Source organism: Paenibacillus sp. Soil522, from assembly GCF_001428245.1.
GTDB lineage: Bacteria > Bacillota > Bacilli > Paenibacillales > Paenibacillaceae > Pristimantibacillus.
This window is the reverse complement of sequence record NZ_LMRV01000024.1, coordinates 57,672-115,342: the sequence shown is the minus strand read 5'-3', so window position 1 is coordinate 115,342 and position 57,671 is coordinate 57,672. Positions and strand designations below refer to the sequence as shown.

Annotated in this window: 57 protein-coding genes (1 of these 57 only partly in view); 15 read left to right on the top strand and 42 right to left on the bottom strand. The window is 47.6% G+C overall.

Annotation, left to right across the window (positions count from 1 at the left end; all coding sequences use genetic code 11):
* Positions 1 to 171 precede the first annotated feature (171 nt).
* Complete coding sequence (locus ASG81_RS04365) at positions 172 to 1,026, bottom strand: AraC family transcriptional regulator (protein WP_056629593.1); 855 nt, start codon at positions 1,024 to 1,026, stop codon at positions 172 to 174.
* A gap of 148 nt (positions 1,027 to 1,174) precedes the next feature.
* Here ASG81_RS04365 and ASG81_RS04360 point away from each other — a divergent pair, with 148 nt between their 5' ends.
* Positions 1,175 to 2,473, top strand: a complete 1,299-nt coding sequence (locus ASG81_RS04360) for an alpha-glucosidase/alpha-galactosidase (protein ID WP_056629591.1) — start codon at positions 1,175 to 1,177, stop codon at positions 2,471 to 2,473.
* A gap of 70 nt (positions 2,474 to 2,543) precedes the next feature.
* Here the strand turns inward: ASG81_RS04360 and ASG81_RS04355 are convergent, their stop codons facing one another.
* From ASG81_RS04355 to ASG81_RS04345, 3 genes are all read right to left on the bottom strand, one after another.
* Positions 2,544 to 2,840, bottom strand: coding sequence for a DUF6171 family protein (locus tag ASG81_RS04355; RefSeq protein WP_235548726.1), 297 nt, complete (start codon positions 2,838 to 2,840; stop codon positions 2,544 to 2,546).
* Positions 2,830 to 4,320: an alpha-N-arabinofuranosidase gene (locus ASG81_RS04350; RefSeq protein ID WP_056629588.1), complete on the bottom strand. Its 1,491-nt coding sequence runs from the start codon at positions 4,318 to 4,320 to the stop codon at positions 2,830 to 2,832. The genes ASG81_RS04355 and ASG81_RS04350 overlap by 11 nt, the downstream gene beginning before the upstream one ends.
* A 276-nt stretch (positions 4,321 to 4,596) precedes the next feature.
* Complete coding sequence (locus ASG81_RS04345; RefSeq protein ID WP_056629586.1) at positions 4,597 to 5,379, bottom strand: alpha/beta hydrolase; 783 nt, start codon at positions 5,377 to 5,379, stop codon at positions 4,597 to 4,599.
* Between the two features lie 261 nt (positions 5,380 to 5,640).
* On the opposite strand from ASG81_RS04345, the gene ASG81_RS04340 reads away from it, so the two are divergent.
* Positions 5,641 to 6,621, top strand: a complete 981-nt coding sequence (locus ASG81_RS04340) for an aldo/keto reductase (protein WP_056629584.1) — start codon at positions 5,641 to 5,643, stop codon at positions 6,619 to 6,621.
* Positions 6,622 to 6,787: 166 nt separating this feature from the next.
* Entirely contained in the window at positions 6,788 to 7,267 is a 480-nt protein-coding gene (locus ASG81_RS04335) for a C40 family peptidase (RefSeq protein WP_056629583.1), read from the top strand.
* 110 nt (positions 7,268 to 7,377) lie between these two features.
* Here the strand turns inward: ASG81_RS04335 and ASG81_RS04330 are convergent, their stop codons facing one another.
* Positions 7,378 to 8,259, bottom strand: a complete 882-nt coding sequence (locus ASG81_RS04330) for a helix-turn-helix domain-containing protein (protein WP_056629581.1) — start codon at positions 8,257 to 8,259, stop codon at positions 7,378 to 7,380.
* A 296-nt stretch (positions 8,260 to 8,555) separates the two neighbouring features.
* Positions 8,556 to 9,209: an ATP-dependent DNA ligase gene (locus ASG81_RS04325; RefSeq protein ID WP_056629579.1), complete on the bottom strand. Its 654-nt coding sequence runs from the start codon at positions 9,207 to 9,209 to the stop codon at positions 8,556 to 8,558.
* A gap of 131 nt (positions 9,210 to 9,340) precedes the next feature.
* On the opposite strand from ASG81_RS04325, the gene ASG81_RS04320 reads away from it, so the two are divergent.
* Together ASG81_RS04320 and fabV are read left to right on the top strand one after the other, a co-directional pair.
* Complete coding sequence (locus ASG81_RS04320) at positions 9,341 to 9,553, top strand: alpha/beta-type small acid-soluble spore protein (RefSeq protein WP_056629576.1); 213 nt, start codon at positions 9,341 to 9,343, stop codon at positions 9,551 to 9,553.
* 185 nt (positions 9,554 to 9,738) lie between these two features.
* Positions 9,739 to 10,929, top strand: a complete 1,191-nt coding sequence (fabV, locus tag ASG81_RS04315) for an enoyl-ACP reductase FabV (protein ID WP_056629573.1) — start codon at positions 9,739 to 9,741, stop codon at positions 10,927 to 10,929.
* A gap of 131 nt (positions 10,930 to 11,060) precedes the next feature.
* Here fabV and ASG81_RS04310 read toward each other — a convergent pair whose 3' ends face one another.
* Positions 11,061 to 11,261 (bottom strand): cold-shock protein, encoded by a 201-nt coding sequence (locus ASG81_RS04310; RefSeq protein WP_056629570.1) that lies wholly within the window; start codon positions 11,259 to 11,261, stop codon positions 11,061 to 11,063.
* Between the two features lie 293 nt (positions 11,262 to 11,554).
* Between ASG81_RS04310 and ASG81_RS04305 the strand changes: the two genes are divergently transcribed.
* Positions 11,555 to 12,280 carry a CAP domain-containing protein gene (locus ASG81_RS04305; protein ID WP_056629567.1) on the top strand — a complete coding sequence of 242 codons (726 nt, stop codon included), beginning with the start codon at positions 11,555 to 11,557 and terminating at the stop codon, positions 12,278 to 12,280.
* A gap of 77 nt (positions 12,281 to 12,357) precedes the next feature.
* Here ASG81_RS04305 and hisC read toward each other — a convergent pair whose 3' ends face one another.
* Positions 12,358 to 13,470: a histidinol-phosphate transaminase gene (hisC, locus tag ASG81_RS04300; RefSeq protein WP_056629564.1), complete on the bottom strand. Its 1,113-nt coding sequence runs from the start codon at positions 13,468 to 13,470 to the stop codon at positions 12,358 to 12,360.
* Positions 13,471 to 13,679: 209 nt separating this feature from the next.
* Positions 13,680 to 16,241, bottom strand: coding sequence for a beta-mannosidase (locus ASG81_RS04295; RefSeq protein WP_056629562.1), 2,562 nt, complete (start codon positions 16,239 to 16,241; stop codon positions 13,680 to 13,682).
* A 538-nt stretch (positions 16,242 to 16,779) separates the two neighbouring features.
* Here ASG81_RS04295 and ASG81_RS04290 point away from each other — a divergent pair.
* The gene (locus ASG81_RS04290; protein WP_056629561.1) at positions 16,780 to 17,784 is read left to right on the top strand and encodes a LacI family DNA-binding transcriptional regulator; all 1,005 of its coding nucleotides are present in this window, start codon (positions 16,780 to 16,782) and stop codon (positions 17,782 to 17,784) included.
* Between the two features lie 186 nt (positions 17,785 to 17,970).
* On the opposite strand, the gene ASG81_RS04285 is transcribed toward ASG81_RS04290, so the two are convergent.
* From ASG81_RS04285 to ASG81_RS30605, 4 genes are all read right to left on the bottom strand, one after another.
* Complete coding sequence (locus ASG81_RS04285; protein WP_056629559.1) at positions 17,971 to 18,612, bottom strand: HNH endonuclease; 642 nt, start codon at positions 18,610 to 18,612, stop codon at positions 17,971 to 17,973.
* Between the two features lie 99 nt (positions 18,613 to 18,711).
* Complete coding sequence (locus ASG81_RS31825; protein WP_200961424.1) at positions 18,712 to 18,852, bottom strand: hypothetical protein; 141 nt, start codon at positions 18,850 to 18,852, stop codon at positions 18,712 to 18,714.
* 14 nt (positions 18,853 to 18,866) lie between these two features.
* Complete coding sequence (locus tag ASG81_RS04280; RefSeq protein WP_056629557.1) at positions 18,867 to 19,826, bottom strand: carbon-nitrogen hydrolase family protein; 960 nt, start codon at positions 19,824 to 19,826, stop codon at positions 18,867 to 18,869.
* A 339-nt stretch (positions 19,827 to 20,165) separates the two neighbouring features.
* Positions 20,166 to 20,360 (bottom strand): hypothetical protein, encoded by a 195-nt coding sequence (locus ASG81_RS30605; RefSeq protein ID WP_155971204.1) that lies wholly within the window; start codon positions 20,358 to 20,360, stop codon positions 20,166 to 20,168.
* A 214-nt stretch (positions 20,361 to 20,574) separates the two neighbouring features.
* On the opposite strand from ASG81_RS30605, the gene ASG81_RS04270 reads away from it, so the two are divergent.
* On the top strand, positions 20,575 to 21,516 hold the full coding sequence (locus ASG81_RS04270; RefSeq protein ID WP_056629553.1) for a ribose-phosphate diphosphokinase: 942 nt from the start codon (positions 20,575 to 20,577) through the stop codon (positions 21,514 to 21,516).
* A 24-nt stretch (positions 21,517 to 21,540) separates the two neighbouring features.
* Here ASG81_RS04270 and ASG81_RS32485 read toward each other — a convergent pair whose 3' ends face one another.
* From ASG81_RS32485 to ASG81_RS04195, 15 genes are all read right to left on the bottom strand, one after another.
* Complete coding sequence (locus tag ASG81_RS32485; protein WP_235548725.1) at positions 21,541 to 22,539, bottom strand: styrene monooxygenase/indole monooxygenase family protein; 999 nt, start codon at positions 22,537 to 22,539, stop codon at positions 21,541 to 21,543.
* Positions 22,490 to 22,930, bottom strand: coding sequence for a hypothetical protein (locus ASG81_RS32480; protein WP_056629548.1), 441 nt, complete (start codon positions 22,928 to 22,930; stop codon positions 22,490 to 22,492). Before ASG81_RS32480 ends, ASG81_RS32485 begins: the two co-directional genes overlap by 50 nt.
* A 1-nt stretch (position 22,931) precedes the next feature.
* Positions 22,932 to 23,954, bottom strand: a complete 1,023-nt coding sequence (locus ASG81_RS04255; protein ID WP_056629546.1) for an aldo/keto reductase — start codon at positions 23,952 to 23,954, stop codon at positions 22,932 to 22,934.
* A 304-nt stretch (positions 23,955 to 24,258) separates the two neighbouring features.
* Positions 24,259 to 25,029, bottom strand: coding sequence for a DUF3891 family protein (locus tag ASG81_RS04250; RefSeq protein WP_162254993.1), 771 nt, complete (start codon positions 25,027 to 25,029; stop codon positions 24,259 to 24,261).
* Positions 25,030 to 25,055: 26 nt separating this feature from the next.
* Entirely contained in the window at positions 25,056 to 25,376 is a 321-nt protein-coding gene (locus ASG81_RS04245) for a chorismate mutase (protein WP_056629542.1), read from the bottom strand.
* 163 nt (positions 25,377 to 25,539) lie between these two features.
* Entirely contained in the window at positions 25,540 to 26,655 is a 1,116-nt protein-coding gene (locus ASG81_RS04240; protein ID WP_235548731.1) for an LLM class flavin-dependent oxidoreductase, read from the bottom strand.
* Between the two features lie 201 nt (positions 26,656 to 26,856).
* The gene (locus ASG81_RS04235) at positions 26,857 to 28,854 is read right to left on the bottom strand and encodes a beta-galactosidase (protein WP_056629540.1); all 1,998 of its coding nucleotides are present in this window, start codon (positions 28,852 to 28,854) and stop codon (positions 26,857 to 26,859) included.
* A gap of 62 nt (positions 28,855 to 28,916) precedes the next feature.
* The gene (locus ASG81_RS04230; protein ID WP_056629538.1) at positions 28,917 to 29,744 is read right to left on the bottom strand and encodes a carbohydrate ABC transporter permease; all 828 of its coding nucleotides are present in this window, start codon (positions 29,742 to 29,744) and stop codon (positions 28,917 to 28,919) included.
* Positions 29,741 to 30,625: a carbohydrate ABC transporter permease gene (locus tag ASG81_RS04225; protein ID WP_056629536.1), complete on the bottom strand. Its 885-nt coding sequence runs from the start codon at positions 30,623 to 30,625 to the stop codon at positions 29,741 to 29,743. Before ASG81_RS04225 ends, ASG81_RS04230 begins: the two co-directional genes overlap by 4 nt.
* Before the next feature lie 89 nt (positions 30,626 to 30,714).
* A complete protein-coding gene (locus ASG81_RS04220; protein WP_056629533.1) occupies positions 30,715 to 32,007 on the bottom strand; it encodes an ABC transporter substrate-binding protein in 1,293 nt (430 codons plus the stop codon).
* Between the two features lie 101 nt (positions 32,008 to 32,108).
* The gene (locus ASG81_RS04215) at positions 32,109 to 33,170 is read right to left on the bottom strand and encodes a response regulator transcription factor (protein ID WP_056629531.1); all 1,062 of its coding nucleotides are present in this window, start codon (positions 33,168 to 33,170) and stop codon (positions 32,109 to 32,111) included.
* Complete coding sequence (locus ASG81_RS04210) at positions 33,163 to 34,944, bottom strand: sensor histidine kinase (protein WP_056629529.1); 1,782 nt, start codon at positions 34,942 to 34,944, stop codon at positions 33,163 to 33,165. Before ASG81_RS04210 ends, ASG81_RS04215 begins: the two co-directional genes overlap by 8 nt.
* 125 nt (positions 34,945 to 35,069) lie before the next feature.
* A complete protein-coding gene (locus tag ASG81_RS04205; RefSeq protein WP_056629527.1) occupies positions 35,070 to 36,413 on the bottom strand; it encodes a glycoside hydrolase family 30 protein in 1,344 nt (447 codons plus the stop codon).
* 162 nt (positions 36,414 to 36,575) lie between these two features.
* Positions 36,576 to 37,436: a sugar phosphate isomerase/epimerase family protein gene (locus ASG81_RS04200; protein ID WP_235548724.1), complete on the bottom strand. Its 861-nt coding sequence runs from the start codon at positions 37,434 to 37,436 to the stop codon at positions 36,576 to 36,578.
* A 6-nt stretch (positions 37,437 to 37,442) separates the two neighbouring features.
* On the bottom strand, positions 37,443 to 38,252 hold the full coding sequence (locus ASG81_RS04195; protein WP_056629525.1) for a phytanoyl-CoA dioxygenase family protein: 810 nt from the start codon (positions 38,250 to 38,252) through the stop codon (positions 37,443 to 37,445).
* A 135-nt stretch (positions 38,253 to 38,387) separates the two neighbouring features.
* On the opposite strand from ASG81_RS04195, the gene ASG81_RS04190 reads away from it, so the two are divergent.
* The gene (locus ASG81_RS04190) at positions 38,388 to 39,200 is read left to right on the top strand and encodes a helix-turn-helix domain-containing protein (protein ID WP_056629523.1); all 813 of its coding nucleotides are present in this window, start codon (positions 38,388 to 38,390) and stop codon (positions 39,198 to 39,200) included.
* 39 nt (positions 39,201 to 39,239) lie between these two features.
* Here ASG81_RS04190 and ASG81_RS04185 read toward each other — a convergent pair whose 3' ends face one another.
* On the bottom strand, positions 39,240 to 40,178 hold the full coding sequence (locus tag ASG81_RS04185; protein WP_056629521.1) for an aldo/keto reductase: 939 nt from the start codon (positions 40,176 to 40,178) through the stop codon (positions 39,240 to 39,242).
* Between the two features lie 28 nt (positions 40,179 to 40,206).
* The gene (locus ASG81_RS04180; RefSeq protein WP_056629519.1) at positions 40,207 to 41,208 is read right to left on the bottom strand and encodes a Gfo/Idh/MocA family protein; all 1,002 of its coding nucleotides are present in this window, start codon (positions 41,206 to 41,208) and stop codon (positions 40,207 to 40,209) included.
* Between the two features lie 219 nt (positions 41,209 to 41,427).
* Here ASG81_RS04180 and ASG81_RS04175 point away from each other — a divergent pair, with 219 nt between their 5' ends.
* Positions 41,428 to 42,264, top strand: a complete 837-nt coding sequence (locus ASG81_RS04175; protein ID WP_056629732.1) for an AraC family transcriptional regulator — start codon at positions 41,428 to 41,430, stop codon at positions 42,262 to 42,264.
* Between the two features lie 109 nt (positions 42,265 to 42,373).
* Here ASG81_RS04175 and ASG81_RS30595 read toward each other — a convergent pair whose 3' ends face one another.
* The 4 genes from ASG81_RS30595 to ASG81_RS31590 form a co-directional block, all read right to left on the bottom strand.
* On the bottom strand, positions 42,374 to 42,550 hold the full coding sequence (locus tag ASG81_RS30595) for a hypothetical protein (RefSeq protein ID WP_155971198.1): 177 nt from the start codon (positions 42,548 to 42,550) through the stop codon (positions 42,374 to 42,376).
* Between the two features lie 65 nt (positions 42,551 to 42,615).
* Positions 42,616 to 43,119 carry a hypothetical protein gene (locus ASG81_RS04170; RefSeq protein WP_235548723.1) on the bottom strand — a complete coding sequence of 168 codons (504 nt, stop codon included), beginning with the start codon at positions 43,117 to 43,119 and terminating at the stop codon, positions 42,616 to 42,618.
* 103 nt (positions 43,120 to 43,222) lie between these two features.
* Entirely contained in the window at positions 43,223 to 43,969 is a 747-nt protein-coding gene (locus ASG81_RS04165) for an SDR family NAD(P)-dependent oxidoreductase (RefSeq protein ID WP_200961423.1), read from the bottom strand.
* A 134-nt stretch (positions 43,970 to 44,103) separates the two neighbouring features.
* Positions 44,104 to 44,421 (bottom strand): MarR family winged helix-turn-helix transcriptional regulator, encoded by a 318-nt coding sequence (locus ASG81_RS31590; RefSeq protein WP_056629515.1) that lies wholly within the window; start codon positions 44,419 to 44,421, stop codon positions 44,104 to 44,106.
* A 405-nt stretch (positions 44,422 to 44,826) separates the two neighbouring features.
* Here ASG81_RS31590 and ASG81_RS04155 point away from each other — a divergent pair, with 405 nt between their 5' ends.
* Complete coding sequence (locus tag ASG81_RS04155; RefSeq protein WP_056629514.1) at positions 44,827 to 45,240, top strand: hypothetical protein; 414 nt, start codon at positions 44,827 to 44,829, stop codon at positions 45,238 to 45,240.
* A gap of 154 nt (positions 45,241 to 45,394) precedes the next feature.
* Here ASG81_RS04155 and sigJ read toward each other — a convergent pair whose 3' ends face one another.
* Positions 45,395 to 46,255: an RNA polymerase sigma factor SigJ gene (sigJ, locus tag ASG81_RS04150; protein ID WP_056629512.1), complete on the bottom strand. Its 861-nt coding sequence runs from the start codon at positions 46,253 to 46,255 to the stop codon at positions 45,395 to 45,397.
* 564 nt (positions 46,256 to 46,819) lie between these two features.
* On the opposite strand from sigJ, the gene ASG81_RS04145 reads away from it, so the two are divergent.
* Positions 46,820 to 47,245 (top strand): carboxymuconolactone decarboxylase family protein, encoded by a 426-nt coding sequence (locus ASG81_RS04145; RefSeq protein WP_235548722.1) that lies wholly within the window; start codon positions 46,820 to 46,822, stop codon positions 47,243 to 47,245.
* A 104-nt stretch (positions 47,246 to 47,349) separates the two neighbouring features.
* Positions 47,350 to 48,105 (top strand): SDR family oxidoreductase, encoded by a 756-nt coding sequence (locus ASG81_RS04140; RefSeq protein ID WP_056629510.1) that lies wholly within the window; start codon positions 47,350 to 47,352, stop codon positions 48,103 to 48,105.
* Positions 48,106 to 48,276: 171 nt separating this feature from the next.
* On the opposite strand, the gene ASG81_RS04135 is transcribed toward ASG81_RS04140, so the two are convergent.
* The 4 genes from ASG81_RS04135 to ASG81_RS04120 form a co-directional block, all read right to left on the bottom strand.
* On the bottom strand, positions 48,277 to 49,689 hold the full coding sequence (locus tag ASG81_RS04135; protein ID WP_081417124.1) for an MFS transporter: 1,413 nt from the start codon (positions 49,687 to 49,689) through the stop codon (positions 48,277 to 48,279).
* 92 nt (positions 49,690 to 49,781) lie between these two features.
* Positions 49,782 to 50,234, bottom strand: a complete 453-nt coding sequence (locus ASG81_RS04130) for a MarR family winged helix-turn-helix transcriptional regulator (RefSeq protein ID WP_056629508.1) — start codon at positions 50,232 to 50,234, stop codon at positions 49,782 to 49,784.
* A 96-nt stretch (positions 50,235 to 50,330) separates the two neighbouring features.
* On the bottom strand, positions 50,331 to 51,194 hold the full coding sequence (locus ASG81_RS04125) for a DMT family transporter (protein WP_056629507.1): 864 nt from the start codon (positions 51,192 to 51,194) through the stop codon (positions 50,331 to 50,333).
* Positions 51,195 to 51,226: 32 nt separating this feature from the next.
* Positions 51,227 to 51,967 (bottom strand): SDR family NAD(P)-dependent oxidoreductase, encoded by a 741-nt coding sequence (locus tag ASG81_RS04120; protein WP_056629506.1) that lies wholly within the window; start codon positions 51,965 to 51,967, stop codon positions 51,227 to 51,229.
* 186 nt (positions 51,968 to 52,153) lie between these two features.
* Here ASG81_RS04120 and ASG81_RS04115 point away from each other — a divergent pair, with 186 nt between their 5' ends.
* Entirely contained in the window at positions 52,154 to 53,017 is an 864-nt protein-coding gene (locus ASG81_RS04115; RefSeq protein WP_056629504.1) for a LysR family transcriptional regulator, read from the top strand.
* Positions 53,018 to 53,076: 59 nt separating this feature from the next.
* On the opposite strand, the gene ASG81_RS04110 is transcribed toward ASG81_RS04115, so the two are convergent.
* Genes ASG81_RS04110 through ASG81_RS04100 form a run of 3 tightly spaced genes read right to left on the bottom strand, consistent with a single transcriptional unit; the run spans position 53,077 to position 56,949 of the window.
* Positions 53,077 to 55,071 (bottom strand): hypothetical protein, encoded by a 1,995-nt coding sequence (locus ASG81_RS04110; RefSeq protein WP_056629502.1) that lies wholly within the window; start codon positions 55,069 to 55,071, stop codon positions 53,077 to 53,079.
* Positions 55,072 to 55,088: 17 nt separating this feature from the next.
* Entirely contained in the window at positions 55,089 to 55,967 is an 879-nt protein-coding gene (locus ASG81_RS04105) for a carbohydrate ABC transporter permease (RefSeq protein ID WP_056629500.1), read from the bottom strand.
* 22 nt (positions 55,968 to 55,989) lie between these two features.
* Positions 55,990 to 56,949 (bottom strand): ABC transporter permease, encoded by a 960-nt coding sequence (locus tag ASG81_RS04100; RefSeq protein WP_056629498.1) that lies wholly within the window; start codon positions 56,947 to 56,949, stop codon positions 55,990 to 55,992.
* Between the two features lie 185 nt (positions 56,950 to 57,134).
* Here ASG81_RS04100 and ASG81_RS04095 point away from each other — a divergent pair, with 185 nt between their 5' ends.
* On the top strand, positions 57,135 to 57,671 hold the start of the coding sequence (locus ASG81_RS04095) for a sensor histidine kinase (RefSeq protein ID WP_056629496.1). It continues 1,194 nt past the right edge of the window; only the first 537 of its 1,731 coding nucleotides appear in the window; its start codon is at positions 57,135 to 57,137; the stop codon falls past the right edge of the window.

Here is a 57,671-nt window from a genome sequence, read left to right as displayed (position 1 = left end):
TAATGAATAGGTATGGGCCTGCTGATGCAGGCTCGTTCATTCCATACACAAATACGCCTGCAGGATCCCAAGATACTCCTTAATCCGGTAAGGTCATGACTGTAACTGGCCGAAAGTCGTATTGAGAAACAGTGTTCCTATATCGCGACTGTAGTAACCGCCTTGAGAAAGCTATTCATTAAACAATTTTCTCCGAAACTCCGTAGGAGATTGTCCGCTCCATTTGTGAAATTGCTTGGTGAAAAAAAGCGGATCATTGTAGCCAACTGAAGCAGCAATCTGAGCGATGGTAAGCTCTCCCTCCAGCAGCTCCTCGGCCTTCTTCATTCGCACCTTATACAAGTACTGCATGGGCGGCAAGCCCGTTGCCTCCTTGAACAGCCTTGTTAAATGAGCCCTGTGATAGCCGAGCGTATGAGCGATTCCTTCAATAGACAGCTGCTGCCCATACTGTAAGGAAAGCAGCCGGATAGCTTGATCGATTTGACGGTAGGAACGGGACTCCGGTATGCTCACCTCGGAGTTGACCGTTAGATGCACCTGTCCGAGCTCATGCAAAATCAGCCTAAGCCAGCCCGACGCCTCCATGTTTCCGAGCGCTGGAACATTCGTTTTCTCCATGCTTTTCCGCAAATTTCTGAACATCCGCTTCATCGCAGGAAGCGAGCTATCCCGAATGACTGCCCGATCCGGCGAAATGCCGATGGAGGCAAGCGACGACTCTACGATCTCGCCCGAGAAGCCGACCCACATATATTCCCAAGGATTGCTCATGCTTGCCTCGTATTTCACCAAGATGTCGGGGAAAATGACAAACGCATCGCCAGCTTTGCACGAATGAGCGTTTCCTAGTGTTTCAAACATCCCCTCCCCATCAAGCACAATATGAATTAAGTAGTAGTCATGAACAGCTGGCCCAATAAAATGACCGGCAACAGGTCGTCCCTTCCCGCTAAATAATACCGACATTTCTCCCTTTAACGGAGCTGCATTAATACTGAGCGAATAACTATGATGCTTTTCCAACGTTACACCTCCAGATTACCAGCTCTAACTATCATACTAAATGATGCAACATTTCTCCATATAATGCTTCGTTCCTTCCATATTCATTTTCAGCCGTCCTCCTTATACTAAAGGAGTCAGCAATCATCCTTTAGGAGGCCATCACATAATGTCCAAAATTACATTTATCGGAGCTGGAAGCACCGTATTTGCCAAAAACATTCTCGGCGATGTCATGCAGACGCCAGCGCTTCAAGGCTTTGAAATTGCTTTATTCGATATTGATGCGGAGCGTCTCCGCGATTCCGAGCAAATGCTGCTCAATCTTAAGCAGACGAGCGAAAGCACCTGCCAGATTAAAGCTTATTCCGACCGTAAAGAAGCGCTTCGCGGAGCTAAATACATCGTAAACGCCATTCAAGTCGGTGGCTACGATCCTTGTACGATCACCGATTTTGAAATTCCGAAAAAATACGGCTTACGCCAAACGATAGCCGATACCGTCGGTATCGGCGGCATTTTCCGAAACCTGCGCACAATACCGGTTATGCTGGATTTCGCACGCGACATTAAAGAGGTTTGTCCGGACGCCTTGTTCCTGAACTATACGAATCCGATGGCTGTTCTGACCAATGTCATGAACACTTACGGCGGCGTCAACACCGTCGGTCTCTGTCACAGCGTGCAGGTTTGCGTTCCGCATCTGTTCGAGCATTTGAATCTTGACCCGACCGGCGTCAAATACAAAATCGCAGGCATTAACCATATGGCCTGGCTGCTCGAAGCGAGCAAGGACGGCGTTGACTTATATCCGGAAATCAAGCGCCGTGCCGCCGAGAAGCAGCTCGAAAAGCATCATGATATGGTTCGTTACGAGCTTATGCTTAAGTTCGGCTATTACATTACGGAATCGTCCGAGCATAACGCCGAATACCATCCATACTTCATTAAGCGCAGCTATCCGGAGCTTGTCGACCGCTTTAACATTCCGCTCGATGAATATCCCCGCCGCTGCGTAAACCAAATTGAAGGCTGGAAATCCATGCGCGATTCGCTCGTCAATGACCGCAGCCTTGAGCACTGCCGCAGCCATGAATACGCTTCTTATATTCTAGAAGCTATCGAAACGAACAACCCGTTCAAAATCGGCGGCAACGTCATGAACACCGGCTTGATTACAAACCTGCCGAAGGAAGCTTGCGTAGAGGTGCCGTGCCTAGTCGATGCGAACGGCGTTACGCCAACCTATGTCGGCGACCTGCCGCCACAACTGGCTGCGTTAAACCGCACAAACATCAACACGCAGCTGCTGACAATCGAGGCTGCCATTACCGGCAAGCGCGATCATATTTACCATGCAGCCCTGCTCGACCCGCATACATCCGCCGAGCTGTCTATGGATGACATCGTATCGCTATGCGATGAGCTGATTGAAGCGCACGGCAGCTGGCTTCCGAGCTATAAATAAGCGTTACAAGCGTAATAAGGCCGCTCCCCGTAATAACGGAGAGCGGCCTTTTGAACGATTTCACTTGTTTTTAAGCATACTTCGCCCAGCGACTATCGCCCGGCATTGGACATGCGCGATCTTTGTATTTGGCGGCAATGCGCACGAAGCAGCCGCATACGGCGCATGTCGTGCCGTACTGAAACTTCGGGCAGCTGCTGCATTGCCGCAAGCGCTGCTCGTACACGTCATCAGGCACGCTAATGTCAGTTTGGAACATCGGCGCCGCCAATATGCGGTCGATCTGCTCGTCGGTCACGCGATATTCGTCCCGGCAGCCCTTGCACTGATTTTTGCTGCTCATCATAAGAGCTGCCTTATTCCGCAATCAGCTCAAGAACGGTTACGGACATTGCCGAGAGCTTCGCATTGATTTTCGTACCCTCGACTGTAAATGCTTGATAAACGCTTGGCACTACGGCTTCAGGCTGCTCGAAAGTGTTGTGGGCATCTTTGATTGAAGCGGTAAGCTCCGTTCCCGAAACTTTCAAACCCGCCCCGGCTAAGCCGCGAAGATCGATTTCAACATCCGCTCCGGACTGGTTGTCCAGATTGCACAAGCTTACATGAATACGGCCTTCCGCATCCTTGGACGCAGATACGGATACTTGCGGGATTTTCTGATCATTATGCGCGTAATCCTGGCTGTCGATCGTCGTCTTAAGCATCTCTGCGTCCTGATGCACCTTGTACATATCAAATACATGATAAGTTGGCGTTAGCACCATTTTCTCGCCCTCGGTTAAAATAACCGATTGCAGCACGTTAATGACCTGCGCGATATTCGCCATTTGCACCCGATCGCAATGATCGTGGAAAATGTTAAGCGTCACGCCAGCAACGAGCGCATCACGAATCGTGTTCTGCTGGTAGAGGAAGCCCGGATTGGTGCCCGGCTCCACATCGAACCATGTGCCCCACTCGTCTACGATAAGACCGATGCGCTTGCTCGGGTCATAACGGTCCATAATCGTGGAATGGCGCTCGATGAGCTCGTCCATCCAGAGCGCTTTCTTCATCGTGATGTACCATTCATCCTCGGAGAAGCTAGTCGCCGCGCCTTTTCTCGTCCAGTCACCCGGAATTGTATAATAGTGCAGAGAAATCGAATCCATCATCCCGTGAGCTTCGCGCATCACGACATCCATCCAGCGATAATCGTCGACGTTCGGTCCGCAAGCGATTTTGTGGATTTTGTTTTCGCCGTAGTTGCGCACGTAAGTTTGGTATCTTCTATACAGATCCGCGTAATACTCGGGACGCATATTACCGCCGCAGCCCCAGTTCTCGTTGCCGACGCCAAAATATTTAACGTTCCAAGGTTTTTCCCGGCCGTTCTCTTGACGCAATTCCGCCATCGGCGAAACGCCGTCAAACGTCATGTACTCCACCCATTCGGACATTTCCTGAACCGTGCCGCTGCCCACGTTGCCCGAAATGTACGGCTCGCACTCCAGCATCTCGCAAAGCATCAAAAACTCATGCGTGCCAAAATGGTTGTTTTCAACGACGCCGCCCCAGTGCGTATTGATCATCCGCTTACGCGATTCGCGCGGCCCGATGCCGTCCTTCCAGTGATACTCGTCGGCAAAGCAGCCTCCCGGCCAGCGCAGAACCGGAATTTTCAGCTGCTTAAGCGCAGCTACAACATCGTTGCGGATACCGTTCGTATTCGGAATAGGGGAATCCTCGCCCACCCAAATGCCCTCATAAATACAACGTCCCAAATGCTCGGAGAAATGTCCATAAATGTTACGGTTAATCGTGCCTGCCGCCAAATCGGCGTTAATGGTTACCCGGTTTGCCATATGATTCGCCCTCACTTTAATAGATTAGAATTGGATGACTTTATACATTCATTGAATTAATATATTTATTTATTCACTAATATATATATTAATTCTATTCAAATCATAATGGGAGCGGATACATTTTGCAACCCTTAATACGAATAATTTTATATAAATATTTGGAGTAAGACGAATCCGGCCGAAACCCTAAAAAACAAAAAATCACACGCGATTATAAATAATCACGTGTGATTTCTATTTCAGCTCCCGGCGGCGCTGCTTAACGGCGTTTTGCTATTTTCCCAGCGGCAGCCACTGCAAAAAATGCTGAATATGCGTGTCCCAGTAGCCCCATTCATGACTGCCCGGCCCTTCAACGTAAGTTAGCGGATAATCCGCTTCCTTGCAGGCATCGCGGAAGGCAATATTGTCATGGTATAGAAAATCCTCTGTCCCGCAGCACTGGTAAAGCGATGGCTTCGCTAAATCAGACTGAGCTTGTCCGGCGACAAGATGAAGCAGATCCTCATTGGTCCCTTTCATTTCTTTCTCTCCGTATATAAGACGGAAATACGGCTTCATATGAGGCATTGCCGGATCTTTAATATGATTTGCCATATCAAGTGCACCGGACAAGCTGCCCGCAGCGGCAAAGCGATCAGGATGCCTCAGCGCCCATTTGAACGCCCCATAGCCGCCCATCGACAAGCCTGCAACATAATTATCCTCTCTCGCGTCAGATAAAGGGAAGAAGGATCGGGCGATTGCCGGAAGCTCCTCCGTTAGAAAGGTCCAGTACTTATTACCATACTCCATATCCGTATAAAAGCTCTGATGCACATTCGGCATCACAACGGCGAGTCCAAGCTCTGCCACATATCGTTCGATGGACGTTCTTCTTGACCAGATCGTATCGTCATCGGAGAAGCCGTGCAATAAATATAACGTCTTGTGCAGCTTCTGGCTGCTTCGGTTGTTCATCCCGATTTGCGAGGAAGTCTGCTGAGGCAATATAACGGTCATAGAGGTGCTTAAACCCAGCGTATCCGAAAAAAAGTTACAGGTGATAAGAGCCAATCGTTATTCCTCCTTAGATAGATATTGAAACCGTACCTGTTACTGCTAGCATGCTATTAAGATCAACATGATTCTTAAGTAATGTAGCATCAAAATGAAGCGCTTGCAATCCATGCTGCCATGCAGCGCCTTTTACATACGCCATCCGCGTCTTAAGTTTACTTAGTGAACTTTTTTTCAGTCCTTATATGTTTCGAAATAGCGAGGTATAATAGAAACCGGTTAAAGGTTGTATACAAATTTTGCGGAGGTTGATAGAAAATGAAATGGATGCCATTAGAGCGTCGTGGAATATCGGACAGCCGTTTAGCGCTGGGCTGCATGGGATTCGGCGGGAGCTGGGACCTTGCAGACCCTGTTACATCCAGCCACATCCGTCAGGCGGAAGAAGCCGTAGAAGCTGCTCTGTCCATCGGAATTACAATGTACGACCATGCGGACATATATACGAGAGGCAAGGCTGAATCTGTGTTTGGACAAGTTCTTAAGCAGCAGCCTAAGCTTCGCGAACAGATCGTCATTCAATCCAAAGTGGGCATTCAGCTCTCCGACGGCATTTTACCAGGGCGGTTCAATTTCTCGAAAGAGCATATTTTGCCTTCAGTGGACGGCATATTAGAGCGGCTTGGCACAGAATATCTGGACGTGCTGCTGCTGCACCGCCCGGATTCATTGATGGAGCCGGACGAAATCGCTGAAGCCTTCACGAAGCTGAAGCTGTCGGGCAAGGTTCGCAACTTTGGCGTATCGAATATGAGCCCGGGCCAAATTCGCTTCTTGCAAAGCGCATTGCCTGATCCAATCGTCGTAAACCAGCTGGAGATGAGCCTGCTGCGTCATGACTGGATTGATCAAGGCATTCATGTAAACCAAAAGGCCGGCTTAAAAGATAACTTTCCTGAAGGACTCATGGAATTTATGCAAATGGAAAATATTCAAATTCAAGCATGGGGACCGCTGGCTCAAGGAAGATTTTCAGGAAGAGCATCGGAGAACGCGACCGAAGCGGAAATGAAAACAGCCGCTCTCGTGAAGCAAATCGCCGAGGAGAATGAAACGACGCCTGAAGCGATTGTGCTTGCTTGGCTGATGAAGCATCCCGCCCGCATTCAGCCTGTCATCGGCACAGTTAATCCAAAGCGCATTATTGCCTGTAAAGATGCTGTAAAACAGGCGGAAATCATGACTAGAGATCAATGGTACACGCTTCTCGTAAGCGCTAGAGGCGTAAATATGCCTTAAGTCGCAATATTAATCATTTATTATTAATATTTTTTCATTTATTTCTCATAATTGCTCATAATCCTTGTTATTGCTAACTTTTCGCTCTCATGAGCAAAAATCGCCGTTTTGTAGATGTGTTATAGTAAAACACATAATACGAAACGCGGAGGGACATCCTGACAGCATGAGAAAATCAAAACTAATGAAATCGATTGCAAAAGCAGGCATTTGCAGCGCGATCGTCATGTCGGCAATCACTTTTGGATCTTTTGCGCAGAAAACGCATGCAGCAACACCTCAAACGATTGGCCTTATTTCTGTAGGCAAAGAATACCTCGGCACTCCATATAAATTCGGTGCGCCAGCTGGCATTACATACGCTTTTGACTGCTCGTCGTTCACACAGTTTTTGTACAGAGGACTTGACGTTTCCCTTCCGCGAACTTCCGCTGCACAAGCAACGGTTGGCGAGAAGGTCCCAAAAGGTTCTTTGAGCATGGGCGATCTTGTTTTCTTCAAAACGAACGGCAAGTCAATTAGTCATGTAGCCATATACGCAGGCAATAACAAAATCATTCAAAGCTCGAGCAAAGGCGTTAACGTTTCTGATCTAAATTCCAGCTACTGGAGCAAGAACTACGTGACGGCAAGACGCGTATTATAAAAACAACAACTACAAAGCTTGAGGAAGGAGCTGTGATCGCAGTAGGCGATTGCAGCTCTTTCTTATATGTTGCCGAAGCGATCAGGGAGGCCTTAACCGGATGGCTGCCCTTACTTCAAGCTTCCCACATGCCTCTGCCGATACTTAAGCGGTGTTGCTCCTACTACCTTTTTAAACATATGGATGAAATATGAAACATTCGGGTAACCGACTTGAATGCCGACCAGCTCGATCGATAGTGAAGTGGATTGCAGCAGCCTGCTGGCTTGTTTGATTCTCCGGGCGGTCAAATAGTCGGTAATATTGCTGCCTGTCTCCTCATGAAACACGCGAGATACGTAAAATTTGGATAAATGCATCAGCTCGGCTAATTGGTCAAGGCTAACCTCCTCCGCATAATGCGCTTCAATCCATTGCATAATTTGCTCCGAATAGCGCAGCGCCCTCCCGCTCGGATCCATCACTGCGGTATCCCGATTCCCGCCTCCAGCTTTATGAATACAGCCCATAAGTTCCAGCAGAAGTATCGCGACCTCTTCCTGCTCCTGTCCCCTGCCCTGCTTGCTTATGTCGTCGTAATTAGCGAAACAGGATTCTAAGCGGCCGCTTTCCTGCGATAAATCAAATGCAGGCCTGGTCGAGCGACCCTGCCATACCTTCATAAACAAGCTGTGCCGGAGAGGAAACGACAGCAAGCTATCCGTAAAGACGGAGGGCTCAAAGAAAGCTATCGAGCGCCTATAAGGCTTCTCCGGACTCACATTCGCGAATACCTTATGCAGCTGAAAGGGCTGAAACAAAAACAGCATGCCGCGCCGCATTTCATACGTATGCTGGTTTACGATGATGCTGCCTTCTCCCTCATGCACGTACAGCAGCTCCATGCATTGATGCCAGTGATAAAAGCCGGGATAAGCCGTATCCGTTTTTACGCCATGCGACCAAATAAACGTATCGCCATCAAATTTGACAGGATCGAACAGAAAATTCATAGTACCTCCCGCTATGACAAAATCACAATATTTTATCATATAGTATTGCAATTTTTGAGCCAATTGAAAAGCTATAATCGAATCTTTATTGTTTTTGGTAAGCGAAAAAAGACATGCTCGGCTTCATTATACAGTCTCATCAAAACATAAATATCCGGTTCATGTATTATCCAGCTTATACTCCGATTTAGGAACAGCCTAACAAATCAAAAAGGATGCAGCCGGCATCTGCCGTCAGCATCCTTTCGTTTTTCCTTGACTTGACTTCATTACAAGTATATTCATTAATAATTCCATTAACAATTCTTCAATTCTGATATGCCGGCTTCTTCACGCTTGGCCGTCATAGACAAAGCGCCATATTCCCCATTTCTAACCTTTAGCCAGCTGTCCCTTCGCCCCTCGGCGTAAACGCTATCCTTCCGTTTGCAAGCCACACCCTCAAGATCGGACCGTTTGACGAGATCGAATAATGCTATACCTTCTCTCTCCACGAATAACATCTTCTTATAATATGCGTTATCCTCCAAAATCGAGTACAGCAGCTTCTTTCGCTCCAGCAGCGGAGTTTGCCTCAGATCTTTTCCATTAAAATAAAGAATATCGAATACAAAAAATTTCACTGGTTGTATCTTCTTGGCATCGCGGATTCGCGACTCCTTTTTTAACCTGTAACGTTCCTGCAGTGTTCCATATTCAACGGCTCCCGTATACGGATTTACATAAGCTACCTCTCCGTCCAATACAACATCAGCAGGCACACTTAACGGAACATTATGTAACTCGGGATATTGCCGCGTAACATCATTATAGTGTCTCGTATACAATCTCGCTCTGTTCGATATAAAGGAAAGCTGCAGCCGGTGTCCATCAATGATCGGTTCGAAGATATAATCTTCATCATCAAAAGGCTTCTCGCGCTCCGTCATGAGCATAGGTTTTATAAACATAACGACGCCTCCTCCCGTGTAACCATTTTAGCACGGACTCATTCTAAAAATCGGCGGTAAATTTAGGTGCAATTAGCGAATAATCTCACGCGCGGTTTCACATAATAGGGTCAAAAGGAGGCTGAGAAAAGATGGCAAACCGAAATTCAAATCAAATTCTCGTACCTGGGGCGCGCGCAGCGCTAGAACAGTTAAAATTCGAAGTTGCTCAAGAGCTTGGCATTCAACTTCCGCAAGACGGATACTACGGAAATATGACTACACGCGATATGGGCTCCATAGGCGGCTTCATTACACGCCGGCTCGTTCAATTAGCTGAACAGCAGCTCGTAGGCCGCCGTTAATTTTTACATAAATAAGCGCCGAGAAAGCAAAATTGCTGTCTCGGCGCTTATTTGTTGCGTAAATAAATGTTTTTACATGGACAGGGAACTTCCCTTCTGCAGCAAAAGTCGGTAAAATGGGATAGAGTTGTCCCGCTACATAACCATTATCGAACAAATTCCATTAAAGAAAGGAATATTCTAATATGATTATTCAACCGAAAACACGGGGTTTCATTTGTACGACTGCTCATCCGGAGGGCTGCGCCCAGCAGGTGCAGCGCCAAATCGATTATGTAACTGCACAGCCGGCTATCGAAGGACCCCGCAACGTATTGGTCATTGGTGCCTCGACAGGCTACGGTCTTGCTTCCCGTATCGTTTCCTCTTTTGCAGCAGGCGCTAACACGATCGGCGTTTACTTTGATAAAGCCGCTGAGGGCGCACGTACCGCATCAGCTGGCTGGTACAATTCCGCGGCTTTCGAAGAGGCGGCTGCTTCCGCCGGCCGTAAATCCTACAGCATCGTTGGAGATGCGTTCTCTGACGAAATAAAAGCAAAAACAATTGATCTCATTCGCACCGAGCTTGGACAAATTGATCTTGTTGTATATAGCGTCGCTTCTCCTCGTCGCACGCACCCGAAGACAGGTGAAACCTTTGCTTCCGTTATTAAACCGCTTGGCGGCACTTATACGAACAAAACCGTTAATTTCCACAGCGGTGAAGTGACGCAAGCGACGATCGAGCCGGCAACAGAGGACGAGCTGCGCCAAACGATTGCCGTCATGGGAGGCGAAGACTGGCAAATGTGGATTAACGAGCTTGAACAGGCTGGCTTGCTGGCTGAAGGCGCAACTACCGTTGCTTATTCTTATATCGGACCAGAAATTACGCATGCAGTATATCGTGAAGGAACGATCGGCGCTGCGAAAAACGATCTTGAAGCTACGGCTCGCCGTCTTAACGGGCAGCTAAGCGCAAATGGCGGACGGGCATTCGTATCGGTCAATAAAGCACTGGTGACGCAGTCGAGCTCAGCTATTCCTGTCGTACCGCTTTACATTTCTGCACTATATAAAGTAATGAAGGAAAAAGGCATTCATGAGGGCTGCATCGAGCAAATGTATCGCCTGTTCTCTGAGCGTCTGTACAGCAAAGGCGAAACACTCGTAGATGAGAAAAGCCTTATCCGTGTCGATGATTGGGAGATGAGACCGGAAATTCAAGCCGAGGTTGCTGACGTCTGGGCTAAGCTGTCTACAGAAAATGTGTATGAACTATCGGATCTTGAAGGCTACCGCCGTGAATTTTTCCAGCTGTTCGGCTTTGAAACCGACGGAATTGACTATGAAGCAGATATCAACCCGGATGTAAACATCCCTAATCTTCGATAATATTTTCACAAAAAAGGCCAATTCGATCGTTAACGCGATCAAATTGGCCTTTTTGCCATCGATGAAACTTTTGTTTGGAATAGTTAAAAAAAGCCCTTAACCATAAAGGTTAAGGGCTCTTTGTGTAAATACTACAGTTTTACAACGTTTTCTGCTTGTGGTCCACGGTTGCCTTGAGTTACGTTGAACTCAACGCGTTGACCTTCGTCAAGTGTTTTGAAGCCGTCGCCTTGAATTGCGGAGAAATGAACGAATACGTCATTGCCGCCTTCCACTTCGATAAAGCCAAAACCTTTCTCTGCGTTAAACCATTTTACTGTACCTTGTTCCATAATTGATTACCTCCAATAATTTTTTTAACATGTTTTTTCCAGAAAAACTAAAAATCACACATTGAAAAAGATATCATCATACAAATGACAACCTTTTCGATATGTGACTTCAAGGTTTAAATTTGTTGTTTGTAGAAATAATATACCATAGGCTTTTACATTAAGCAAGTCCTCTTGATAAAAATTGTTGAATATTTCTGATTAAGCCAGTGAGAAAACGGGATAACCGCTTCCTCCCCGGGAAATTATAAAGGCTGTTAAGCACCATATCAAACGATTGAGGTGTCCATGCAATGAAAAAGTATATCGTAGTAGCAGCCTTATTATTAGTTACAGGTTGTTCCGCTAATCCTAACCTGACAAACAAGCAAATCCATACGCGGAGTAAAACGCCAACGATTACCGCTGCTCCAAACGTAACGCAAGCCTCTTCAATTGCTACTCCTTCATTAGGAAAGTCATCGATTTCGATGAAGGGATCTCGGTTTAGCGATCCAAACTGGTTGTTCGACGACGGCGACCAAGCACATGTAAGAACTCCAAGGACACATTATCCCAAGGTAAAGAATCCAACTGCACAATACCCTGTTACTCAAAACCCAACTACACAAAATCCAACTACACAAAATCCAACTGAGCAGCCGTCAACTTCTCTCCAATTTGATCAGCAGGTCTTACAAATTGTCAATTCCGAGCGGGCAAAAGCAGGCTTAAGCCCCCTCAGTATGGACAGCAATTTATCCAATATGGCCTTGGTTAAAGCACAGGATTTGATTAACAACAACTACTTTGATCATACGTCTCCGACCTACGGCTCACCCTTCGATATGATGAAAAAGTTTCAAATCACCTATAATGCCGCTGGCGAGAATATCGCTAAAGGCCAGCCTACTCCTGAGCAGGTCATGAACGACTGGATGAATAGCGAGGGTCACAAAGCGAATATTTTGAGCAGCAGCTTTACTCATATCGGCATTGGTTATTTCAAAGGCGCATGGGTACAAGAGTTTACCGGCTAACGCTGTAGTGTACCGGTTTCAATACTCAAACAAGCAGCCGGAACGGGTCCGCCCGGGAAGGCTGCTTATTCTGCTGCTTATTTCACTGCCGGCATAATACCGCTTAAAGCTGTTAGGAGATTATCATTCTCTTCCGCTGTCCCTATCGTTATCCGCAAATGCAATGGCAATCCCCATGTTTTTCCATGACGAACGATAATTCCTCTAGCCATTAATTGCTCATAAATGAAATCTGATTCCGGCCCCAGCTCCACAAGCACAAAGTTGCTCATGCTTTCCGTGTAACGGATTCCCAGCTTTCGAAATGACACATACAAGCGCTCACGCTCCTGCATAACAAGCTCTTGCGACCGTGAAACATGCTCTTTATCCCCGATAGCCGCAATTGCAGCTGTCTGAGCTAATGCGTTTACGTTAAAGGGCTCTTTGACCTGCAGCATGCTTTGTATTATTTCCTGCGGAGCAGCCCCGAAGCCGACTCGAATGCCGGCAAGCCCATATATTTTCGAAAAGGTTTTTAACACCAGCAGCGGATAGCCTGACCGCACAAATTCCATCCCGTCTGAATATTGATCGGCTGAGGCGAAATGGCTATAAGCGGCATCGAGTATAACCATCACCTGTTTAGAAAGGGAATCGAATATGTACTGCAGATCTGTTTTCGATAAAAAAGTACCAGTCGGATTGTTTGGAGAACATAAATATATGATTTTTGTATACTGCGTCACGGCTGCAAGGATGGCCTCCGGATCATATTGAAACTCTGCTTTGAGAGGTACCGCTATCGCTTTGGCTCCCATCAGCTGAGCTCCGAATTCATATTCGCTAAAGGTGGGCCCCGGAACGATAATTTCATTACCCGCATCCAAAAAGGCTTCTGAAACGAGCGTAATGAGCTCATCCCCGCCATTGGTGACAATCACTTGCTCTGATTCAAGGTTATAATGGCTCGCAATCGTTTGCTTCAAGCCTGCTGTCTGAGCGTCCGGATACCGGTGGAGATCCAGCAATGCGGCTTGAATAGCCTCTACCGCTTTCGGGGACGGTCCGAGCGGATTCTCATTTGATGCCAGCTTGATAACACGCTGCAAGCCCAGTTCACTTTGTACTTCCCATATCGGCTTTCCTGGGGAGTAGGGCTTCATCAGCTCTAACGCCTTGCGTGCTTGAACCTCGATTTTCTCTTTCATAGTGGAATCACCCTTAAAATCATAATGAAAACCTTTAATACGATAATACATTAACTCTTTTATGCAGTAAAGAGTTAATGCGAGAGATTATTTATAAACGATATTTGCGGCGAGCCTATGAAACAAGCAAAAAAAAGGAGGAGCCTACAGCAAGGCGCCTCCTCATTTCCGTATCATAAAATTCGATTTCCAAGTCAGCTTTATCCTAATTAGACCTGCTCTACCCTGCTGTCAGCCAAAAAATCGATCATCGAGCGGGCTTGAACCTTACCAGCGGCTGCAGGCTTGCTCATCGCTTCGCCGCTTTCGCGCAGGCGGAATTCCACGGTTTTAGTGACTCCCGGGATGAGATCAAAGAAGTTGTCGGCGAACATGCCTTCGCGCTCGGCGGTAAGCCATACTTGCTTCGCAAGGACATCCGACTCCAGCGTGAACGCCGTGCCGCCGCTGCCCTCAACCTCTTTAATGCGAATATTGGCAGCGGAAAGCTTTAGCTCCTTCGCCTTTACGAAATAAAAGGCTTTGCTGTCTACCAGCTGACCTTCCTGTTCCAGCTCAGCAAACAAGAGAACGCTGCCTGCCTCTAAACCAGCCAGCCACTCCTGCTCATTTACCGAACTGACGACAGCTGCGCTATTGCCCGCCACCGCAACTTTCGTAGACAGCTGCTTAAGCTGCGCGCCAGAAAAACCATATAACGTTAAGCGAAGATCACCGGTAAACGGTGCAAGCAGATCCGTTACGACATGTACATTAACCATACCTTTATCCGTCTTCTCAAATGATAGCAGTGTGTCGGCAAAGCTTCTTTTTGCATAATATTGCATTGCCTTCCACTTGCCGTAATAATCCATGCCGGCCCATGATGCGACTGGCCAGCAATCATTCATTTGCCAATAGAGCGTCCCCATGCAATAAGGCATACGGCGTCGGTGAGCTTCGATGGCCATCTTCATCGCCTCGGCCTGAAGCACTTGACTCATATAGAGAAAAGCCCGGAAGTCCTTCGGCTCGCTCATGTAAATATCCATGTACTCCTTAATTAGACGGTTGCCGTCGCCATTCTTCTGATGTGCCCGCATGACCTTTGAATCAAGCGACAAGTCCTGCTCCGTCGCGAAGGTCATGACTGTATCGTAATCGGGAAACGATTGGAAGCCGTATTCGCTCATGAACCGCCCGATTTTTAAGTTGTAGTTCTCGAACGGCTCAACCGCATGCCAAACACCCCAATAATGAACATCTCCTTCTGTGGAGAGCGGATGCGCATGCTGATTAATGTCTCCCGTCAGTGAAATAAGCGGCGATGAAGGCCAATATTCCGTTCCGGGCGCATAAGCCGAAACCGCATCAGGAAGAATGTGATGGAACACAGCCTCGTAGTCAGCCCAGATGACTGCACGCTGCTCCTGCGTATATTCCTTCTTCCAACCCCAGCCGCCCTCCTCGTCATACTGTGCCCAGGCTGAATCAATCTCGTTATTGCCGCACCACAGCACAATCGAAGGATGATGACGGATCCGCTTCACATTCTCTTCCGCTTCCTGGCGGACATTGTCCAGGAACGCTTGATCGCCCGGATACATGCTGCATGCAAACATGAAGTCCTGCCATACCATTATGCCGTACTCATCGCATAGCTCATAAAAAATCGGCTGCTCGTATATGCCGCCGCCCCAAACCCGCAGCATATTCATGTTTGATTCGACCGCTGTAACGATTTCATGTCTGTAGCGCTCATCCGTCACAGCGGTAATGAAGCTGTCATTCGGGATATGGTTAGCGCCTTTGGCAAACACAGGCACACCGTTCAGCTCAAAATAAAAGGTCGCCCCCGCCGCATCCTTGTCGCGCACTAATCGGACAGAACGCAAGCCGGTGCGGACGGATTTGGCCCCAATCAGCTCTTCATCTTTAATCAGCTCCGCCGTAAAGGTGTATAAATGGGCGTCGCCTAGTCCTCTGCTCCACCAAAGCCTAGGCTGATCAATGACAACCGGCATGTGAATGACATTGTTCCCCGGCTTTAACCCGGCAGCTTGTACCCATGCATGGCCTTCTGTACTCAGCCTCACCAAGCCGTTCCACGCTTGCTCCGACTCTATTTCAACGCTGACCGTTAAGCTGGCAACAGAAGCAGACACCTGATCCTGCTGCACATGTACGTCGATAATTTTGCTGTCAGACCAGCCCTCGAGCCTCGCTTCGCGCCATATACCGCTCGTAACGAACCGCGGTCCCCAATCCCAGCCGTAATGATAGGGCGCTTTTCTGGCAAATACACTAATCTTCTGAACGCCTAATCCGCCAAGCTCAGATTGATCATTCGCAGCTGGCAGATTATAGCCAAGCTTCTCGATTTTCGGCAAATCCTCATGGACTGGGGAACGGAATCGAATGAGCAAAACATTATCCTTCTCCGTCACGATTGACTTTACATTTGCCTTCCATGTTCTAAACATATTATCAGCAGACAATACATGCATGCCATTAACATAAACGTCAGCGTAGGTGTCCAAGCCGTCAAAAACAAGCTCCAGCGAAGAGGCGTGAAACAGATGCTCTTCGATGTCAAAACGCGTCTCGTATTCCCAATCGATTTTGTCGATCCATTGCAAATCATGCTCGTTGGTCGCATAGAACGGATCTTCTATGATTCCATTCCGCAGCAGGTCCGTATGTACGCAACCCGGTACGGCCGCCTCCTTCCATTCTTTCTCCTGACAAGCTTTAAATTTCCAATTGTTCAGCACTTGTTGTGTTTCTCTCATCATGTCCTCCTAAAGGATAAGTCTTTCTATCACTTGTCAATTTTCTATATTTGTCTCTTTTTTCATGCCAAATAAGTCTGGCAGCTCGTCCAGCGTAGTAACATCCGGATGATTGTAAATTTTATTTAAAATCTCTTGGCTATTATGCTTGCCATCGGTTAAATATTAACCTTAATCACCTCTTTTGTTATATTGTTATTGCTTTTTATTTATTTTTCATAACAAATGTATAATCAAAAACAAAATCAGTCAATTGTTTTCTTATTGTTATTTCATACGACTCACACAAAAGCAACCAGTACGACGCGCTTTTACAGTATAAACGCTTGTATTCCTTACTAAAACCCGCTGTCACATAACAAAATAACAAAATCAAATTTTTCTTAATTAAAGAGGTTGAGTACTATCTTTTCAAAAGCAAGTTTTATTGTTTGAGACAATCATGTAAAATGATTAGAAGCAATAAAGCCCATATAAATTGGAAATTTTTTATTCATAAATAGATGACAAACAATCTGAGTAAGGTAGGATGACTTTTATGCGGCGTAAAGTAACGATTCAATCCATAGCTGATTTTACAGGACTATCGAAGTTCGCAGTATCACGGGGGTTGTCTGGTAAATCAGGAGTCAGCCCACAAACAAGGGATTTAATATTGAGAGCGGCAGGTCAGCTCGGTTACTTTAAGGACACTCAAGCTGCGTCTGTGCCCACTGAGCTTATAGATATCGAAGCGCATAAATGGTCGGGGACGATTCTTGTGCTGTTTCCAAACGTGCGGTATCAGAATACCGACTCCCTCTACTGGGGACCGATATTTAACGGCATTTCCATAAGACTAAACCAGAAGGGCATTAACATTCTCACTTTAACGGAGCCTGCCAATGACTCCATGTTTTCTCTACTTAACCCCGAAGCTATAATGGGCATTATAACAGTCGGATCGATATCAACTCCCGTGCTTCTCGATATTAAGCGGTTAGGCATTCCAGCCGTTATGGTCGATCATTTCGATCCGAGCTTTCATTGCGACTCCATCTTTACCGATAACTTGTCCAGTATGAGAGAGATTATGAACGCTGTTATTACGAAAGGCTACAAAAGCTATCAGTTTTTAGGAAATATTAGAGATGCGCAAAGCTTTTACGAACGTTACCTTGGTTTCCGCTCCGCGCTTGAGGATCATGATATCGAATTAAAGCAAATCCCTTCACTTATGGGACCAGAAATCGATAATTTTCACGATACTTTTAAAGCTGCTGTTTTGGAGCACGGCCTGCCTGAAGTGTTCGTTTGCGCTAACGATATAATTGCCTTTTTCGCGATGGAAACGCTAAAGCACATAGGGATGGCTATTCCCGACAATCTCGTTTTTACCGGCTTCGATAATACGCATCCTCAAATTCCTTTCGCAGCTACCGTTAATGTAGACAAGGAGCTGCTGGGCAAACGGGCTGTCGATCAAATGCTTTGGCGGATTCTTAATCCAGGCACGAGCTATGAAAAAACACTCATTCAAGCTGAGGTCATCATAAGAAATTAACACAGATCAAGCGTAAACGGCTGGCGCCGTCTTTGACGGCAAAGGCTCGTTTGGAGGTGAAATATAAGCATCGTATAAGGTTCAAATTTATACTTTCTTATATTTGCAAAAAGGCAGTCCTAAGAGGTCTTTGGACCTTTAAGGACTGCCTTTTTTCTGCTTGACTAACTTAACCTAAAAACTCATTTAAGGGACAATCTCTTCATTTTTAATAAACGATTGTAAATCCTGATCCGCCTTCGATTGATTGCAGGCATTGCAAGCGCAGACGCAATTTACTGGCGTCGTGTGACCGCCCTTTGCACGCGGCAGCAAATGATCGATCGTATCTCCGAATTCACCGCAAAAATAACAAGCATGGTTGTCCCGCTCCAAAACATAGTGCCGGAAATCCTTGTTGCTGAACAAGCGGCGAATCGTGTGACGGTTTACGATAACCGCAGCATGCTCCTTAACGAGCGTTCTCGCGAGCTCCAATTCGATTTCTTGATACCAGCGCCTCCCCTTATCCGTCTTGCCCCTCATCCAAATCGTCCCTTGACGGGTCGTCTTCAGAGCGGCAGGGTCATTAGGCAGCGGGACAGTCGGCAAAGGCGGCACACTGCGCGGCTTATTAGCTTGAGCTTTCCTTCGCATTGCTTTCTGATCTTGAATCGCGATGACGGTTGAAGGAGCTGCAGCGGCCTTCGCCTTTCTGCAAGCCCGGCATGCGCCGCGGCGCGACCCCGCACTTGAACGCCTGCCTGTTCGTCTAAGAAATTGTGAGATAGGCTTTGTTTCCTTGCAATTCGCGCATTGTTTCGTGACAAGAGGTTCTGTTTCATCCATTCGTTATTCCGGGCCCGGATCCCTTTCTCCGCTCCCGATTTCGTCCCCTCTGTTTTTCTACTATTGTAGCATTAATTGCGATTCCATGGGAGCTTCGCCCTAATTGCGTTTTCCGTTATTTTCGTTATCATGGTCTTCCCATCTGCGCGAATACGCCTTATTCGTAATCCAAAACGTGATCCATGCTAAAATAACGACAATAATGGCTGCGGCGACCCATACGCCAACCGGCACTTCCATTCGATCCCCTCCCGTCATTCATCTTCATTATTAAAGGTTACAATACTCTGCTTTGATTCGTTCACATGAAGCTGGAATACGTCAGGGCGGTTATAGTGGCCAACAACGTCGAAGTCAAAGCGGCTCGCCGTCACAGCCTCCATATCCAAATCCGCATATAAAATACACTCTTGCCCGTACACCGGCTCCGTTACATAATCGCCCAGCGGCCCTACGATCGTGCTGCCTCCCCGGCATAGCGTATCCGGCTCCTGCGCAAGCTCAGCATAGCCGTTCAAATCAGCCGGATACGAATCCTTCGTGACGAACTGGTTGCTGGACATGACGTAGCACCTGCCTTCGCACGCTATATGCTGCAAAGTCGCTTGCCACGTATCCCGCGCATCGGCTGTTGGCGCAACCAAAATATCAATCCCTTTCGCATACAAGGCGGTTCTTGCAAGAGGCATATAGTTTTCCCAACATATCAAACCGCCTATACGGCCAAACGGAGTTTCTATAACGGTAAGCGTGCTTCCGTCTCCTTGTCCCCATAACAAGCGTTCCGAGCCGGTCGGCATCAGCTTCCGATGCTTGCCGAGCAGCCTGCCATCGGGTCCAATGTAGACAATGCTGTTATAAAGCGTCGAATGGCTGTACTCCCGATCCCGTTCCACGACGCCAATAATCAAATAAACGCCTGCTTCCTTCGCGATCTCTCCAAGCAGTTCCGTATCCTCTCCAGGAATTTCGATTGCGCTGCCCCAGTATTTTGCCCAATCCTTACGGCCTTCCATCGTTCTGCTGCCGACTCTAGCGCCGAAGGATAGACCTCTCGGATAGCCCGCTATGAATACTTCGGGAAAGAGAAGCAATTGGGCGCCTTGCGCCTGTGCTTCCTTGGCATAGCTCGCTATTTTCTGAATGGCGGACTGTTTATCGAATAATACCGGCGCCGCCTGAACGACAGCTGCTCTTACCTTTCGTTCGTTCATAATCGTCGTCTCCTTTTTATCCCCGTTCCATTGCCCTTGCCTAACCTTATAGGATTATCATAGTGTGTTCCAGGCGTACTGTAACCGTCCAATTGGTGCGTAAATCATCCAACCAATTTTCAAATACGCAGCCTACCGTTTTGAGCGCATCCTAGTTATGTAAAAAAAGACAACCGAAAGAATATCTGGCTGTCTTAACTTTTATTGCAAAGATTAATAGCTTTCAACTGCTTTCTATGCTGCATAGAGGTATTTTATGGTCTTAATCTTTGAGCTCCCGGTAGTGACCAAACTTGAGAGGACTTTTTTGGTCTTATTCACGCTGAATGGGTCTCATACTCATTCAAAACCGCTGATAACGCCAAAATTTACCTCTATTTCCGTTGGTAAAGCAGAAATAGGCGTGATAGCGCCACTAATTACCGTTATACTTTTAACACCATTCGAGTTCATACACAGTAGCTTTTGTGAATTCAAGCGCATCCAAACTTTTTTCCAGCATGTATAGCTTGGAGCAGTACTTTGATCTGACACACAAGGCCTCCCCTCTCCCCATGCTTACTCATTCATTTACTTTATCACCTTTCATTAATCGTTCCATTACTTGAATCGATTAGTTAGTATTTGTCCTCCTATGCTTTGTTTGTTATGATTATACAAAGAAAATCGTTTGAAGCAGGCTTGCGCAGCAAGCCTAAGCTCATGCTTACGATGCAGGTTTGCTGCGCAAACCTTTAAGGAGGAACACATGCAAAAGGTTAAAATTTTTTCTGGCACCTCGAACCAAAGGCTTGCCGAAGAGCTGTGCAAGGAGCTTGATCTTCCGCTAGGAAATGTCACCATTTCCAGATTGCAGAGCGGCGAAATTCATGTATCCTACCAGGAATCAATTCGCACGTGCGACGTGTTTATCGTGCAATCGCTATCCCATCCCGTAAACGAGCATTTGATCGAGACGCTCATCATGATCGATGCGGCTAAGCGCGCATCGGCTAAAACGATCAATATCGTCATGCCTTACTATGGCTACGCCCGTCAGGAAAGAAAATCGGCGCCGCGCGAGCCGATCTCCGCTAAGCTGGTAGCGGATGTGCTGACTACTGTCGGCGCCAACCGGATTATTACGGTTGATTTGCATGCCGATCCGATTCAAGGCTTTTTCGATATTCCAGTCGATCATTTAACCGCGCTTGATATGATCATCGAATATTTAAGAGGCAAAAAAATTAAAAACCCTGTCGTTGTATCCCCTGATGCGGGAAGAGCTACAACCGCCGAGAAGCTTGCTGGTTTACTCGATTGCCCTTTCGCGATTATGATTAAAAACCGCCCGGCTCATAACCAATCCGAGATTACGCATATCATCGGGGACGTGGAAGATATGACTCCGATCATTATCGAAGACTTAATCGATACGGGCAGCACGATCGTTAACGTCGTAGAGGCGCTTAAGAAAAAAGGCGCGCATGATTCTTACATATGTGCAACGCACGGGCTTTTCTCAGCGAATGCACTGGAGAAACTCAACCATCCGAATATCCGCGAGGTCGTCATTACGGATACGATCGCGATCGATGAGGCGCATACGGATAAGTTTGTCGTTCTTCCAATGTCGCCGCTGCTTGCTACAGCGATCAAAATTATTACGGAAGGCGGCTCCATTGCCACCTTGTTCAAAGCTGGCACATAATGGTTATCCGATAGCCGCTATGCTCTATAGAACAATTCCCCCACCCCCTTGTTTAACGGCAAGGGGGTGGTTTTTGTCATGCATAGCTTTGGAAAATCGTGGAAAAATAAGCTGACGCCTCATCACTTTGGCGGGTAATGAGGAATGGACCGATGAATGAGCAGTCAGAAAATCATTCAGGAGCATGAAATCGGGTTTGGCATATACGTAAGAGCTTTCCAATACAAGGAATTTAAAAAAGTGGAAGACAATTGGGGCAAGGCGGTCAAGGATGCGGATATTAACGTGAAATTGGATCTCACAACCGGGGCCATGGGGCCGGTGAAGTAATAGCTTTGGCAAAAAAAGCGGGCACCACCCTAAGCGCTGGTCAAGCCCCATTTTTATAGATCGAGACGCAGCGGCAGCCTGAACCGTGTGCATAGACTGCCGCTGCAATATTTTTGATGGAAGAATGCTTCGTGAGCTTTCTGCGGTTTCTCGAACCAGCGGGCTACTTGGTCGGCGATCTGTTGATCCGTGGCTGCTTGCATAAGGCATTTGTACGATGTGTTCGGGCAGCGGTCCGGTCATGGCATTGGTCCATTCTGTCACTGCCATCAAATAAGGGCGGGTCCGGCTCCAATACTCGATTCCAACCTTTTCATCCCATGGGGATTCCTTGTGTGCCATAAGAGTCTCAAACAACTGCTCCGCACAATAGGAGGCGGTATTGCAGCCTTGACCCGTTACCGGATCTGCAAGGAAGACACTGTCACCGCATCCTAACACCAAAGTGCCGTTCAGCATCAGATACGGCCGGTGAATAACCGGTGTAATCGCTGCTTGTAGATAAGCCGCCTCATCTACAAGGGAGAAACGATCCAAGTCGACACGACCGTAAATCTCCGGAAAATTTTCCTGCAGAATGCTCTCCATCCGTTCCTCAAAATCTTGAGCTGTCCTTACTCCTATAAAGGCATCCAATATCCCATCAGGCAGCGCTTCTATGAATAAAATGGTAACCGGTCCCTGAGAGTTCATAAGATTCAGCCAAGCTCTTAATCTCGTTCCGGAATACGCGGGCTTTACGAAAGCGCACGCCGTGCTGCACCAATTTATCCATCGCCTCGGAGAAGGCCATCCGCTGATCGACAGACGTTGCCGCGCCTGTCAGCCTCCCTACAAATAGCTTCTCCCGGCCCATGTTGAAGTGGATGGTTTTAATGGAAGGGGCAACATCCGTTTCCGGCATATGAAAGCGCTGCTCCCGTTCCAACGTCGGTCGAAAATAAACCTGGGTCGATTGAATTCTTCCGCTGCGAATCTCATCCGGTTCCTCGTGAAGCAGCGTTACGTCAAAATCATTTTTCAAGGAAAATGCAAGCTGCAGTCCCGCGGTACCGCTTCCGATAATTCCAATCCGTTTGTTCATATTATAACCCCAAAGCTTCCGCGGTTTGTATATCATTCGTCATGGCCGTAAACCAATTCGGATACAAGGAAACCGGCCGCGTTATTTCTTCCAGTCTCGCTACATCCTCGGCGCTCAACTGAAGCTCTACTGCGCGCAGATTATCTTCCAATTGGGCTAATTTACTGGAGCCGACCAATACGCTGCTGACGTGTGGTTGGGCCAAGAGCCATGCCAGCGAGACTTGTGCCGGTGTTGATCCATATTCTCCAGCTATTTCACGAACGGTGTCCAAAATGTTGAAACCCCATTCTTTGTCATGCGGCAAAAAATCAAAACCGCTTAAACGATTTTGATCGTCATTCAAGTTCTCCTTGGTATATTTACCGCTTAAGAAGCCGCCTGCGAGCGGACTCCAGACGGTTAATCCGACTCTGTTGCGGACCGCGAATGGAACCGTCTCATGTTCAATGTCGCGGCCAACCAAGGAATAGTACAGCTGACCGTTAATAAAAGACGCCCACCGGCGCTCGCGCTGGATCGTTACGGCTTGCGCCGCTTGCCAAGCCGGCCAATTCGAGTAGCCGATATAGCGGACTTTCCCCTGCCGAACCAGATCGTTCAGCGCTTCCAGTGTTTCCTCGAGCGGTGTGTATGGGTCGGTTTTATGTACGATGTAGAGATCGATGTAATCCGTGTCTAAGCGACTCAGACTCGCTTCGCAGGCTTCGAACAGATGTTTGCGGGATAAACCCGCTTGGACGAGCCCCGGACCTACGCGAAAGCCGGCCTTCGTGGCGATGACCGTTTCCTTGCGACGGGTACCGAGCAGCCGTCCAAGCATCTCTTCGCTTTGTCCGTCCGCATAACCGTCTGCGGTATCAAAAAAATTGATGCCCGCGTCTAAAGCGCGGTCAACAAGCTGCTGCGCGCCGCTTTGATCCACCTTGTAGACGCTGGGATTGTTTCCCGATCCGAAAGTCATCGCTCCGAATGCCAATCTGGAAACAAGCAAGCCTGATTGGCCCAATATTGCGTATTTCATCCTTTTCCCTCCTCGTTTTTCCTTAATTTGGTTCAGGAATTCAGTATACTAAAAAAGCAAACGAATAGTATGAGACTCAAGACGGGAAGTGCAGGGGTCTATTTAACGAGTCTGAGTTCTATCCAACCTTATATGGGGATAGATAGGCGTAGTAGATACGTCTTATGCTTATTAGCTCGTACTTCCTCATAAAAAATACACCCCCTAAAGGATCACCGGTTCCCATTTGGGATTTTCCAATGACTGCTTTAAGGGGTGCGCTTCACTTCGGACGGTGTTCCATTGTTCTAGCATGCGGTTGATATTACCCTAATTTCTCTTTAAACAGCAGCTTATGCTCCTTCAATTGCTCTCGCTGATAAGCTTCCGCAATGCCATACTTCTCAATGTCAGCCTTGCTGACTTCTTTGTAAGAAAGTTTCGTTTCCACTTCCCTGCTGAAAGGATACGGATTCAATTCAATCGTCGCTTGATCCTTCCAATCGGCAAGCAATGACGTTTGTCCCGTACGGTCGAACCAATACGGAAATCCGTCAGCGAACCACTCATAGCGCTCCCTAGGTGTTCCCGGCTGCTCCATGCATGCAAAAAGCGAGAGCTCATCGCAAAGCAGCAGCGCTTTCGCATGCAGCTGAAGCAGCTTCACATCAAGCTTCTGCCGCTCTATAATCGCGCTCTGTCTAGCAAATTCACGTTCTACGAACGCAACCGTATCCGCGTTTCTGAATCTCTCGGCAAGCGTCGTGTAGAGAATGCTGCCGAGCAGCGCTGCATATTCGCTCGTTTCCTGTACGTGGTCCAGTCCTTTGGAATAGAAGAAAAATCTAATATTTCCCGGAAAATCACGGAACGAATAAGGAGCATGGGCCGCATCATTCCAGAGCGGAATCCGGTCAAGCTCAATCCAGCTGCTATCATGCTCATAAGCTGCGCAGGCTAACTCTTCTCTGCGCTCTTTGCTATGAAATAATTCGCTTTGCCATGCAGAAACAAGATCTCCGGATATACGTGCATGATCATGCTGTGCAATGAGTATGAACGCTTCTTCCTTCTCGTACACAATCATCGTTACCATCCCTTCCTTCATGACAAAACGGTCGATTAGTAGGCTTCAATTTGTCCAATCCGGCTGTTTTGCTCATACGATTGCTGTATTTCTTTATGCCGTAAAATAACAACGTCCATCAAGCTCCTATAAATAGCGGCTGCGTATTCCGGGTTCAGCTCTTTACTATCCGCAAGCTTCGCTATTTTATCAAATTGCTTCGATTCGCGGCCCGGATCTTGAGCTGTCAGCTTATTTAATGCTTTATAAATACCGACCTCTTCTGTTAATTGAAACCGCTCCGCGAGCAAGGAAATAATTTTATGATCCAATTGATCAATGCCTTGTCTTAATTCATCCAGTCTGGAAGCTTCCATGCGCCTCTCCCTTATTCATCATTTTTTTTATAATTGTACCATCTCCCCGGCCCGATCGGCTATGGACTATCACAACAATCGTTAGATGTGTACCGAAAAAAAAGAGACTTTCCGCAGCCGATACAATGGCCTTTGGCAGTCTCCTCTTACATTTCTATTCATTCTAGCGCTGCTCTGCATATAAACCGGATTTGCTCAGCTCTCTTCGGACAACCGGCGCAACCTTAGCCGCCAGCAGCTCGATCGATGCCGCTACCTTGGAGAAAGGGATTCCTCCGATATCGAATTGAGCCATAAACCTGTTATGACCAAAAAGCTCATGCTGCGCCAAAATTTTCTCGATAATCTGCTCGGGACTGCCAACGGCTAACGCATTTACGGGATTCGCCAGCTGCTCGAACTGCTCTCTCGCCAGCCTCTCGCCTCTCGCATTTCCGCCCATGAACTGACTTACGTAATGAGCGTAATAGGGATAATATTCGTCCTTGGCCTGCTGAGAAGAATTGGCGATATAGCCATGGCTCGTTATAGCTACCTTAAGCGCTTCAAGCTTATGTCCAGCCCGTATGCCTGCGGCCCGGTAAACGTCAACAAGCGGCTTAAACTTTGCCGGATCGCCTCCAAGGATGGCAAGAGCCATTCCCGTGCCCAGCTTTCCGGCCAGCTCTGCGCTCTGCGGGGTCCCCCCGACTCCGACCCACACAGGCAGACGGGGCTGCAGCGGACGCGGGGCAATTTCAGCATTTTGCAAGCTGGTGCGAAATCGGCCATTCCAGCTTATACGGTCGCTTTCGTTCAACTGAAGCAGCAGGTTGATTTTCTCGTAAAATAAATCCTTATAGTCGTCCAGGTTATGTCCGAACAGCGGGAAGGATTCCACGTACGCCCCCCGTCCCGCGATCATTTCCGCTCGTCCGTCGGACAATAAATCCAAGGTCGAAAAATCCTCAAACTCTCTTACCGGATCAGAGGTTCCAAGCACCGTAGTCGCACTTGTTAACCGAATTTGCTTCGTAGCTGAAGCGATCGCCGCTAATACGACAGGAGGTGACGAAATAACGAAGTCCAAGCGATGATGCTCGCCGACTCCAAATACATCGAGGCCGGCCTCATCGGCAAGCTTCGCTGCTGCAACGATCTCCTTCATCCGTTCCCCGGCACTCGGCAGCCTTCCGCTTACAGGATCAGCGCTAATATCGCCTAACGTATAAATGCCAAACTCAAACTGTCCCGATCGCCCTTCATTTAACGGAACACCAATCTTTGTTTCTTCTTTGATGACAAACACCGCTTTCTTACATTATATCCAAAGACGGGTAACGTCTGATTAGGTAATCTCTAGTTACTTATTGTAAGTAATGATACATAAGTTATTGCGTATCGTCAAGTTCAGGAGCAGCGCACAGTTATCCTGCTCATTCACTTTAGCATACACAAATAAGGCTGAAACAAGCCCCGCTTGTTTCAGCCTTAGCCTTATCTATTTTTTAATAATAAGAAAGCCCCAAGGTGCAAGCTCCAGCTGTTGACCGCTTGCGATGCTGCTGCCCGTCAGCAGTTCCGTACCAGCCTGATACGCATAAATGAAAGCGGCAGGCTCATTCGAATAGTTAAAATAATAACGGATTTGTTCTCCATTTGCATTCAGGCCCGATTTCACGATAATCGGGAAAGTAAGCTCTTGATTTGCGCCCCATAACCCAGCATCCTGCAGGGCGCCGCTCAGAACGCGTCTGACAATTCCGGCCCCTGGCATACATCCGATATAGGTCGCGGTTCCTTTTCCAAATTTGTTGCGTGTAATCGCCGCATACTCGCCCCACTGCGAATGATCGTAATAAGCAAGCACTTCAGCTGTCGTTGGAGTAATAAGCTCCATCCATGCCTCAACCCGGCTGCTCTCTGTCCCTTCGTCAATCAGCTTACCCTTTAAGCCTACACGATACGGGGATACGAACATGCTGTAAGTGATGCCGCATGCCTCATGTATAATACCGGGCTGCTCCGAAGCGCGAACCTTAACGACTTCATCGGCAAAGCCGCTCTTGAACGAATAGACAACATGTCCGCCGCTGCGGACGTACTCATTTAACCGCTCCAGGCAATCATCGGCTGCCGCGTAAAGCGCAGGAACGACGATTAGCTTATAATCATTCAAATTAGTATGGGAAGGCTGGATAAAATCAACCTCGGCATTCAGCTTGTACAATTCATCATACAAGGAACGAACGACGTCATTGTACGTTTTGCCGTCGGGCAGCTTGAACCACTCCATCGCCGACAATGCCTCGTTGCTGACCATTACGGCAACCTGATTGTTTTTCCGCAAGTTAATAAGCTCATCGCTTAGTCTCTCAAAATCGGCTCCAACCGTTTTCGCTTCGTTATACACCGGATTCGGCTTGAAGTCATGGCTCAGCAGCCCTTTCCAATATGTCTCCGCCGAATTGTGAATCGAATGCCAGTGCCAATAGGCGACCATATTCGCCCCGGATGCGAGATGGCTGAATGCTTGCAGCCGCAATTGTCCGGGGTATGGCGTCCAATGAGGGAAGGCCTGCGCTTGCGTCTCCAGAACCAAATAATTGCTGTTTTTCAGTGAACGCGTCATATCGCCGCCGAACGAAATTTCAATGCCGGTTAAGTCGTCCTGAGAAGGATGATAAATATCGACGCCCGCAATATCGAAAGGCACCGAAGCGGCAAAATGATCAACGGAAGGCTGTACGCCGAACGAATAACCGCGCCATTCGAAATCGAAGTTTTGCGTCACGAATTGTCCGGGCCGCTTGTATTCGTTCACGATAGATACCTGCCATGCCAAAAAATCGTTAACCAGCTTCCGCTGGAATTTTGCAAACTCCGCTCCAAGGCTTCCATTGATCGTGCCCACCATGGACGGAAAGTCCTCCCAGCTGTTAATGCGATTGCTCCAATAATCAAGTCCGAACAGCTGGTTGACGCGGTCTAATGATTCATAAGTGTCCCGCATATATTTGACGAACTGCAGCTGAACATTCGGCCCGGCCGTATCGTAGTGCTTCGTCTCGTTATCCGTCTGATACCCGATAACGGCTGGATGTCCGCTTACACGGCTAATAAGCTTACGAATGATGCGCTCCGAATAAAAAAGATAAGCCGGGTTCGTAATATCCATAATTTGGCGCGCCCCGTATTTGCTGGGTCCGCGCGCAGTTACCGCCAGCACGTCCGGATGCTCCTTCACCATCCATGTGGGAACCGCATAGGTCGGCGTCCCGACAATCACCTGGATGCCTGCGCCATGCATGGCATCCAGCACCTTATCGACAGAGGTGAAATCGAATATGCCGTTTTGCGGCTCATGCGTGCTCCAGGTCGATTCCGCGATTCGAACGACATTAATCCCCGCTTCCTTCATCATGCGAATATCTTCTTCCAGCCGCTCGCAGGGCATATATTCATCATAATAAGCAACGCCGTATAACAATTTTTTCATGATATAAGCTCCTTCTTTATAGCTGATTAGTCTCTATCCGCCCGGATTCAGAACCATTGTCATTAGCCCTTTATTGCACCCTCCGCAATTCCGTGCATAATGAACTTTTGGAAGAACGAATAAATAATAATGACAGGAATCGCCGTCAGTACAAGCGCCGCCAAAATGAGCGACCACTCTTTGTTATACTCGCCGAACAAGGTGTTTGTAGATAAAATGAGCGTGTAATTGTCCACATCCGTCAGCATTAGCAGCGGCAGCAAGAAATCGTTCCAGATCCAAAGGAAATCAAGTATCGCAATCGTTACGGTAATCGGCACAAGCAGCGGAAAAATAATTTTGAAGAAGGTTTGGTATTCATTACAGCCATCAATTTGCGCCGCTTCCTCCAGCTCTCTCGGGATCGATTTCACGAAGCCATGGTAGAGAAAGATCGCCATATTAACGCCCAATCCGATATATATGATTGCAAGCCCATACGTACTGCCTTGAACCGACAAGGCTTTGGCCATTCTAGTCAACGGAATCATAATCGAATGAAACGGAACGAGCATCGATGCAATAAATAAGAAGAAGATCAGATTGCTTAGCCTGCCGCTCGTACGGGAAAGCTTGTAACCTGCCAATGCGGCGCAAAATACGATCCCGCCGATACCCAGCACGGAGATAATAATCGAGTTTAGCGTGCTGTTCAGCAAATGAATTTGACGAAAAGCATCGACATAGTTGCTGAAATGAATCTGTGAAGGCAGCGCAACGAATGAGCGGAACATTTCGCCTTGCGTTTTAAACGAGTTAATGACAGCTAAGTAAATCGGGAAGAAGGAAACAGCAGCCAAGGTCGACAGCATAATGGTAATAAGCAGGGAGGTTGATTTTTTCTGACTCATGCTTCCACCTCTCTTTTCTTCATGACACGGATTTGGATAAGCGTGAATATTAGGATAATTACGAATAGAATGACTGATTTTGCGCTGGCATAACCGTAACGGAAATTATTCGAGAACGCTTCTTCGTAAATGTTCATCGTAATAACCTGCGTGCTCCGGCCAGGACCGCCTCCGGTTAAGCCGAATACAACCTCAAATACTTTAAATGCGCCGTTCAGCGTCAGGAAGAAGCAAATCGTAATCGCATGCGTAATCATCGGAAGCGTCACGTTGCGGAACGTTTGGAATGCAGTAGCGCCATCAATGACAGCAGCTTCCTTTAAGCTTTGCGGAACGCCCTGCAGCGCGGCCAAATAAATAATCATCATGTAGCCGACGCCATTCCAAAGCGAGACGATCAGAATGGAGTAGAAGGAAACTTGCGGATCTCCGATCCATGCTTGATCCAAAAACGTAAGCGCTGTCTTCTCGGCGAGCTGCGGCAGCACCTGAGCGAATACGAACGTCCACATAAACGCGCTGATGATCGTGCTTATCATGTTCGGCATAAAGAAAATCGTCCGGAAGAAGCCTTTGCTTTTTGCGCGCGATTCGATAAATACGGCGAGCAGCAAAGCGAATACGTTTTGCAGAACGACCATGAACAGCACGTATTTCAAAGTGAAAAATATTGAACTGATGAAGTCCGGGTCTTCCTTAAGCGCTTCGACAAAGTTGCCTAAGCCAATAAATTCATAGTTTGTATTCAAGCCGTTCCAGTCGGTAAAGCTGTAGAACATTCCACCGAGCGTTGGTATCAGCAGGAAAATCGCATATAAAACAAATGCGGGCGCAACAAAAGTAAATAACGAGATGTATTTTTTGTAGCTTTTGATCGGCACAGTTTCCGCCCCTCTCCTTATGTGTCTCTATTAATCGGGATGGGGAGAAGCAGGAATCACCTCTCCCCTGCATCCCGGACTAAAGTCGCTTACTTGTTTACTTTATTGAACGATTTCCAGGCCTTGTCGAGCGCCTTCAGCACATCATCCTGTGAAATTTGACCGGCATAATAAGCCTGCAGCCCTTTGCCTACCTCGTCCTTTACAGCCTGCGGCATAGATGGATCCTGATACGATTTGCCCTCTTTGACATAAGCAGTTGCATCGTTTACCCAAGGATAGCTTTCGAACGTATGCACAGTTGCGATCGGATTAAATTTAAGCGCTTGAAAGAACGCATTAGAAGCAGTATCATCGAGCACATAGTTGATGAAGTCAAGCGCCACTTCTTTGTTTTTCGTTGTTTTCGATAATGCTAAAGAAGTGGATGCGCTAAGGTTAATGAGCGTTGCTTTTGGATTATCGTTAATCGGCAGCGGCGCTACGCCAAAATCAAGATCAGGATTAGATTTCAGAATCGTATCCGCATACCACGGTCCTTGCAGCCACATCGCGCCTTTGCCGGCCGCAAACGCTGCAGCGCCGTCATCGCCGCCGACTTCCGTCGCTTTCTCTGTTCCGTTCGCGTTAATGAGATCGAAGATGTCAAACATCGATTTCATTTCAGTAAACGAGCCTTCATCCTTATTCATCCGCTCAATGAAATCGGGATTATCCGTATTGATGAGCGCGCCTGCCGCCAGCGGCAGTACAAGCTGCGGAATCCAAGATTCCTTGTAGGACAGCACGAACGGAGTTACGTTATTCGACTTCAGCTTCTCAACAACCGCTTTCATTTCTGTTAAAGTCGTGGGAGGCGTCAGCCCAAGATCCGTAAATATTTTTTTGTTGTACAAGTAGCCCCATGACAATGTTTCAAGAGGAACAGCGACCACCTTGCCGTCCGTAGTCGTGACGGACGGCTTGACGCTATCCAGAAGCTTGCCCACAAAAGGCTGATCGGATAAATCCTCCAAGTAGCCCGCTTTGTAGTAGATAGGAATATCATTGATGGCATGCAGCGAGAATATATCCGGTGCGTCGTTGGATGCCAGACGCGTTTTTAAAATTTGCGCCGCGTTATCGGTAGTCGGCATTTCGAGCTGTACCGTTACGTCGATATTTTTCTCCGCTTTCTCCTTCGCAACAAAATCCGCAATATATTTATCGTATTGCTCTTTAAACCGCGGCTGAGCGATAAACATTTTAAGGTTCACACTTTTGGCTTCGCCGCCGCTTGCCGCATTGTCCGTGCTCTCCGCTTTATTTGCATTGCTTCCGCAGCCCGCAAGCAGCGATGTCGCAAGCACGGTGACGAGTAAACCTTTAATCATTTTTTTCATCTAATTTGACCTCCCAGAAGCTTGTATTGTGTACGCTTTCATTGTAACTAAAAAATGAAAGCGTTTAATTGGACGGAATTAGACTCTTTCCTTGGATAATTTTAAACCTCGGCATTCTTTCTCATTTCACCGGGTGCAATGCCAAAATGCTTCTTAAATACGCGATAAAAATAAGTGATATCCTCATAGCCGGCCATTTCCGCAATCGCTTTGATCGGAATGCTCTCATCAAGCAGCCACTCCTTCGCTTTCACCATGCGCAGATGAAGCAAATAATCGGTCACGTTGCGGCCGTATTCCTGCTTGAACATTTTGCTTAAATATTCCTTGCTTACGAAGAACGCTCTCGCCAGCTGCTCCAGCGTAACCGGCTCGGTATAATGCTTCTCCATGTACAGCCTGACCTCGTCTAAATTCAATTTGTTCCTAAACTTCCGCTGCTGAATAAGCTGCTCTAACGTAACCAAATAATGACGGGTGAGAAATATGGCGGTTTCCGAACAGGACGCTAATACTTCATTACCATATGGAGCATGCAAGCCTTCACTGTCCAGCGAGTTGGCAGCCATCAATTCCTTGAGCAGCAGAAGCAATTCCTGAACGACCTGCTCAAGCATGGCCGCTTTCGTAATCCCGTTCCGCTCAAGCTCCTCCATCATATGGCCGAGCGTTGCCGCTGCGCCTTCTTTGTTCAGCTCATTGAAATGGGACTTAAGCAATTGCTTATAGCTCGTTATCGAATAGGAAATATCAAGATCCAGCGATAATGGGCTGCGTTCCGCTTGATCTGCTTCCAGCCCGCTCTTGCAATTTTGCAGCGCCGCGTTCAGCTCCTTCGGATCAACCGGCTTAAGCAAATAATCGACCGCTTTATACCGAAGCGCATGCTTCGCATATTGAAAGTCATCATAGCCGCTGACGACGATAGCCTTAATGTCCGGATGCCGGTCATTCAGCAATTGAAGCAGCTTCACGCCGTCCGTTCCTGGCATCCGCATGTCCGTAATGACAATTTGCGGCTGCAATTGCCCGATCATGCGCAGCGCCTCCTCGCCGTCCGCAGCTTCGCCGACGATTTCCATTCCGAGCCTCTCCCATTCTCCGAATGCCCTGATGATGTCCCTTGTCCAGCTCTCATCATCGACAATTAACACTTTAATCATGCTGCTCCCCCCTTGATTCTATCGGAACGGTGACTGTTACCGTCGTGCCTGCGCCTGGCTCGCTATCAATCGCTATCCCATACGACGGGCCAAAATGCATATAAATGCGCGAGGCCACATTTTGAATCCCGATCCGATCGCCTTGCGTCCATACTTGTCCGCTTTGATTCGTTATCCGCTTGCGAAGCTCGGCCAGTTTATCGTTACGTATCCCTATGCCATTATCGCGAATTCGGATGCGAACCGTATTTGGCTCGCGTTCTACGGATATATTAAGCTGCCAGTCGCCTGTTTTGTTTTCCAATCCATGGAAAAAGGCATTTTCCACGATCGGCTGCAGCGTCAGCTTCGGAATAGCGCAGCGCATAGCCGACTCGTCGATATCGGTCGTGTAGCTAAGCCGGGATGAAAAACGCTGCTTCTGTATAAGCATATAATTGTTTAAATGCTCGATTTCCGTTTTTAAAGTTGCGAGATCATCCGGATCCCGGATGACGTAACGAAACATATCGCTAAGCGAACGAATAATTTCATAGCTTTCGGCCGGCTTTTTCGTAAACAGCATGCTGCCGATCATTTGAAGCGTATTTTGCAAAAAATGCGGGTTAATTTGCGCTTGCAGCGCCTTGAGCTCCGCCGTCTTCTTCTCGAGATTCATGCTGTATTCCGTTTTAATATGCTCTCTTATGCGATATGACATGTTGTACAGCTTCGTTTCGAGCAGGCCGATCTCGTCCACGCGCCTGCTCTGCGGCAGCTCGGTTTCTTTGATGATGCCAAGCCCTTGCATCGATCTTGCAAGGTTGACGATGGGCGTCGCGGTGCGCCATGCAAGCAAAAAGGCGATTACTATCGATACAACAACGGATATGCCGCCTACAATAAGGCCGAAATGCATCGTAGACTGTGCGCTCTTATTAATAAAGCTGGTCGGAACGATCGTAACGAGCTTCAAGCCGACCGGGTCAATCGTATTGTAGAAGACATATTCCTCCGGTGTCCGGAAGTAGCCTTGTCCATCGTCAGTCTGCTTGACTCGAAGCATAAGCTCCTGCGACGGCTTATCGCCGAATGGCTGATACAAAATATTCCCGTCCTCCCCCGCAATGAGCACCTTATGCTCCTCGCCGCGGCCGATCAGATCAAGCGTCTGATCGAGCATCGACCACCGGATGACCAATGAAATCCCGCCAAGCTTTTCGCGGTTTTCAAAGCGGTTGATGCTGCGGATGAGCTGGAATTCGCCATTCTCCGCGCCCGTCAACCGGATGACAAAATCCTTATTTTGCTCGAATAGCTGCTTATAGGGGGATGGAATGACCGGCGAGGATTCAAGATCATTTTGAGAAGCGTTAATCGTGAACAATTTGCCCGGCTCCTTCAGGTAGAGCTCCACGCCGATGACGTGGTTGCCCGCGGAATAAAACAAATTGTTCAGCGTGTCCAAGATGTTTTTTTGCGCTGCGAACTGGTTGTAGATCGAAGCCCCCTCTGTACTTGCCAAATAATCGCTTAGATGCGGACTAATAAGCACGGTGTAAATGAGATTGTTTAATTGGGCGAATTGCTCCCCCAGATGAATGCCCGTCCACTTCATATTGGATAAGTTAGTGCCGATCACTTCCGCTTCCATCGACTTCCGGTTATTTTCGGCAGCCAGCAAAGTGACCGCGATGATCGGGATGACGGACAATATGATCATCGTAAAAATCAATTTATTGCGAATGCTGCGCCGGAAGGGATCCGTCAGCATGCGCGAAAGCTTGGCAAACATGGATACACTTCACCTCCCGTTTCTTCTCATGTCCATAGCTTAACCGATTCCGTAGGATAAAAGCTTTTATCTGAGCAAAAAACTAACGCCCCGTGAAAATGCTGGCGTTAGTCCGTATGCTTTCGTCATCCGCGAGGAATGATGATCGTATGAAAGGATTCTGGTTCAAGCCGGAACAGCTGTTGCTTGGAGTCGATGGACAAGCGCAGCTCCCTGGTATCCTTAAACGGATTCGTGAGAACAATAATACGGGTGCCGTCCGGCTTCTCGAAGGCGACCGCATTGCCGGCCAATGGCCCCTTAAGCCCAACTCTTCTGTCATTTGGCGATGTAAAATGGGCAAAATGCTTCATCACATAAAATTCCGGATTGCGCGTTGCAGCTCGCTTCTCCTTGTCGACCGTAAGCATCGCATTTTGCTCCCAGCCCCATGTGCTTCTGCCCTTTGGCTCAAGCACCATATTCCAGTAGATGTAGGCATTCACGCCGTTTGTGAAATAATGCTGATAAAGATTAAATACATACCTCGCATAGAACCAAGTGTTCTCGCCGTCACCGCATTCATTCTCCGTTTGCATGTAACGAAGCTCCGGATAGCTTTGAACCGTGCGCTGTATGGCATGCTTTCCTGCCCATTGATAGCCTACGCCCTTTACATATTTGTAAGCTTCCGGATCACTAAGCACCGTATTCGCATAAGCATCAAAATCTGTCGCTTTCTTCTTGATCCATTCATCCCAAGCCTCAGGAGCATTGATCGTGCCCAGCCATATTTCCGTATCAAGGCCATACTTCTCAAAGGCCGGACCTAAATAATCGCGGATAAATTCGCGGAGCTGCTCACCCGTCCAAACGCAGGAAGGAAATTTTTGATCTGCGACAACCTCGTTTTGAACGTGAACCTGATGAATCGTAATGCCTTCCGCCTTATACGCTTCAACAAACTTTACGAAATAAAGCGCGTACGCCTCCAAAATTTCCTTTTCCCAGCGCAGCGTGCCGTAATTGTACGACTTCGGAAATTTCATCCATGTCGGAGGGCTCCAAGGAGAAGCGAACAGCTTTAAATCGGGATTGAGCTGCAGCGCTTCTTTAATATAAGGAATCAGATATTTTTGATCGCGGGCGATCGAAAAATGCTCCATATTCAAATCTCCGTCTGTTTCGTTCAAGCTGTACCATTCCAGCGCATAGTCGCTCGCACCGATCGGAAGTCTGCAAATGCTGAATTTATGCTCGCCTTCCGGATGAAATAGCGCATGCATAACACTGCTCCGTTCTTCTTCAGGCAAATGTTGAAGGGCAACGTAGCCAAGCTCGTTAAAGCAGCCCCCAAATCCTTCTAATGGTTGAAACCTCTCGTTCGTAAACGCTAAATTAGCATTTCCGCTATCCGCTTCCTCTATATGCTTCTCGGTCCAAAGCTCGGTTTCTGTGCTTGCAAACCATTGTATCCGTTTCTGTTCCATAACTGCAAACCCCACTCCTTGTAAGCGTTTTTTTCATTATAGCCTGAACATGAAAGCGTTTAATTGGACAAAATTAGACTTTGCTCTTGGACAATATTAAACCAGCTGGCGCTTAACAGACAAAAACCCGACTGGACGAATGTTGTCCAAGCCGGGTTCCCGTTATAGGCATGCTTTTTGCCAAAGCTGCTGTACCAATTGCTTCAAATAGAGCGACTGCGACCAGCGGTCGCTAATCTCAGATTGTCTGAAGCCGGCCCCGCCCTCCGTTATCGCATATGGCGGCGGCCCCAGTTCAATAACGACAGGAAAGGTTTCTCCCTCTTGTCTTGGACTACTGCGCCAATGCCGCATTGCGCTTTCCCACCATCTTGCAAAATGGGGCAGCATCGGATGATGGCCCGTCTCGCCAGGGTCGATCTGAATTTGCTCGCCATTCGAAATACGTGTATGAATGCTGTAGGCGTTCGGCAGCAAGCTCTGCAGCATTTGCTCCGCTTCGGGTGACACCGTGTGCAGCTCGCCTGCCACGACGTAATGGGAATAATCAATTGTAAGCTTAAGCTTCGGCAGCGCCTGTATAAACTGCTGCGTACGAATAAGATCCTGCGTTATCGTACCGCGATGCGTCTCGACATAGACCGGAATGCCCGCTTGCCTGGACAGCGCATCGATGCCGGAGAGCAGCTCGACCGCCGAATCGCCGGTCAGAAAGGGCTTCAACACTTGCGCATTGATATAGTCAATTTGACCAAAAGCCGCTGCTCTATCCAAAAAATCGGACATTTCCACTAACGTGGTAGGGTAGGCATTCACACTAAACGATAAGCCGTATTGATGAAGCAGCTCCTTCCAAAGGCCGCACTCCTCTGGAGCAGGCACAAACGCATTTATGCCGTCAAAGCCGTTCATCGCAATGAGCTTGAACTTTTCCTCGATTGCTGCCCCATGCCCCGCCGTTCCTTGAAGACCGTTCATTCCCCACCATGACATTTCGACCCGCAAATGATCTTTTATTTTCATTATCGGTTAGTGCGGATAAGCCATTTCGAATTCCATTCCGCAAGGGCCCCCATCCGTGTTGATTTCCAAATCGATAGTCGTGCCGTCTTCCCGGAACAATGGGCGGTAGTGGGTATTGATACGGGTTGCCGACGAGTTTGCATAATGGCAAATAAAAGCACGGCGGAATTGATCCTTCGTCTTGTTTCGGTATGAGCCATGAATAAGATTTCCGTTAAAAAATAAAACATCGCCCTTATCCATAATAACCGGCATCGCCTTCTGATCCTTCGGCGGCTTGACGTAATGGGTCGTGAAGGATTCGGTTGAATCCGCTAGTTCCGGGCAGCTAATCTCATGCTCGCTCGTCTTCGGAACGACTAACAAACCGCCGTTCTCTTCATTCGCCGCGTCGATTGCCGTCCATGCAGCAATACAATTGCCGGGCTCCACCTGCAAATAAAAATTGTCTTGATGCAAAGCTTGGCCGCGTGAACCCGGCGGCTTGTAATAAAACATGCTTTGGGCCGCCAGCGCCTCTTCGCCATAAAGATCGGCTAATACAGCCATAACCGGTTTATGGAGCAAATATTTTTTGGCCGTTTCATTGAAGCGGTGAGGATGCATCACGCGCGGAAACCGCTTTAACGGATCATCCGCGGTCCCTGATAAATCCGGCTCGAAAAAACCAGGTACAGCCTTGTGGCTAATCTCCTCAAAAGTATCCTCGATCGTACGAATGTCCTCCTGCGAGAAAAGATCCTTAATAATGATATAGCCCTCTGTATTGAATTGATTGACTTGCTCCTCCGTTAATACGTTCAAAGTTTTATCCATCGCATAGCGCTCCTTCTCTAATAAATTCACTGCTCTTGACATCATCATAGAACTTTCGTTATTTTTAAGGAAGAATGATTACTGCTGAAAAGTAATGGTATTCTGCTATTATGAATTTTTGAGGAGGAGACTGAAATGTATCCGTCTATCGGAAACGAGGCTGGTAATGATTCGCCTGGCGGAGCTTTGCTTAGCGGTCTATTTGATGAATCCGACTCCTATCGCTATCGAAGGCCAAACGGCATGAGTGAATGGCTCATTTTTTTCACCTTAGAGGGTGAAGGCTATTTGCGCACGCCCCAAGGGGAAAAGCGCTGTAGCAGCGGACAAATCGGACTGCTTCGCTCCGGCATTCCTCATGAGTACGGAACCGTGCCGGGCAGCCGCTGGATTTTTTATTGGGCGCATTTTCAGAAACTGCCTGAAATCGACTACCTGCCGAGTGAGGAATGCATCGTCGCCGCCATACCGAAAGGCAATATGCAAAGCAGAGTACAGCAAGCCTTCCATCATATTTTGAATGATTCCCGCGAGAGAGCAAGCTTCTGGCATACGCTGTGCGAAAATGGCTTACGGGAAATTATTTTGCTCACTGCCCAGCTGCTGGAGCGGCAGCTGGACCCCCGGATCGAGCTTGCCCTGCAATATTTATCCCGCAACATGAATAAAACGATTCGAATCGAGGATATAGCCAAATCGGTTGGACTTTCGCACTCCAGGCTGTCCCATCTCTTCAAACAGGAAACGGGCGCAAGCGTGCTGGACCATCTGAATCGGCTGCGTCTCCAGCAAGCTGCGCTGTTAATGGAGCGTATGGGCCGAACGGCTACCGAAGCCGCACTGGATGTCGGCTTCAACAATTATAATCATTTTGCCGCTTTATTTCGCAAAACGTATGGGAGCAGTCCAAGAGCGTACAAAAAGGACAAAGCTGCTCAAATAGAGTAGCTTTGTCCTCTAGATCCATCGATTCGGTTGCCAGTCTCATTAAACCTTCTGCGTTGCCAGATCGAGCCAGTTCAGCTCTTCCTTCGTCAGCTTAATGAGCGAGCCCGCATCGCAGGAATGCAGTTCTTCCGCTGATTGCGCACCGATCAGGGCACAGGTAGGAAACGGCTGATTAAGCACGTATGCAAGCGCAATTTGAATCGCGCTAACGTTTTTCTCCGCTGCGAGCTGCTTTGCACGCTCAAGCCGCTCCCAATTGTCGTCGCTGTAAAACACGCGTACCAAATCAGCATTATCGCGAATTTCCGGAGAGAATCTGCCCGTAAAGAAGCCCCTTGCCTGCGACGACCAGGATAACAGCGGAAACTGCTGCTCCTCATGCCACGCGCAGGTTTCCTCATCGGCAGATACGCAGCCTGCCCAGAACGGTTCATTCGCTTTCGCAAGGCTTAGGTTCGGACTGCTGAACGAGAAGCCGACAAGTCCCTTCGCCGCTGCATATTCATTCGCTTCCTTAATCCGCTGCCAAGACCAGTTCGATACGCCAATCGCTCTGACGCTGCCTGACTGCACATGCTCATTCAGAAGATCGATGACTTCTCCTGCCGGGACGGAGGTATCATCGCGATGCAGCGCATAGAGGTCGACATAATCGGTTTGCAGACGCACGAGGCTGTCCGTCAGATCCTGCCGGATCGCTTCTTTATTGACGCGCGGACCGGTTTGATCATGATGCGCGCCTTTCGTCAAAATGACCATTTGCTCCCGGTTGCCGCGCTCCTGCATGTAACGGCCGATGACCTCCTCGCTTTGTCCGCCGCAGTAGATATGTGCCGTGTCGACCGAATTGCCTCCAATCGCCAGAAAAGCATCCAGATTAGCTGCCGCTTTCTCGTAGGAATGGTGGAAAAAATAATCTGAGCCCTTCATTAAACGCGATACCGGTTTTGGTGATCCTTCAATTTGAATGTATTCCATCTTTTTTTACCTCCTCGATAATCGTTTCTTATAAAATAATTCTTGTGCGCTCGCGGGCCGAGAGCAGACAAGCGTCTATGACTTTCATATTGCTCAAAGCATCCGCTGAGCCGAATTGCAGCGTTGTCTCACCATTGATGGCGCGCGCCATATGATCGGCTTGCGCGGTATAAGCGTTCACATAAGGCACCTCAATTTCTTTGCGCTCTCCTTTGGAGCTTACAAAGAAATTAGCGCTGCCAGGCTCGCCGGTCACATAAGCGGACGGAACCTCAATCAGCCCCTCCGTGCCCAGCACCTCAAGCGGGTTCCGGAACGCTGCCCACATGCCGCAATCGAATGTCAGCGAGACCGCTCCTTCAAACTCGACTAACCCGGAAGCCATCATATCGACATCGTCATGCTCCGGCGAAAATAAAGCTTGAACTGTCACCGCCTCGGGCTCCTTCCCAAGCAGCAGGCGGGCGGCGTTGATCGGATAGCATCCGACATCGTAAATCGAGCCGCCGCCCCAATCCTTGCGGTATCTCACGTTTTCCTTATGTCCCGCATTATTGAACGTAAAGGCGCTGCGAATGCCGCGAACCTCGCCTATTTCTCCAGCAGCGATAATCTCCTTCATCATCTGGTACCGCGGATGGTATCTGTACATGAAGGCTTCCGAGAGCAGCACGCCCGCTTCCCTGCAAGCTTCAGCCATCTCCGCCGCTTCCTTCTCCGTTAAGGCAAGCGGCTTCTCGCACAAAATATGTTTACCCGCCTCGGCAGCGCGTATGGTCCACTCCCTATGTAAATGATTTGGAAGCGGAATGTATATAACATCGATCGAGTCATCTGCCAGCAACGCCTCGTAGCTGCCGTAGGCGGCACTAATGTTATGCTCTTCCGCCGTCTTCTTAGCGTTGTCCGCATCGCGACTGGCAATCGCTGCTACCTCGTTTAATTCAGAAAGATGAAGGCCGGGTATTACCGCTCTTTTCGCGATTCCCGCGCAGCCCAATATGCCCCATCTCAGCTTTTTCATCGTCATCCCTATCGTCACCTCAGCTATTTTTTTATTACTATATTGTGATTGCAAGCATAAATAGAAACTAACGTCCAATCTCATCAAAGGTGGTTAAGCGATGCTATAAAAGTAGAAAGTGAACGGTTAACTTATGCTTTCCTTCAGTTTAAAGTAGAACAACCAAAAATAAAATGATATTATTTTGTTATGAGTTATAACAATATTGTCATTGAGGTGAACGACGTGCAAAGGCAAACCCACCTGCTTACGCTGCCGCAAAACCCGTTCTTTTGCTTTCCTGAATCAGTCGGAAATTACTGGGATCACCCCGAACATTTCGCATTGCGAACAGCCGGCTCGCTAAACAACTTTAATATCCATTACGTCGTTTCCGGCAAAGGCTATGTGGAAATAGACGGTAAGGCGCATACGCTGGAGGCAGGGGAGGCCGTGCTTTATTTCCCCTTACAGCGGCAGCATTACTACAGCAGCAAGGACGATCCATGGGATATCAGATGGGTTCATTTCTACGGCACAGGCTTGCAGGATTACATGATAGAAAGAGGCTTTCACAAAAGCCAGCTTTGGACCATTCGCCATCCCGCCGCATGGGAACAAGTGCACGAAGAGCTGCTGGCCGAGGCCGAGACGCACCGGATGCTGCGTCCAACGAAGCTTTCCGCGCTGACCTATGCGGCCGTCGCGGTGTTTGTCGAGCAAGCCGTGCCGATCTCGGGAAGCAAAGCGAGCTCGTCCGGCAACCGTATATTGGAGCTGCTCCCGCTCATGCAGCAGGAAGCGACGCAGCCTTTCATTCTAGAGCAATGGGCCGCGCAAGCGGGTGTCAGCCCCTACTATTTCTGCAAATTATTTCGCAGCGTCATGGAAATGACACCTATGGATTTCATTACGCGCTGCCGGCTACAAATGGCGAAGCAGTGGCTGCTGGAGCGCAAAGAGGCCAACATCGGTCAGATTGCAAGCGATGCCGGCTATCCAAGTGTCAGCTATTTCAACAAAAGGTTTATGGAGCATGAAGGAATGACGCCTACCTTGTATCGGCAGCTGTATGGCGTCTGACCCATGTCATGATTTTGTAGTTGATATGTCCTTTTCTCGCCACAAAGGGACTGCGTCATTTGGTCATTGACCTCTTGAAGCAGTCCCTTTAGCTTAAGCAGCTTCTCCACTAAACAGATGATATAATGCCGCGGTTGCTTTTTCTTGCAAAATTAATGATGGATTCGTATTGCGTCTTAGCTATACGGCGGTCCGACATCGGAAGGTGAGGGTTTTTGACAATCTCAGCCAGCTTTTTAAGCTCCTGCATCTCTTCAGGAGTCACTTTGACCGTTGTTTTCCCCATGCGCATCACCCTCCTTAAAGGTTTTTCTATGGTCATTATACGCAGCACGCAAGCAAACTTGCATGTTATTTGACTTCCGTTCGCGGATTTGGATCATCTATTTCTTCCGGAAACAGTTCTGCGAACTCCTTATTCTGCTTGCTCTTCAAATAGGATAAGCCGGCATAGCCCGCCAACAGCGAACTGCTCACTATTGCAAAATTGTCCGTCGTATCCGCCATGGACAGCGCCGTCTTCGCAAGGATACCCGTTCCTATTGCGATCAATAGATCGCCTAGAAAGCCAAGATCGAAAAAAATTTTTTTCTTCGCATTGCTATGGTTTCGGAAGCCAATAACGAAGATCACAAAATAATACAGCCGTTGAAACCACTTCATCAACCAATTCGAAGAAAGCTTCAAGTCTTCTTCATCATATTCTATGACGAGCTTTGGCATTTCGATAATGCCATTTTTAACGAAATGTCCAATTAGGCCGCCCACCAAGCTCATCGAGATGGACAAGCCAAACACCTGGATGAATGCTTGAAAGCTGGAAATGACCATCGCCGCATGACCGCCCTTCATCAACGCATTGCGCTCGGTAGCATTTATCGCACTACTTTCACTTTATGCCGCTGATAAAAGGTTCACGACTATTATTTAGACCGGCTTAATATTCCCATTATATAGATCAAGATATTACGAGTCCGCCGTCAACTCCAATGATTTGTCCGGTGATCCAACCCGATTCCGAATCGGCCAAATTCACAATCCATCGTGCTACATCATCCGTCTCACCTCGTCGTCCTAATGGGATCATCTGACGCTCCTGATCCTTAACCTCATTAATCTGTTCTTCGGTAAGTCCCATACGATCGCGAAGGAAAGCTGTTTCGACAGGTCCGCTCGCGACCGCATTCACACGAATTCCTTTCGGAGCGAGCTCAAGAGCCCAGCAACGCGTCAGATGTTCCACTGCAGCCTTGCTCGCGGCATACAGTGATAAGCCGGCCGCAGCTTTACTGCCATAAGTACTAGACATGTTAATTATTGAACCTTTGGTTGCTTCGAGATGAGTGATCGCTGCTGCGGCAAGCATTGTAGGCCCAGCTACGTTAACGGCGAAAATATCATTGATCGATTTTGCGTTCACATTGACGAGCGGTTGAATGACACCACCACCAGCATTGTTCACGAGGATATCGAGGCGCCCCCAATGTTCAAGCGCCGCAGCAACCGTTCTGGTTGCAGACTCCGGATCACTGACGTCCGCCGTAAAAGCCTTAATGTTCGGGTTGCTAGCCGCAATCTCCTCCAATGGACCCGTTTGACGCCCGGTAATGAGCACTTTTGCCCCCTTCTCAGCAAATAACCGAGCCGCTGCAAGTCCGATACCGGCACCGCCACCTGTGATGATCGCAACCTTGTCTTTGAACATGTTCATTTCTCCTTTGATTTTAAAATTCTTCAAGATCGAAAAATAATACACCTCAAACAAATTAACTAATTAATAGTTAATTAATTAACTATCGATCAAATCTGTCCTGTAGAAAAGGACAGAAAGTCATATTTCTAAAACAACTTTTTTAACAAGTTTTTCAACTGTTCCTGTTCTTCCAGAGTAAGTTTATTACCTACATTTTGAGCGATAGTTTGTTCATATACAGGCCATACATTCAAAATGATCTCATGACCTTCTGGTGTTAAACTGACTAGAATTCTTCTCCTATTGGTTGGGTCGAAATTCCTTTGGATGCGGCCTGCTTGCTCCAGAGCATTTAATAAATTGCTAATGTTCGCTCTCGTAACAGCAAGGTCGTCACTTAACTCGGAAGGAACCATCGCTCTTCCGCTGGACTTAAGAGCAACGAGTAAACACCACCGCCCCAATGTCAGATCGAACCTTCCTAGTTGTTCCTCCAATTGTTGAACCAAATGATGATTGGTTTTATAGAGTGTCAGAAAAACATTAACCGAAAAAATTGGTTGTTCAAAAGGACTCCACTTTTCAATACGATATGACCTCCTATTAAATAGTTAACCATTTAACTGTTTACTTTTTAACTATACTTTTTTACAAATCATATTGTCAAGTTCGTAACAACACGAACCGTATCTCCAGTTTTGAAATGCGTTTGTTAGCAGACTAGTGCGTTCTAAGGGGTAAAGGCCGGTTCATGTCACAAATTGACATCGCCAAGCGTTTTATTAGTGACATTACAAAATATATTCGGGGGAAACAACCATGAATTTAAATATTAATATTCAAACTGCAATTCCGAAAGCGTGCTAACGATGTGGAGGTTCGAAGATTTTATTAACCATAGTGGATTTGACGAAAAAGCAGGATTGGCAAACCAGTTCATGTCTGCTCTTACAAGTGGAAATATTGAATCATTTGTCGACTTGATTACTGAAGATGTAATGTTGATTGTCGACGGTGGAGGGAAAGTGTTCACTTTAATCCATCCAATATACAGCAAAAAACACGTATTCGTTAATTTACATGCAATGGCATTAAATATATTTCTCGAATCCAAAGCGCAATTAGTCAAAATCAATGGACAACATGGGATTTTATTAACAAAAGAAGACATTCCAACCGGGGTCATTTGTTTTGATTGGGAACCCCAAACAACAATGATTCAAGGAATATTCATTATCGTGAATCCAGATAAATTAAAACACATATGCTTATGTGACAATTGAGCCCTTCCAGTTCCACTCAAGGAATGGAGGCAGCAGCCCTTCCGGCTTATGGGTATACCGAATTCCAATCGGTACACCCTGATTTATTTGGAACTAACATTCTTTTGTTAGCTGTCAAATCTGAATATGCTGCTTCTATTTTCGGAATAGCCGCTTAACCTACATGCTTCAGCTTATCCGGGTTTCGGATAAAATATAAGTTTTGAATCCTATTCCCCTCGATGTGAAGCATCGCCACCGTATGAATACCCTCCTTTGAACGAAGAATAAGTCCGGGTTGTCCATTAATTTGGCCAATTTCAATAACCGCGACTCCTTCTATCATAGAAGCCTGGCGTACCGGACCAAGAAGAAACTGCGCAACGAGTTCTCGCGTTTCGATCGGATCGACGGCGGCTGACACTTTGCCTCCTCCATCGGAGACAAGGACAACATCCTGATCAAGCATAGATAAGATTTGATTCAGGTTTCCTTGCTTGAGTGCCGCCATGAAGCCGTGGACCCACTCGTGGTTGGCTGCTTCAGGATGAACAAGCTCTTCGGACGCAATTCCCATCTTTGTTCTTGCGCGGCTGAGCAGTTTCCGGCAATTCACTTCACTTTTTCCGATGAGCTCAGCTATCTCACGATACTCAAAGCTAAGCGCCTCATGAAGGACAAAAACAACCCGTTCAGTAGGTGATAGCCTTTCAAGCAGCACAAGCATCGCATAAGACAAGAGATCGTCTTGAACGACCAAGTCCATTGAATCATTTTCCGAACTAAGAAATGGCTCTGGTAGCCATTCTCCATAATATTGTTCCCGCTTCTTGCGGGCTGACTTGTGTAAATCCCTACAGCGGTTCGTGACCATTTTGCAAAGATAAGCCTTCGGCTCAGCCAACTTCTCAGACGGTACGTCATATATCTTTAGAAACACGTCCTGTACAACATCCTCCGCATCAGATACTGATCCGGTCAACTGATAGGCGAGCTTAAACAACAGCCCTTTATACTGATAGTACAATTCTTGCATCATTCCACCTCCATTCTTATCCTTATAAACTCTATTTTCCTTAGATAAAGGCCTTTCATTAAACGAGATGAAGATCGATTTTGTGACAGACGCAAGAAATGCTTGTTTATATATCATTTCATACTTCGTTTTTAATATGTATAGCCGTTCAGCAAGAAGGTCTTAGTTCTTGAATACTCCTCTGTCACGAATTGAATTGCTGCGTCGTTTTATGCCTGAAGTGCGATTCGCAGATGAAGGTGAAGGTAACGATCAATTTAACGTACCGTTAAGCCGTATCTTTTCCAATTCTTGATATTCACTTGCTTGTCACGAAATAAGTCGCAGCGTCGTTTTATATTCGAATGACGAAATAAAGATGGAGGTGATATAACGATTAATTTAACGAAACGTTAATAAAGCAGCATTTATCCAATTCTTGATTATCGCTCCCTTGTCACGAAATGAATCGGAGCATCGTTATATGTTCGTAGCGCGGTTTATCACTAATTCAGAAAAGAGAGGTACAGTTATGACACAACGTGTAAATTACATGAAGCAATCACCAGAATTTTTAAAAAATTAATGGAATTCAGCAACGCCGAGAAGGAAAGCGCAATTGAAGAGAAGATCCTCGATCTGGTTCACATCAGGGCTTCACAAATTAATGGGTGTGGATTCTGTCTCGATATGCACGTCAAGCAAGCGAAGATTCATGGCGAGAGCGAACTTCGCCTCTATCATATCTCGATTTGGAGGGAATCGACTCTATTTATTCCACGCGAACGGGCCGCGCTGGCATGGACTGAAATCCTGACCAAACTGCCTGAGCATGGCGTACCTGACGATGTTTATGACCGCGTTCGCGGGCAGTTGTCTGAAAAAGAAATCTCGGACCTGACCTACTCGATCATGGCTATCAATGCTTGGAACCGAATAAACGTCGCCTTCAAAACTGTACCTGGTTCGTCCGACGCGGCATTTGGATTGACTAAAGCAGGTCTCAGCTAAACAGTTACAAAAACAAAAGTACAATTCGCGCAAACCTATGTGTGAATATAAGTTTAGATATTACTAGCCCTTATTTATGGGCTACAAAAACGAGGAGGATTAACATGAAGATTGTAGTTATTGGCGGCACTGGACTTATTGGAACAAAACTTGTGGGCAACCTTCGTCAGCTTGGCCATGAGGTAGTGGCGGCATCACCTTCCGCAGGCGTAAATGCCGTTACTGGTGAGGGACTTGCTGATGCCCTTAGTGGCGCTCAAGTTGTCGTAGACGTGGCGAACTCTCCTTCGTTCGAGGACAAGGCAGTCTTGGAGTTCTTCGAAACGTCCACTCGAAACCTCCTTGCCGCTGAAGCGGCTGCTGGAGTGAAACATCACGTTGCTCTATCGGTCGTTGGTACTGACCGCCTTCTCCAAAGTGGTTATTTCCGCGCGAAGATGGCCCAAGAAGACCTGATCAAGGCGTCAAATGTTCCCTATACAATCGTTCGCGCGACGCAGTTCTTTGAATTCATCAATAGTATCGCCTATGTAGCCACCGAAGGGCAAACCGTTCGTTTATCATCTGCTTATGTACAGCCCATCGTTTCGGATGACGTTGCTGCCGCGCTGGCCGACTTCACTCTTGAGGCACCTGTGAATGGCACTGCCGAGTTGGCTGGTCCAGATCGGATGCGTCTCGACGAACTTGTCCGTCGATTCTTGAGCGTACAACAAGACACACGCCAGGTCATCGTAGACGACAACGCCCTCTACTTTGGCGCAGAGCTGAACGATCAATCTCTCGTCCCGGGCGACAACCCGCGCATCACTTCGACGCATTTCGAGGATTGGCTCAGCCGTTCCACGGCTCAAGTGTAATTCAGTAAGGTATATGAATTTTGAATTCAACTCATTACGTGTCGCTACAAAGAACCCTGCAAAGGGTTCTTTCTTTGTCTGTGAGAAAAGCCCCCGCACTCTCTGAACACCGTACATGCAAGTCCGCAAAAGCCTCGCGCGCAGGCTTACATCCTATGCTCCTCATTACAGCTACGCCGTCCTAGAAGATGACTTACGCTCCTTCAGCTTTGCCTTCATCCCCGCTTTACCGCCGAATGAGCTGAATGAAAAATAATAAATGCCGACAATGATTGCGGCCAGGATGGCCAGTGCAAAGAAAATATTACTGTACAGATAAGCACCGCCATGAACAGCGAGCGGGTTAAGATGGAATGCCGTTCCCTTCGCGTCCAGCAGCTTGCCGATCATGCTTGTAGTCATAGCTCCCGAGATAAAGTTAAGCAAGGACATCAGCCCCATCCCAACACCGATCTGTTCCTTCGACAGTGTCCGCGAGATGGTGTTAGACATCGCTATTTGCATGAAGGTTTGGCCCATGTTGCCGAATATAAGCAAAAACAAAATCAGATATGGCGAAGCTCCAACAAATACGGAGAGCAGAAAGAAGCAAACAAAGCTAAGCGAAATTGCCGTGTAAACTAAGAATGAGTTACCCTTCTCATCCGCCAGTCTGCCCCCTCTTCGTCCCATGAAGGCTGAGGTAATCGCTGCCGGAAACATAACAAGACCGATAACGGCTGGAGACAAGTTATTCAGACCCGCCAAAAACTGCGGTGTTACAAATGGCATGCCGAAGCTCATAGCAGTCGCGAGAAAGGTAATAAATAAACCGAAGGAATATTTTTTATTGCTGAACAGCTTAGGCTGTATAAAGGGCTCCGCTGCCGTCCGAATACGAATGATGAACAGAATAAGCGACACGACGCCGCCAAGACAAAACAACCAATTTCCCAGCGAGATTGATAGCAGCAGTAATGCGACCGAGCCTCCGAGCAGAATGCCGCCATAAAAATCAATCTTTTTCGCTTCTCCTCTTTGGTCGTCTAAATATTTTCTGAAGAACGGCAGTGCAAGCAGCGGTATTAACGATAGCAGGAAAAGGAATCTCCAGCTGGCGAAGCCCGTTATTAATCCCGATACAATGGGAGCCAGCGCGGTACCGAGCGCCAATCCTGAAGCTACAGTGCCGAGTGCCCGGCCGCGCTTCTCGGGAGAGAAGTATCGTACGGGAACGATCATTGCCGTAGCAGGGATAACGGCGGCTCCGCTAGCTTGCAAGATTCGCCCTAGCACGACCATCCAATATTCGGTTGCTGTCAGCCCTACGACTGAGCCAAGCGCAAAGAAAATCAATCCGAATGTCAGTAAATCCTTCAAACGGTATTTATCGGCAAGCTTTCCGTATGTAACGGAGCCAACTGCGTATACGATCATATAGCCGGTAAGCAGCCAGCTTACCTGCGAGGGCGTAATGCCAAATTCCCTGCTGATAACCGGCATAACGACATTAAACATAGAAGCATTCATAATCGAGAAGACTAATGTGAACGTTAATACGGGCAAAAGCTTCTCGCCGTTGTTTTGTACGCTAGCAGTTTCCATATCCCTTAAACACCCTCTCCAGATAAAAATCCATTATTGTTTGAATTCAAACTAAATCACCAAAAAAAAAAAATCCATACTTAGAAATGCGCCTACTCGTAAGCGTTAATGATTTTTCTCAGCAGCGCCTGCAGAGTAGCCGATTCTTCATCCGTCAGCAGTTGATTTGATTTATCCTTCGCCTGCTTGACAGCGTTTGATGACTTCTGATACATCTCTTTCCCTTTTTCCGTCAAATAGATCCGTTTCATTCTCGCATCCTGGTCGTGGTCACGCCGAACGACCCACTCCCTCCTCACCATTCCGTTGATCAAGCTCGTAACGCTCGATTTATCTATAAAAAGCAGCTTCTCCAAATCGGCATTCATCGCGCCGGGCATCATCGACAGCAAATGGAGAGACTGCGATTGCTGAGGAGTCAATCCAAGCGGCCTGAGGGCCGCTTCAATTTCACGCCGAATGTTAATGAAAGCAAGCTTGATAAGTAACGTATTGCTATCCTCTAGCTCCCAAGGGAAACGGGGAATATGACTTTGTTTTCCCATATGGAGCTTCACCGCCTTAAACTAGTTTGAATTCAAACTAATAATAAAATGGAGCGGTGCAATTGTCAATCCCGAATGCCAGCCTCCGCTTTACATTCATATGAGCCTTCTAGCCTTGCCCACCCAGTTAACCAGAAAAATGCCGATGCAGATAAATACGCCGCCGACTAGCGCATACCACTTTACCTGCTCTCCGAGCAGCAGCCAGCTGGTCAGCACCCCGAAAAATGGAGCTAAAAATAAAAAGGAGCTTGTTTTAGCGGCATCCCCGTTGCGAAGCAAATAAAACCAAACTGAAAACTGGACGATGGAGCATAAAATCGCTAGCCATAGCAGGACGCCTATCGATTTAGCGGTTAACGTAAAATACGGATGCTCTGTAAACATACTTATAAGAAGAAGCGCCAAACCTCCAGCAAGCATCTGATAAGCGGCCAGCACGGTCATATCGAAGGATGGCCCCCAACGCTTGATCAGCAAAGTCGCGGCAGCGAAGCAGACAGCCCCGCCGAAGCTGATGAACGTTCCAGGCTGGAGCGAGATATGAAGGCCGAAGGTGAAGACGACACCGATAAAACCAATCAAAACGCCTAGCCATTGACGACTGCTGTATACGGCACCGGCAAACAAAGTGGCGATAACGATTACGATTAGCGGGCTAACGCTCGTAATTATGGCGGATTCACTTGATGTGATCCAATACATGCTATAGTAGACGCACCCCATCACCCCGCCGGATTGGAATAAACCTATTACCACAGCCTGCAGCCATTGCTTTCTGCCGCGCGGCCTCGGCCTTTTCGCAACGACCAGCGCCAGCAAGCCGCCTGCCAGCACATACCTTATACCCATTAGAAAAAAGGGCGGTGCGTAGGATAAGCCGATTTTGCCGATCGGAAACGCGATGCCCATTAATAAAGTCGTTAAAACGATCAGACTCATATATTTGTATTTATTCATGATGGATTTCTTTCCTTTCTGTGAGCCGAAAATTATAGTGATTGTCCGCCGTCAACAGTAATCAGTTGTCCGGTCATGGCTTCTTGCTGCAATACAGAGCATATTAGGCTGGCGATATCTTCGGGTGCTGCAATACGCTGCAGCAAAATCTGGCCGGCTAAAAGGTGCATAGCCTCTTCACGTCCCTCCCACCACCTTGTAGCTACCGCGCCCGGCACGACGCTGCATACTCTTATCTCAGGGGCGAGAGCGCGAGCCAATGATTTCGTTAAGCCATGTACTGCAGCCTTGGAAACGGCGTATGGAAGCGACGATCCCAAACCGGTTAAACCGGCTATGCTGCCGACATTCACGATAGCTCCATGTTTATTTGCTTTCATATAGGGACTAACAGCCCGCGCGCAAAAAAACATTCCTTTCACGTTAACGCCATAGAGCTCATTCCAAGCCTCCTCCGTTACCCCCTCTAAATCATCAAGCGGAATATGACGCGTTATACTTGCATTATTGACGAGCAAATCAACGGTTCCAAATTGCTGCGCCATCGTATGAACCATTTCCCGTACATCTTTATCTTTTGACACATCCGCCCGTATCGCTATTGCCCTGCCGCCACCGCGCCGGATCAGCTCGACCGTTTCTTCCGCTTCAGCAATAGAACGGGAATAGTTGACGGCAACCCGGGCACCCATACCAGCAAGCGCTATACTTGCAGCCCTTCCGATTCCAGTGCCGCCGCCGGTAACTAAAACTGACTTATCTTTTAGCTCCATCCTTACCACTCCTCAATCTTTTTCTAATACAAATCCGCTTTTACCCTTAAGTTCTCAGTGGTTCTAAATTCATTGTAATCAGTCCTTGGTTTTATGTATAATGATCATTAAAGATACTGAATATCATAATTTATGATATCTAGCAGCGGGTAGCGCAACAAAATCAACCTTTAGGAGGCCGGAAACATGGAGAGTGCAGATTTACGCGTATTTCATATGGTCGCTCGCGAGGGCTCCATTACAAAAGCCGCTCTCAGGCTCGGCTATGTGCAGTCCAACGTAACCGCTAGAATTCGAAACCTTGAATCCGAGCTGGGCACGGCTCTTTTTCTCCGGCATAACAGAGGAATGACCCTTTCCTCAAGTGGTAAAACGCTGCTCACTTACGCCGACAAAATTATCGGCCTGTTAGAGGAAGCGACGCAGGCGCTGACCTCCTCGGACGAACCTAACGGCCCGCTTACGATCGGCTCAACGCAGACGGCAGCAGCCGTTCGGCTGCCTGCTCTGCTCGCTTCCTATTATAGACAGCATCCGGAGGTGCTGCTCTCCTTGACGACTGGACATTCGCAGGCTCTAATGGAGAAAGTTCTCCAATACGAGCTTGACGGCGCTTTTATCGGATGCGAGTGCGATCACCCGGAGCTTCAGTCCTTTCCTGTATTTAACGAAGAGCTGGTTATCGTAAGTCATGCATCCGTTCGCAGCATTGAAGAGGCCTTAACGAAGCCCATCCTTGTGTATAGTACGGGCTGCTCCTATCGGGCCGTCTTGGAGAAATGGCTTCAAACGGGCGGCTTAGCTCATCCGACGATCATGGAATTCGGCACGCTTGAAGCGATCGTAGGCGGCGTATCGGCTGGCCTCGGCATTTCGTTGATGCCGAAGATCGTCGTCGCGAAGCAGGAAGTTGAAGGCTCTATCCGAACGCATGCCATTCCCGAATCGATCAAGTTTATGAAGACGGAATTTATTACGCGCAAGGATTCGTTTGTAAGCAGCGCTTTGCTCGCCTTTATAGAAACGCTGCCCCGCGTAGACAGCGAATGATTGGAAAGCATAAAAAACCACGAAGAGCGGCTTATCGCTCTCTCGTGGTTTAATCGTTGTTAAAACCCGGTTTTCGGTATTTCCTGCGGGCATTCCCGGTAAGGCTCAAGCATGCCGACACGAACATCATACAATCTTTCATGGGTAAGCTTCATTTTCTCTACAAAAGGATAATAAGGCTGCTGGCACACATCGACGACACCAATCTGGTAGTTCTCGCCATCGAAGCGTCCTAAGACAGGCTGATCATTTAGTTGAAAATAATGGACGCCAATCAGCTCCGGTATCACTGCCCCCTGCTCGACAAAATACTGATACGCCCTTCCTCTTTCCTCTTGCGTGCTCACGGCCCTTATGCCATAGGCAAGCATTCCGGCATCCGAGGCTCCAAAATGAAATTCCCCAATCATGACTGGCTTATGAAGCCGCTTGCTAATACGCTCGATCAGCTCTTGATCAGGCTTGCTTTGATAGCAATTAACCGAAAAAACGTCAAAGGCCTCGCAGCCTTCAAGTACATCGTCGCTGCCCACCCACGCATACCGCATGCCCAGATTCAAATGATTAGGGTCTGCTTGCCTGCAATAGGCAGCAGGAACCTCCACGTAGCGTCTAATCATGATTCGGTTAAAAGCCAAAAAGTCTTCTTTCCGAGCTTCACTATTCCACCAATCGCAGGAGCCTGCAGCAGCCCCATCGACTAAAATATCCTCAAACCGCTCGAAGCTGCTGCCCCAAGCCTCATTTAAGCTTTTGATCATACTGTATTTCTGAATGAGCGTATCCAGGAAAACGAGCTTACTTGCGAAGGGCTTCGGAGAAGCAAGCAGCTGCTCCGTCAAGTTCAAGCCGTCAACGAATGCCCAATGAGGCTCATTCCGCATAAAATACCCGATCATTCTCCGATCATCGCGCATACAAGCAAGCTGCTCGGAAAATGCTTTCGCATTCCGGTCGTATTCCGGGCTAAAGACGTCAGGAAAATCCCGAAATATCGTCTCCGTTGTTTCCGGAAATCCATCCAGCGGATAAACGTAGGGGATATTAGATTGCTGAATAAAGGGGATGCTCGACCAGTTGCCAATCGTATTCATTCCCCACGCCTTCATCCGATGCTCAGTAAGCTGCATCCAGTCTCTATGCCATTCCTCTCCGAAGGCGCGGATCAGATTTGCTATGCCATAACTGAAGCCATCATTTATCCAAGCATCCTTATACGGCCCATCTCTATCCGGAAGCGGTGGAATGAGATGCTCCATACCCTTAACCTTCATAGCCTCGGCAGGATGGATACAATCCATGCCTTTACTAAATAAAGCATAACCATCCGGATCGACGAACCACCACCGCTGCCCGTCATGCTCGGTTCGGAAAAAGCCCGACGCCTCAAAGCGCAGCCGCTTCCAGCCGCCGTAAGAGGATAGCTCGCTCTCCTGCGCAGCGTTCTGCTCATAATCCGACAGCTCTTCTCTCAAAGATTGTTCAAGCTGCTTCGAGCTAAACATTTTGCCGCTCCATTCCTTGCCTGCCAGTTGGCCAAGCTCATCCACGTAAGGCGTAAACGCATAATCGAAAGAAGGCAATGCTGAAGCTAAACAAATGTCAGTTATGGTAACGCTTCTGGATACGGTCGACGGTATGGTGGAAACGCCCAAATGCATAATGGTATGGCGATCAACGCATGCATCACCTCGTATAACAGACTGCATAACGCCGGGAAAACGGTTCAGAAATAGTTTTTCCCCCTTAAGTGCCTCCAAAGGGAAACAAAGCTTCGTCTTCACATGAGGTAATATGCCGTAATGAACGGTAATTGAACGATCTGCCGCATCACGGAAGGTAAACAGCAAAACGAGCACATCATGCGACTCATGGTAAACCTCTGCGGTTAAAAAATGATTCTCCGACCAGAGCATTCGATCCATTTCTCTCGTATCCAAATGCAAGCCTCCGCCTTCAGGCGGGGTCTCCATACGAATTCCGTTTGTTCCGGTTATCTCCGTATGCGTATTAGGGGTACAGTAAAATGCTGAAAGCGGAAATTGAAAAGCCACCTTATTCATCTCCTTAGCTACTCTTTTACCGATCCAAGCACGATACCTTTTACGAAATATTTTTGCAGAAAAGGATAAACAAACAATATAGGCAGCGCCCCTATAAAAATTTGCGCCGCTTTAACCGTCCGCTGCGACAGATTAGCCATATCCTCCGGATCGATGCTCATCTTGCTGAAATCCTGCTGAACAACGACGGTTTGCAGAAAGGTAGCGAGCGGATATTTATTCGTATCCATCATATAAATTAGACCGTCAAACCATGAGTTCCAATGACCGACTAGCGTGAAGAGCGTAATCGTCGCCATCGCCGGAAGGGACACCGGCAAGTGGATACTGAATAAAATCCGAAACAGCCCGGCCCCGTCGATTAACGCAGCCTCCTCCATCTCGGCAGGTATCGTACGGAAAAAATTCATAAGGAGTATCATATTGTATACGCTGAGCGCTGAGGGCAATACGAGCGCCCAGATCGTGTTGATCAAATGCAAATTAGTAATAAGTATATAGCCCGGTACGAGTCCGCCCGAAAATAACATGGTGAAAACAAAAAACCACATGTAGCCGTTGCGGCTTTTGAACTCCGTGTACCTTTTGGATAACGCATATCCGGCAAAAACAATTACCGCCATGCCGAATGCCGTGCCGAGTACCGTTCGGTATACGGAATAAAACAACGCCTTAACGAAAGCCGGATTGTCGATTGTCTTCTGGTATGATTCCAAAGTGAAATCCACCGGCCATAAGTTTACAATATTGGCGGTTGCCGCTGCTTTGCCGCTAAAGGATACCGCCAGTACATGCAGCAGAGGCAGTATGCATAACAGAGACAACCCGATCAAGAACAGATGATTAAAAGCGTTGAAGACTCTATAGCCCGTCGATTTATAATACATTATTCGCTCTCCTCCTTTTTCTCTAGAAAATCCGATAATTCGCGAATTTATGAGCTAGCCGATATGAAAAAATAATGAGGACAAAACTAATCATTGATTTAAATAATCCGACCGCGGTTGCGAAGCTGAAATCACCCTTAAGCATAGCGGAGCGATAAACGAATGTATCGATGACGTCGCCTTTGGAATAAACAAGCGGATTATATAAGTTGAATATTTGATCGAAACCTGCATTCAGCACATTGCCTAGCTGCAAGGTGGCAACAACAACGATAATAGGCAGCATGACCGGCAGCGTCACATGAATCGTTTGCTGCAGCCGCGTGGCCCCGTCCACCTCGGCTGCCTCGTACAAGGCAGGATTGACACCGGCAATGGCAGCCAAATAAATAATCATACTGAAGCCGAACTCCTTCCAGATATCACTGACTACCACAATGAAGCGGAACCAATCTCCATCTCCCAGAAAGAAAATAGGCTGCAGACCGAACCAGTCAATGAGCATGCGGTTCACAATCCCGCCTTTAACCGACAATAAGTCGATTAAAATACCGCCCAATATAACCCAAGATAAAAAGTGCGGAAGATAGACGAGCGTCTGGATGCTGCGCTTCATCCCGTCCTTGCGAATTTCATTAAGCAATAAAGCAATGGCGATCGGCACTAGCAGCCCGCACACGATTTTCAATACCGAAATAATCAAGGTGTTCCATATTACCTGAACCGATTCATCAAACATGAACAACGAATAAAAATGCTTCAGACCGACGAAGTCCGATTTAATGAAGCCTAGCCAAGGCTTATAATCCTGAAAGGCCATAACGAGGCCAAAAATCGGCAAGTAATGGAATACAATAGCTATTATTGTAGCCGGCAAAATTAATAGATGAAGCGGCCATGTCTTTCTTAGCCCTCTCTTCCATTTCGAAACCGATTTATCTGCCGGATGCTGTGCGATCGACTTTCCGAGACCGCTTTTCATAGTAAATCCCCTCTCTATCATGTAAATCCCCTCTCTGTCATTATGATAATTGCCATGATTGCACTTTGTTTGGCTTCTGCTATTATTATACCAACGGCAAAGAACCCCACCTATGACAAGGTCTTAACATCTGTAACCCCACTCATAACCTGTTTTGCTAATATCCGGTTTAGGATGTGAACGGCTTGATTAAATACAAGTTATTTCGCAGGCTTCTTATTATGCTTGCTGCTATGTTGATACCAGCAACCGCTTTATTCGCTTATGCCAATCATACGAGCGTTAATGTGGTTAGACAGACGCTGGAATCCTCTGCCTCGAAGCAGTTGGAGTTTACTGCCGCGCAGATGGAGCAGTCGCTGCGGCAGCTCGAGAAGCAAATGCTGCTGCTTGTGAACGACTCGACTATAAAGGCATATGTAAGCTCAGCTGAATTTCCTGAATATCTTGATCATCTGCTAATGAGGAAGACCGTGGAAGAGAAGCTTATTCTTCAAAGTCAGACCGAGCCGCTCATTGATCAATTAAATGTGTACTTTCCTTCGATTAACGAAGTTATTTCAACGGCTTCAGACCACCAATTCAATCAGGAAGAGCTCGTTAAGCAGCCAAAAAATCAATGGTTTGTCCGAAATGAGCAAGGGAAGCTCACCTTTCATTTGCTTCTTACTAACCCTGCCATATCGGCGCCCAATTTGAGCAATACGGTCTCTGTTGTAGAG

Coding starts and splice junctions, on each gene's coding strand:
- ASG81_RS04210 (WP_056629529.1), bottom strand. CDS start 34,944: ATGTTTGCCAAGCTTTCGCGCATGCTGACGGATCCCTTCCGGCGCAGC.
- ASG81_RS04280 (WP_056629557.1), bottom strand. CDS start 19,826: ATGAACGAACGAAAGGTAAGAGCAGCTGTCGTTCAGGCGGCGCCGGTA.
- ASG81_RS04350 (WP_056629588.1), bottom strand. CDS start 4,320: ATGGCAAACCGGGTAACCATTAACGCCGATTTGGCGGCAGGCACGATT.
- ASG81_RS04290 (WP_056629561.1), top strand. CDS start 16,780: ATGCGGCGTAAAGTAACGATTCAATCCATAGCTGATTTTACAGGACTA.
- ASG81_RS04180 (WP_056629519.1), bottom strand. CDS start 41,208: ATGACGATGAAAAAGCTGAGATGGGGCATATTGGGCTGCGCGGGAATC.
- ASG81_RS04100 (WP_056629498.1), bottom strand. CDS start 56,949: ATGAAAAGCGGTCTCGGAAAGTCGATCGCACAGCATCCGGCAGATAAA.
- ASG81_RS04310 (WP_056629570.1), bottom strand. CDS start 11,261: ATGGAACAAGGTACAGTAAAATGGTTTAACGCAGAGAAAGGTTTTGGC.
- ASG81_RS32480 (WP_056629548.1), bottom strand. CDS start 22,930: ATGAACAAACGGATTGGAATTATCGGAAGCGGTACCGCGGGACTGCAG.
- sigJ (WP_056629512.1), bottom strand. CDS start 46,255: ATGCAAGAATTGTACTATCAGTATAAAGGGCTGTTGTTTAAGCTCGCC.
- ASG81_RS04360 (WP_056629591.1), top strand. CDS start 1,175: ATGTCCAAAATTACATTTATCGGAGCTGGAAGCACCGTATTTGCCAAA.
- ASG81_RS04255 (WP_056629546.1), bottom strand. CDS start 23,954: ATGAAATACGCAATATTGGGCCAATCAGGCTTGCTTGTTTCCAGATTG.
- ASG81_RS04330 (WP_056629581.1), bottom strand. CDS start 8,259: ATGAATTTTCTGTTCGATCCTGTCAAATTTGATGGCGATACGTTTATT.
- ASG81_RS04130 (WP_056629508.1), bottom strand. CDS start 50,234: ATGGGAAAACAAAGTCATATTCCCCGTTTCCCTTGGGAGCTAGAGGAT.
- ASG81_RS04140 (WP_056629510.1), top strand. CDS start 47,350: ATGAAGATTGTAGTTATTGGCGGCACTGGACTTATTGGAACAAAACTT.
- ASG81_RS04200 (WP_235548724.1), bottom strand. CDS start 37,436: ATGAAAATAAAAGATCATTTGCGGGTCGAAATGTCATGGTGGGGAATG.
- ASG81_RS04165 (WP_200961423.1), bottom strand. CDS start 43,969: ATGTTCAAAGACAAGGTTGCGATCATCACAGGTGGCGGTGCCGGTATC.
- ASG81_RS04195 (WP_056629525.1), bottom strand. CDS start 38,252: ATGGATAAAACTTTGAACGTATTAACGGAGGAGCAAGTCAATCAATTC.
- ASG81_RS04285 (WP_056629559.1), bottom strand. CDS start 18,612: ATGGATGAAACAGAACCTCTTGTCACGAAACAATGCGCGAATTGCAAG.
- ASG81_RS04340 (WP_056629584.1), top strand. CDS start 5,641: ATGAAATGGATGCCATTAGAGCGTCGTGGAATATCGGACAGCCGTTTA.
- ASG81_RS04125 (WP_056629507.1), bottom strand. CDS start 51,194: ATGAATAAATACAAATATATGAGTCTGATCGTTTTAACGACTTTATTA.
- ASG81_RS04325 (WP_056629579.1), bottom strand. CDS start 9,209: ATGTTTATAAAACCTATGCTCATGACGGAGCGCGAGAAGCCTTTTGAT.
- ASG81_RS04115 (WP_056629504.1), top strand. CDS start 52,154: ATGGAGAGTGCAGATTTACGCGTATTTCATATGGTCGCTCGCGAGGGC.
- hisC (WP_056629564.1), bottom strand. CDS start 13,470: ATGAAAGAGAAAATCGAGGTTCAAGCACGCAAGGCGTTAGAGCTGATG.
- ASG81_RS04250 (WP_162254993.1), bottom strand. CDS start 25,029: ATGGTAACGATGATTGTGTACGAGAAGGAAGAAGCGTTCATACTCATT.
- ASG81_RS04220 (WP_056629533.1), bottom strand. CDS start 32,007: ATGAAAAAAATGATTAAAGGTTTACTCGTCACCGTGCTTGCGACATCG.
- ASG81_RS04215 (WP_056629531.1), bottom strand. CDS start 33,170: ATGATTAAAGTGTTAATTGTCGATGATGAGAGCTGGACAAGGGACATC.
- ASG81_RS04135 (WP_081417124.1), bottom strand. CDS start 49,689: ATGGAAACTGCTAGCGTACAAAACAACGGCGAGAAGCTTTTGCCCGTA.
- ASG81_RS30595 (WP_155971198.1), bottom strand. CDS start 42,550: ATGGGGAAAACAACGGTCAAAGTGACTCCTGAAGAGATGCAGGAGCTT.
- ASG81_RS04155 (WP_056629514.1), top strand. CDS start 44,827: ATGTGGAGGTTCGAAGATTTTATTAACCATAGTGGATTTGACGAAAAA.
- ASG81_RS32485 (WP_235548725.1), bottom strand. CDS start 22,539: ATGAACTCTCAGGGACCGGTTACCATTTTATTCATAGAAGCGCTGCCT.
- ASG81_RS04205 (WP_056629527.1), bottom strand. CDS start 36,413: ATGGAACAGAAACGGATACAATGGTTTGCAAGCACAGAAACCGAGCTT.
- ASG81_RS04235 (WP_056629540.1), bottom strand. CDS start 28,854: ATGAAAAAATTGTTATACGGCGTTGCTTATTATGATGAATATATGCCC.
- fabV (WP_056629573.1), top strand. CDS start 9,739: ATGATTATTCAACCGAAAACACGGGGTTTCATTTGTACGACTGCTCAT.
- ASG81_RS04245 (WP_056629542.1), bottom strand. CDS start 25,376: ATGGAAGCTTCCAGACTGGATGAATTAAGACAAGGCATTGATCAATTG.
- ASG81_RS04335 (WP_056629583.1), top strand. CDS start 6,788: ATGAGAAAATCAAAACTAATGAAATCGATTGCAAAAGCAGGCATTTGC.
- ASG81_RS04305 (WP_056629567.1), top strand. CDS start 11,555: ATGAAAAAGTATATCGTAGTAGCAGCCTTATTATTAGTTACAGGTTGT.
- ASG81_RS04295 (WP_056629562.1), bottom strand. CDS start 16,241: ATGAGAGAAACACAACAAGTGCTGAACAATTGGAAATTTAAAGCTTGT.
- ASG81_RS04270 (WP_056629553.1), top strand. CDS start 20,575: ATGCAAAAGGTTAAAATTTTTTCTGGCACCTCGAACCAAAGGCTTGCC.
- ASG81_RS04320 (WP_056629576.1), top strand. CDS start 9,341: ATGGCAAACCGAAATTCAAATCAAATTCTCGTACCTGGGGCGCGCGCA.
- ASG81_RS31825 (WP_200961424.1), bottom strand. CDS start 18,852: ATGGAAGTGCCGGTTGGCGTATGGGTCGCCGCAGCCATTATTGTCGTT.
- ASG81_RS04120 (WP_056629506.1), bottom strand. CDS start 51,967: ATGGAGCTAAAAGATAAGTCAGTTTTAGTTACCGGCGGCGGCACTGGA.
- ASG81_RS04105 (WP_056629500.1), bottom strand. CDS start 55,967: ATGTATTATAAATCGACGGGCTATAGAGTCTTCAACGCTTTTAATCAT.
- ASG81_RS04145 (WP_235548722.1), top strand. CDS start 46,820: ATGGAATTCAGCAACGCCGAGAAGGAAAGCGCAATTGAAGAGAAGATC.
- ASG81_RS04185 (WP_056629521.1), bottom strand. CDS start 40,178: ATGGAATACATTCAAATTGAAGGATCACCAAAACCGGTATCGCGTTTA.
- ASG81_RS04190 (WP_056629523.1), top strand. CDS start 38,388: ATGTATCCGTCTATCGGAAACGAGGCTGGTAATGATTCGCCTGGCGGA.
- ASG81_RS04230 (WP_056629538.1), bottom strand. CDS start 29,744: ATGAGTCAGAAAAAATCAACCTCCCTGCTTATTACCATTATGCTGTCG.